This window comes from Flavobacterium cheonanense (genome assembly GCF_039539185.1).
GTDB classification, from domain to species: Bacteria; Bacteroidota; Bacteroidia; order Flavobacteriales; family Flavobacteriaceae; genus Flavobacterium; species Flavobacterium cheonanense.
Genome location: NZ_BAABCT010000010.1, coordinates 1 through 57,671, shown reverse-complemented (window position 1 = coordinate 57,671; position 57,671 = coordinate 1). Strand labels below are relative to the sequence as shown.

Genomic DNA, 57,671 nt, shown 5'->3' with positions numbered 1-57,671 from the left:
ATACAGTTGACTTAAACGATTACAATGCAGTTATAAAAGCATATAATATCGATGACTCTAAAGTAAAAGTATTAAAATAAAATAGATTTGGTTAGTCTATAGTTTGTTTGTTTGGATAGAGGTTGTGAGCAATTACAGCCTCTTTTTTTTATGCCTCTTTTTCTTCGTCTTTAGCCTTAGATAATGAAACCAAAATCCCTCCAAGTAAAGCCAATGCAATAAATCCTAAAGAAACCCATTCTGGAAATTTGAAATGGTGAATGATTAACATTTTAATTCCAACAAAAGTCAAAATGGCAATCAAACTGTATTCTAAGTAGCTGAATTTTTCTAACATATTGGCTAGGAAAAAATACATAGAACGCAATCCAAGAATGGCAAAAATATTAGAACTAAATACTAAAAAAGGATCGGAAGTAATGGCTAAAATAGCAGGTACGCTATCCATTGCAAATAATACATCCATTAATTCTATAACTATAAGTGCTACAAATAATGGTGTAGCAAAAGTAAATCCTCTTTTTTTAATAAAGAACTTTTGTCCTTCCATATGCATAGTTACGGGCATAACTTTTCGCATATTTCTAAAAATAAACGATTTTTTTGGATTAAATTGTTCTTCTTCTCCTTTGAATAACATTTTGGCTGCAGTAAATATTAAAAAAGCACCAAAAACATAGGTCATCCAACTGAATTTATTGATAAGTAAAACACCAAAATAAATCATTAAACCTCTAAAAATAATGGCGCCAAGAATTCCCCAAAACAAAACGCGATGCTGATATTTTTGTGGAATTTTAAACGATGCAAAGATTACTGCAATTACAAATATATTATCAACACTTAAAGAAAGTTCAATTAAATAACCAGTAATGTACTTCATTACAGCTAAATTGGGTGTAAGTTTTGTCGGATTATCAATGTAACCATTTTGGTAAATCCAATAAACCACTCCTGAAAAAAGAAAAGAGATAGTTACAAAAATACCAGTCCATTTTCCAGCTTCTTTTGAAGATATAATATGAGGCGTTTTATTGAAAACACCTAAATCTAATGCTAAGAAAAATAAAATTGAAGCTATAAATATAATCCAAACTATCATAATTGTTTTATTTGTTGCAAAGATATCATTTTGTTAGTAATGTAAAATTGGTTTTTCATAAAGTTTGTAATTTTGTTCATTCAAATAAAAGCTATATATTTGAGAATCAATTTATATATTCTATGAGAAAAATATATTTTATTTTGGTAGTGTTTTGTTTTGGGTTCATGGCTAGCGCACATTGTCCAGCACCAACAAATGTTATTGCGGTTGACAATACACTATTAAATAGCTCTATAGAATTAAGCTGGACAGAAAACGGTACTGCAAGCGCTTGGCAAGTTTTAATTCTACCAAATTTTAATGTTGGAACTCAAATACCTTCCTTTGGGTGGGTTATGACTTCAACCAATCCATTTACTATTGTTGGCGTGCCTCCAAGTACTCAATGTTATGCTCTTTTTGTTAGGTCTGCTTGTTCTCTTTCAAATGTAAGTCCTTGGTCAGCAGTTGGAACTTCGGTTTGTTCATTATTGACAATAAATTATCTTGCAACCTTGTCAAATGATAGTTTTGAAAATAATGATACTAACAGACTCACATTGTTTCCAAATCCAACTAATAATATTCTTAAATTAAATAGTAATTCACCTATTGACAAAGTAATAATTTCAGATTTCTTGTGTAAAGTTATTTTAGTGCAAACTCAAGGTACAAATGAAATAAATGTAGAAAGTCTTTCAAAAGGAATCTATATTGTTGAGGTAATTTCAGGAAAAGACACGTTTTTTAGTAAGTTTATAAAAGAGTAAACTAAATAAAATGATATAAGGACCGATAAATTTAATTATTTATCGGTTTTTTATTTAATCATAAATCCAACATTACAAATTCCAAATTACAAATTCCAAAATCCAAAATTTCAAATAGTAAAATTGGAGTTTGGAATTTAAAAAATTGGAATTTATTAATTTTACCCCTAAAAAAATAGGGTATAATTATTTTTGAATGAAAATATTATTATATTTGCATCAAAATATAAGGGTATAACTTTTAAAAATTAATTTTATGTCAACTTTACGTTTTCAAGCATTAAAAGATGCATCGGCTAGAAAGCCAGTAAAATTTGAAGAAGCTGGAAGAAAATCAGCTCTTTTTGGTTCAAATGTTTTTAATGACAAAGCAATGAAGCAATTTTTGACTTCAGATGCTTATAAAGGTGTAAAAGATGCTGTCCAACACGGAACTAAAATTGACAGAAAATTAGCCGATTATATTGCAATGGGTATGAAAGAATGGGCTTTGTCAAAAGGCGTAACTCATTATACACACTGGTTTCAACCATTAACTGGAACAACTGCCGAAAAACATGATGCTTTCTTCGAAACTTCATACGATGGTTCTGATCCAGTTGAAAAATTTGGAGGAGGTCAATTAGTTCAACAAGAGCCAGATGCTTCTTCTTTCCCAAATGGCGGAATTAGAAACACCTTCGAAGCTCGTGGATATACTGCTTGGGATCCAACTTCTCCAGCATTTATTTTCGGTACAACTTTATGTATTCCAACAGTTTTCATCTCTTATACAGGTGAAGCTTTAGATTATAAAACACCACTTTTACGCGCATTAAACGCTGTTGATGAAGCTGCAACTGAGGTTTGTAAATATTTTGATAAAAACGTTAAAAAAGTAACAGCAACTTTAGGTTGGGAGCAAGAATATTTCTTGGTAGATGCTTCTTTGGCAAATTCTCGTCCTGATTTAGTAATGACAGGAAGAACGTTACTTGGACACACTTCTGCAAAAGGACAACAATTAGACGACCATTATTTTGGTTCAATTCCTTCTCGAGCTCTTAATTATATGAGAGAGTTGGAAGAAGAATGTATGTTATTGGGAATTCCAGTAAAAACACGTCACAATGAGGTGGCTCCAAATCAATTTGAGTTAGCTCCAATTTTTGAAGAAACTAATTTAGCGGTTGATCACAACTCTTTATTGATGGATGTGATGTCTAAAGTAGGTGAGCGTCATGATTTCATGGTTCTTTTTCACGAAAAACCTTTTAAAGGTGTAAATGGTTCAGGAAAACATAATAACTGGTCGTTGGCTACCGACACTGGAGTGAATTTACTTTCTCCAAGTAAAACACCAATGAGTAATTTACAATTCTTATCGTTTTTTATCAATACAATCAAAGCGGTAAATGAATATGAAGAATTACTTCGTGCAGCTATTGCTACTGCAAGTAATGACCATAGATTAGGTGCAAATGAAGCGCCACCGGCAATTATCTCTGTTTTCATTGGAGAACAATTGACAAAAGTTTTAGCTGAATTAGAAGGTGTTTCAAAAGGAAAATTATCTCCAGAAGAAAAAACCGATTTAAAACTAAATGTTGTAGGTAAAATTCCAGACGTAATGTTGGATAATACTGATAGAAATAGAACATCTCCATTTGCTTTCACAGGAAATAAATTTGAATTTAGAGCCGTAGGTTCTTCTGCAAACTGTGCTAACGCGATGACAACTTTGAATTCTATCGTTGCAAAACAATTGAAAGAGTTCAAAAAAGAAGTAGATGCTTTAATTGAAACTAAAGATTTAAAGAAAGACGAAGCAATTTTCAATGTATTAAGAGAATACATCAAAGAAACTAAAAACATCCTTTTTGAAGGTGATGGATATAGTGATGCTTGGGAAAAAGAAGCTAAAAAACGAGGTTTAAGTAATCACAAAACTACTCCAGCGGCTTTGAAAGCTAAAGTTTCTAAAAAAGCATTGGATTTATTTAAAGACTTAAACGTAATGAACCACGTTGAGGTAGAAGCACGTTACGAAATCGAATTGGAAGAATACACTAAAAAAATTCAAATTGAAGGAAGAGTTTTAGGTGATATCGCAAGAAATCACGTGATTCCAACAGCTATTCGTTACCAAAATACGTTAATTGAAAATGTTCGTGGTTTAAAAGAAATCTTCGGAAAAGATTTTGAGAAAATTGCAAAAGAACAAATCTCTTTAATCAAAGAAATTTCGGCTCACATTGAAGGAATTAACTCAAATGTTGAAGCTATGACAGAAGCTCGTAAAAAAGCAAATGCTTTAACCGATGCTCAAAAAATGGCAGAAATGTACTGCGATAAAGTAAAACCATATTTCGAAGTTATCAGAGAACACTGTGATAAATTAGAACTTTTAGTTGATGACGAAGTTTGGACGTTGACTAAATACAGAGAGTTATTGTTTACGAGGTAGAGTTTAAAACTTAAAAAAATCCCATTTCACTTTATACGAAATGGGATTTTTTGTTAGTTAAAAATTTTTATAATTGGGTTATTGTATAGGTTCCAGAACCATTAAAATTTAAGATTAAATCTATTCTATAATTTTTTGGAATTGAATTCGCTCCTGGAAAATTTATTACCGATGATGAAGCAGCTAAATCTAGAGTTCCATCATTAAATTGATCTCCCATAAGTTCAGAACCAGACGCGAAAGGTATTGGTACATCAAAATAAAAACTACCATTTTGATTGGTTATACCATTAAAAAAATAGGATATTGTATTGGTTGCTACATTGTAGGATATTTGAGAAGGGTTTACAAAAGAGCCTTGGATACTTATTTGTGGTACTCCATCAGATATAAAAAAAGTGTAATCTGATATATTATGTGGTGATTGTTCATCTCCTAAACCAACAAGATAAAACCCACTTGAAGCTACAGTATAAGAATTTCCATTAGGCGTTAAATTTAATGATCCGTTTAACCCAAGTACTTGTGCAGAAGAATTATTAGCAGGTAAAAATTTTAATTGTGTTCCTGCAGTTAAATATTTGTAACCATAAAATATAGAGCCTAAATAGGTGCTGATTTGAAATTGAAGTGCATTAGACGCATTAAAACTATTAAAACTGCCATACATGTAAAGTGAGTTTGGGCCAGTTCCTGAGGCTGAGGAAGTTGGCAACGATAACTGCCCACTATCATTAACGGTTAATTGATATGGCGTTCCATTTGGCGAAACCAAAGTAATACCTTCACCAGGTGAAGTTATTAAACTGTCTGCTGCAAGTGCATAAGGTACACTCAAAAGTTGCGTAGTTCCAACTAAAACATAACTTGTTCCGCCTGCAACATCCATTTCAACTTTTAAAAATTTTGCATTTGCAGACCAATTTATCGTATTAAAAGTTCCAGTTGTAGGTGTTCCTTGTCCAATTACTAAATTGAAAAGCCCTTGAGCATTAGTGGTTTTGGTGTGAGTTTCGGTATATAAAACTGTTCCAGTTGCCGAATTATTTAAAATAGATAATCGTATCCCAACATTTGAACTAACAACTGGATTTCCTGAGTTATTTAAGGCAATTGCTTGATAAGAAATTCCTTGTGGTACTTGTGCAAATATTGCTGTAGAAATTAAAAAAATATAAAGGCTAATTATTCTTTTCATACTTGTTTTGATTTTAAAATTGTTTTTTCTAACGTTTGATTATTTTGAAGGAGTTGAATTTTTTATTTGAAAATTGAATCAAGTAGATACCACTTGATAATTTATTTAAATCTAAAGAATTATTATTTTCAATCTTACTTTCCAAAACTAATTGTCCAGTAGTATTGTAAATTGATACATTTTCGTTCAAAAGATTTTCAGAAGTCTTAAAATAAATTGTTGCAATAGTTGGATTAGGATAAACCACAATATTTTCCGAAATTTCAAATTGCGAAACTTCTAATTGTTGTTGATTTACTTGTGTTAAAATCCCTATTAACCCAGAGTTGGATTGATTTTGAGTAGGAACAATAACGATTTCCCCAACTGATAGAGAAGTATTTGATGCAATTAAACTACCTGAGTTAACAGATTGTATTAAAGTTTGTGATTTACAAATAGTTGTAATAAACACAAAAAGTAAAAATAATTTATTTTTCATTTTTTCATTTTTTTCCAAATTAGTAATTTTTTTTTCAAAATTAGTAAAAATTATTATTCCATTAAGATAGATAGCTAAAATAAAATAAATATTCTGTATTTTCGTTTCATGAATATGAAGAAACTTTTACTCTACACTCTGTTTTTAGTTTTTTTTCAAAATGCTAAAGCTCAATTACAATTTGTTGTTTATTTTGACAACAACAAATTTCAACTGAATAAAACTGAACAGGCAAAATTAGATAAATGGATACTAGAAAATAAAACCTCTAAAATTTTATCAATTACTGGTTCTACTGATGAAGTTGGTTCGTCAGGATTTAATGATACGCTTTCTCAAAAACGTGTCAACTCTATTTATTCTAAAGTGAATGGGAAGATAAAAATAAGAGAAGATTTTAAAAGTATTTCTCTTGGCGAAAAAGGAGCAACTTCTCCAAATAAAGCTGAAAATAGAAAAGCAATAATTCATTATATTCTTGAAAAAGACTTAGCTCGAGAAAACGAAATATTAGGAATTAAACCCAAAGTTGTGGTCGAAGAGGAAATTATTCCAATAGAGGAAGAAAACATGAATTTTCCGGAAGGAGCAACTTTAGAGGATAAGATTGAACTTTCTACCAAAGGAACCTTAATCCGATTGGAAGATATTAATTTTCATGTCAATACATTTGCTATAATTCCATCGTCTAAAAAATCTATCGATGAATTAATTTATGTTTTAAAAAAATATCCAAAGCTAAAAATTGAAATTCAAGGACATATTTGTTGTGTAAATAAAGACGCAAGAAATCTTTCTCTAGACAGAGCGCGTCAAGTAAAACGAATCTTAATGTCGGAAGGAATTGACGATAAAAGAGTGAAAGTAAAAGGATTTGGAGTATCAAAACCTAAGTTTGCTATTCCAGAGAAAAGTGAATTTGAAGCTGCTCGAAACAGAAGAGTTGAGATAATGATTTTAGACAAATAATCTTATGAGAAAATATCTATTTCTTATTGTTTTCTTTACCTTTTTTGCTCAAGCACAAGAGAAACTCAACGTGTATTTTGATTTTGACAAATACAATTTGAATGACGAAGCTATCAGAAAAATTAACTCTTGGATTGCAGAAGGAAAAAACTATCAAGTAACCAAACTTTATGGTTTTTGCGATTGGAAAGGATCGAATTCCTACAATGATACGCTGGCTTTAAAAAGAGTAAATGAAGTCTATAATTTTTTGAAAGAAAGTGATATTGAAGTTAAAAAAGATATAGAAATTCGTGGTTTTGGAGAAGATTTTGAACAATCAAAAAATCAAGGAGAGAATAGGAGAGTAACCATCATTTTTCAAGAAAAAAAGGAAATTATTGTAGCAGATAAAAAGCCAGAAATCCCAAAAGAACTTCTTAAAGACAAAGTGAAATCAGCCAAAAAAGGCGATTTGATTAAATTAGATAATATTTATTTCTATAATAATTCGGCTAAAGTAGTGCCCAAATCGGAACCAGTTTTATACGAATTACTTTGTATTATGGTCGATAATCCTAAGTTGGTGATTGAAATTCAGGGACATATTTGTTGTAAGTCGCCAACACAAGAAGATCCAATTTCTTCGGCTCGTGCTAAAGCGGTTTACAATTATTTGATTCGAAATAAAATTGATAGAAAACGAATGACTTTCAAAGGATATGGTGTTTCGAGACCTATTCATCCAATTCCAGAGAAAAATGCTTTGGAAGAAGATGAAAATCGTAGAGTTGAAATTTTAATTGTTGAAAATTAAATATAAAAATTCTCCTCCGAAATCGGCTTTCTGCAATCTTTGAATTATCTTTGCCCAACAACGCAACAACTACACAATGAGTTCTGATAATAGCCAACGCTACGCCATGCGCGGAGTTTCTGCCTCTAAAGAAGATGTGCACAATGCCATCAAAAACATTGATAAAGGATTATTCCCAAAAGCATTCTGCAAAATTGTTCCCGATTATTTAACCAACGACGAAGACTATTGTTTGATAATGCACGCCGATGGTGCTGGAACAAAATCCTCTTTGGCTTATATGTATTGGAAAGAAACTGGCGATATTTCGGTATGGAAAGGCATTGCTCAAGATGCTTTAATCATGAACATTGACGATTTACTTTGCGTAGGAGCAACCGACAATATTTTACTTTCATCAACTATAGGAAGAAATAAAAACTTGATTCCGGCTGAGGTGATTTCGGCAATTATCAACGGAACAGAAGAATTGATTCAAGAGTTAAAATCGTTTGGAGTAACCATTCATTCTACTGGTGGAGAAACAGCTGATGTTGGCGATTTGGTAAGAACAATAATCGTTGATTCAACGGTTACGGCTCGAATGAAACGCAGCAAAGTCATTGATAATGCCAATATAAAACCTGGCGATGTAATTGTTGGAATGGCAAGTTTTGGACAAGCCAATTATGAAAAAAGTTACAATGGCGGAATGGGAAGCAACGGATTAACATCAGCGCGTCATGATGTTTTTGCGAACTATTTGGCAGACAAATTTCCAGAGAGTTTTGATAGTTCTGTTCCAAAAGATTTGGTGTATTCTGGTAACATAAAATTGACCGATGCTGTTGAAAATGCTCCAATTGATGCCGGAAAATTAGTGCTTTCACCAACACGTACTTACGCACCAATTATCAAAGCTATTTTAGATAAATATACTTCAAGTGACATTCACGGAATGGTGCATTGTTCTGGAGGAGCACAAACTAAAGTATTGCATTTTGTAGATAACGTTCATGTTATCAAAGATAATTTGTTTCCAGTGCCACCATTATTTCAGTTGATTCAAGAGCAATCTAAAACCGATTGGAAGGAAATGTACCAAGTGTTCAACTGCGGTCACCGTATGGAAGTTTACGTTCCTCAAGAAATTGCCAACGATATTATAGCGATTTCAAACTCTTTTGGTGTGGAAGCTCAAATTGTAGGTAGAGTAGAAGCAAGCGAAACCAAGAAACTGACTATCGAAAGTGAGTTTGGGAAGTTTGAGTATTAGTTATTAATACTACAGACTTAAGTTAATTGCGGTTGTTTAATCTTCGTTTGCAAAATAGACAAGCAAGCATATTACAAATATTCCAAATTCGATTATTGATAATTTTTTAGTGTCAAAAAAAGATGCCAACATTCTGTCGACTGCTAACAAAATTGCTAATCCAATTACAATTCCGAAAACTAAAACTCCGCCAAGGCTTGCTCCACCTTTTAATGTCAAACAATATGCACCAAAAGGAATTCCTAATACTATTCCAATAACTGCAATAACAGCTACAAAAGTTGGTTTATATTTTTCAAATCCATTATATATTTCTTTTTTTGTCAAGATAAAAGCATTTAATATTAAGCGCAATCATAATAACTAAAACGATTTCAATTCATAAATATTCAGTAATTGGAAAATTTTTGTATTCTAGTTTTGAATCTTTCCAAATGGACAAATAGGATAATAGGTAACAAATAAATAAATCGTTATTAATAAGAATATTATTTTTTATTTATAATATTTCATGTGAAACCTAAACCAAAATTTATTACAAAATTTACATTCTTACCAAGCTGTTGGCAGAAGATTTAATTTTTAATTAATTTTTTAGTTGACTTTTGTCCATTCTCGGTTTCAAGTTGAATTAAATAGTTTCCGATAGTTAAACTTTCAACATTTATTTGTTCGTTAAATTTTGAATTTCCACTTATTATATTTCTTCCTGTTAAATCAAAAATTTTGTATTTAAAATATTCGGATGAATTTTCTTTGTTTTTAATTGTAATGAAATTATTTGTTGGATTTGGATAAATTAAAATTTTGCCATTAAAACTCTCAAAATCGTTTGTTGATAAATTTTGATCAATTATCATAGTTCCATCTAAACATCCTGTATTTACCCAACCAGTAAATGGTGGTAATAAACCAGTTGGTACTGCAATATTACTAAAACCATCATCGGTTAAATCTCCTTCAGCATATAAAACCCATTTAACATTATCAAAACCAACTCCAATAACTACACTTTCTCCATCAATAACAAAAGTTTGAGTATAGTTGTTTTTACCATTTACTTGTCCATTGTATGTATAAGTACCACTTGCATAAGAACATTCACCTGTAATTATTACGTTTATAGGATTTTGTGCATTTAAATTGTTTTGAAAAGAGATAATTAGTAGAAAAATAAAGATAATTTTTTTCATTTTTTATAATATATTTAATTTAACTTATTTTTTGTTTTCGAGTCTTCTTTTTACAGTGATTTAATAATTTTCAGCTAACTTAAAAAGTGTAGCTACAAAAGTAAAAAAATCCTCACAACAACTTCCGTAAAAATACCAAAACTTCTTTAACTTCTTAAAAAAAACTTTGCGACCTTTGTGATTAAATACAAATGAGATGAAACTAAACCCAAAAAACGGAATCGATAGTTTGCTTTTCGGAATGAAGCAACAAGATGTAACGGCACTTTATGGAGCTCCAGATAAGAAGTTTGAAGATGATGATAACAACATAATCTTTTTGTACAACCAGCATAAACTTCGTCTAACGTTCTATGAAGATGAAGATTTTCGTTTGGGTTATATCATCACTTCCAATGAAAATGCAACTTTATTAGACAAAAAAGTAATTGGATGTAATGTAAAAAGTCTAATAGCCGATTTGCCTTTCAAATCTTGGGAGAAAGAAGATTTCGATTCTACAGAAAATCATTTTAATGAAAGCAATTGGCTAACATTACAATCGGAATATGATTTAGTTATAAGAATCGAATTAGGAGCCATTATAAAAGATAACGACGAATTTGATTGGAAATTTAAAGGATAAAAAAAAGAGGCTGTCTACTATTTTTAAGACAACCTCTTCGTTTATTATTGTTGATTGATTTTGATTAACTCAACTTCAAAAATTAAATCTGAATTTGGAGGAATAACACCGCCAGCACCTCTTTCGCCATAAGCTAATTTTGAAGGAATTAAGAATTTGTATTTAGAACCTTCTGTCATCAATTGAACACCTTCTGTCCAACCAGGAATAACTTGGTTCAATCCAAAATCAATTGGTTGACCTCTTTGAACGCTACTGTCAAAAACTTTACCGTCTAGTAAACTTCCTGTGTAATGAACTTTTACATTACTTGTAGCTACTGGTTTTGCACCAGTTCCTTCTTTTAAAACGATATATTTTAAACCACTTGAAGTTGTTTTAGCAGTTTCAAATTCTTTTAATGCTATAGCATTGGCAGCAGCTTTTGCAGCAGCTTCTTTAGCTTCTTCAGCAGCTTTATTTGTGAAATAATCTTCAAATACTTTAGTAGCATTAAATTTTGATGCTTCGTTACCTTTTCTAACAATAGTTATTTTATTAATAACATCGTTTTGCTCAATAGCATTTACAACTTCCATCCCAGTTACAACAGAACCAAAAACGGTATGTTTTCCATCCAACCAAGATGTCTCTTTGTGGGTAATGAAGAATTGCGAACCATTAGTTTTTGGTCCAGAATTCGCCATAGAAAGAATTCCGCCTTTGTCATGTTTTAAATCAGTGATTTCATCTTTAAAAGCATATCCAGGTCCACCTGTACCATTTCCAAGTGGATCACCACCTTGAATCATGAAATCTTTAATTACTCTGTGAAATTTCAATCCATCATAGAATTTTTTTCCTTTATAAGTTTCAGAAACCTTTGGATTTGTACCTTCCGCCAAAGAAATAAAGTTAGCAACAGTTATTGGAGTTTTTTTGTACTCTAAACGAAGTACAATTTTACCTTTAGTAGTTTCAATCTCTGCAAAAATCCCATCATTCGGATTGGCAACTTTAGCAATTACTTGAGTAGTTGGTTTTTTAACGATTTTCTTCTTCTTAGTTTGAGCATTCGAAATTGTTAATCCTAAAAAGAATAACAACATGATTTTTAATTTCATTTTCATTGTTCTAGTTTTAATCGGTTTTTTAATTATAGTTTTTCTAATATTTCAACTTCAAAAATAATATTCGCGTTCGGTGGAATTACATCTCCAGCTCCATTTTCTCCATAACCTAAATTAGATGGAATAAATAAAATGGCTTTATCTCCAATATTTAATAGCGACAATCCTTCTTCAAATCCAGGAATAGCAGCACCTTTAGAACCACATTGAAATGGCAATGGACTATAACCATTCTGAGAAGCTCGTTGCGGATCTAATTTTCCGAAAGCATTTGCTATTTCGGCTGAGCTGGTATCAAATAATGTTCCATTCTCTAAAAATCCTGCATAACTAACAAATATTTGAGAGCCAGCTATCGGTTTTTTACCTGTTCCTTTTTCTAAAATAGCATATTGTAAACCAGAAGGTAATTTTTTTGATGCGGCTTTTTGTTCTGCAAAAAAGGCAATTTTATCAGTAATAGCTTTTTTAAGCGTTGCAGCATCAATAGCAGCTTGCTTTTTCTGTTTTTCAGATTCTACTTTAAAGTAATCACTGAAAACTTTTACAGCATCAAATTTTTTAGCTGCTTCTCCTTTACGAATGATTTTAACCGAATTAATGGCATCGTTTTGAACAATTGTATTTACTACTTCCATTCCGTTTTCTACAACGTGACCAAAAATAGTATGTTTTCCATCTAACCAAGGAGTGTCTTTAATAGTGATAAAAAACTGGCTACTATTTGTTGCAGGACCAGAATTTGCCATTGCTAATAATCCACCTTTATTGAATTTTAAATCGGTAATTTCATCTTTAAATTTGTATCCACAATCACCAGAACCATTCCCAAGTGGATCACCACCTTGAATCATAAAGTCTTCTGCATCACCATTACATTTAGAAATAACTCTGTGAAATAATAAATTGTCATATAATGGTTTGTCTTTCAAATTTTCTGAAACAAACGGATTGGTTCCTTCTGTTAAAGTCACAAAATTTGCCACAGTAATTGGAGTTTTTTCATATTCCAATGCCACTAAAATAGTTCCTTTTGAGGTTTCAATTTCTGCGTATAATCCGTCTTTTAAGTTGGTGTGTTCGTCTTTACATCCTACAAAAAACGTTGTAATAACTGCTAATAGTAAAATTATTCTCTTTTTCATTTCTATTTAATCTATTGTTTGTTTTCGGGTTTAAAATCGTTTAAAGTTACTGTGCAAATTAATGGTTCGTTAGTTCCAATTCTTCTGTCGTCACCATGATAACCAAAGGCTAGGTGAGAAGGAAACAAAAAAGTCACCGTTTCTTTTTTGCGCATTTGTTTTATACCATGACGTAAACCAGACATGATGTTTTGTTTGTCAACCAAATAAGTTTGTGGTTTAAGTTCAAGTTGCGAATAAATAACATTTCCTGCAATATCTTTGATTTCGTAATCAAAAAAGGCAACATCACCTTTTTTAGGACGCAAAGTATCGCTGTCATTTTTTACATCATAATGGTACCAATATCCTTTTTGGGAAGTCAAGTACTTAATTTGAGGATTGCTCTTGATGATAGAATCTATCTGCTTTTCTTCACCTTTAATCAATTTTTTATTGCGCTCCACAGATTCATTCATGAAAGCTCCAGAATTTCTTGAAATTGGCATTCTTGCTTGTTGCTCTTTACAACCAATTAAGGTTAAAAGAACAAAGATAAAAACAACACTAATTTTTATATTTCTCATAATTTATAGTTCAATTTTAGAAATGATTTGTTCAAATTTCTTTATAGTATTTGCCAAGGAATCATAAGATTTTCCTCCAGCCGCATTGATGTGTCCACCACCGCTAAAATGGTCTCTAGCAAATTGATTTACATCAAAATCACCTTGGGAACGAAACGATATTTTAATAATATTCTCGTCTCTATGTTCGATGAAAATAGCTGCAAAAACGATACCTTTTATAGTCAACCCATAGTTAACGATTCCTTCTGTATCACCTTTTACGTATTTAAATTCGTCTAATTCCTTTTGAGATAACGAAATATAAGAAGTTTTCTTATCGAAAAGCACTTTCATATTCTGCAAAGCTCTTCCCAATAATTGCAATCTATCATAAGAATTATTATCGAAAAGTAAATTCGGAATTTCTGTATTTTCAACACCTAAATCAATGAATTCTGCAACAATTCTATGCGTTGTTCCTGTTGTTTTTGGAAATCTAAAACCTCCAGAATCTGTTAGGATTCCGGTGTAAAGACAAGTTGCAATGGTTTTATCGATTAGGGCTTTTTGATTCAAATATCCAATGAAGTTGTAAATCATTTCACAAGTCGAACCAAATGAAGTATCTGAATAAGTGAACGTTGCATACGAATCAGGCAATTGATGATGATCAATCATAATCATTGGAGCAGAAAGTTTGCTTAAAACTTGTTCCATTTCTCCAGTTCTGTGCAAAGCATTGAAATCTAAGGTGAAAACCAGTTCGGCATCGTTAAGAATTTTAGTGCAATTAACTCTGTCATTTTCATAAACCAAAACCGTTTCTGAAGATGGTAACCATGCTAGAAATTCAGGGAATTCATTGGGTGCAATTACTACTGGTTTATGGTTTAATTTTAATAAAAAATGATACAAACCAAGCGTCGAACCCATGGCATCACCATCGGGACTTCGGTGTGGAATAATTGCAATTTTCTTTGGAGAAGCCAATAACTCTTGAATGGCTAAAATGTCTTTTTCGTTCATAGGTTGCGAAAATACTAAAAATTAACACAATCGCTATATAGATTAACACAGAATTTAAAGATTACTTCCTTAGAAAAATCAAAATTTAATTGGAATCAATGACGTGAACCTTTCCAAGTTCCGCCATATTTGTAGTTTTCCAATTTTTGAGATTTCTCGCAACACGATTTGCATACAAAAAGCCAAGTTTTTCCTTTATCAATTTGAATTCGAAACAATATTGATTCTTCTACTTTGCACAAGTCACAATTTTTGGTTTTCATTACAATATTTGAATTACTTAGAAACAAAAAGTCCTAACCAAACAGCAAATATTCCTAGCAAAACACTTAAAGTAATATAGCCAAAAGCTAACAAGGAATTATTGTTTTGAAACAAAGTATAATTTTCAAATCCAAAGGTAGAAAAAGTAGTGTAACCACCACAAATTCCTGTGATTAAAAACCATTTTAAATTGCTATTAGCCAAGTTGTTTTTTTCCAAGATTCCAATCAATAATCCAATTAAAAAACAACCCAAAACATTAGTAATAAATGTTGCCAACGGAAAATGATTTGCCCAATATTTATTGACAAAAACCGAAGTTAGATATCGTAAAACACTACCAATGGCGCCACCGATTGCTATATATAGAATTGTTTTGAGCATTACTTTAATTTGATTTCAAATGTAATGAAACCATAATAATTTGTTATTAAAAATAAGAATTTAATTTTTTGAAGGTTATTTTATTAGATTTGTTTTGATATTAGTCATTGCAGTTAACTCATATAAAATCAAATTAATATTAAAAATGGCAAGTAAAAAGTTTACTGAAGCAGCTCAAAATTTATCGAAAGCAGCAGAAATTGCAATTGAATCATTAAAAAAATTTCCTCCTAAAGAATATGATAATGATTATTATAAATATATATTAAAATGTTGTATCGAGCGCCTATTCTTTATCAATAATCCTGAACCAAAGTACCGTAATTTAAGAAGTTTAAAATATCTTGAAGAGGAAGTATTTACTCGATTTCAAGAAGGTAGTGGCGAAGATATTGAAGAGTTTTGGAAAAGAATAAAAGAAGAAAATTTGCCTTTTAAACGAGAAAATAAAATGGCAAAAATATTAAAGCGTAAAAAAATAAATAACGATATTGAATATGATTTTGTAACCGATGTTATTGTGCCTTACCAACAAGAAGGAATGATAACAGAGGAAGAAGTGATTTTGCTTAATACTTATTTGGGGAATTTTGAGAATAGAAAAAGAAAGTAAAAAGATAAAATATCAGTTTGATTTTTGAACGTTATTCAATCAGTTTTGTCTAATATCAAATAATAAGTGCTGTTTCCTTTGTTGTTTTTTCTAAGTTGTTGTCTAGAATTTTTTTATTAAAATTTATCGATTAAACAAATAAGAAATCTTTACTAGAATATAGCATAAAGTAAATTAGAATTAAATTTACTTCTAAACAGAAAATAAGTAAAATAACGGTTTAATTATATTATTATAACATAGTATAGGCATATCAAAGGCATATCAAAGGTATATCAACGGTACGGTTGTGGTACCCTAATTTTTATTATAAAAAACTTCAAACTTTTTCCACTTTCCTCATTTTGTTTTCTTCTAAAAAATAGTACTTTTGCGCATGCAACACAACGTACTTATTTTAGATTTCGGCTCGCAATACACACAACTTATTGCACGCCGCGTTCGCGAATTAAATATATTCTGCGAAATTTTTCCTTACAATCATTATCCAACTGATTTATCGTCTTACAAAGCGGTTATTCTTGGCGGAAGCCCTTACTCGGTGCGCTCAGAAGATGCTTTGCAAATCGATTTGTCCGAAATTAGAGGTAAATTACCTTTGCTTGCCGTTTGTTATGGTGCGCAATATTTAGCTCATTTTTCAGGTGGAGAAGTAGCTGCTTCCAATATCAGAGAATACGGAAGAGCCAATTTATCATACATTAAAGAAGATGAGGTTTTCTTCGAAAATGTAAACCTCAATTCACAAGTTTGGATGAGCCACAGTGATACCATTAAACATTTACCAACGAATGGTGTAAAACTAGCAAGTACCAACGATGTAGAAAATGCGGCATACAAAATTGAAGGCGAAACTACTTACGCTATTCAGTTTCACCCAGAAGTATATCATTCAACTAACGGAAAGCAAATGCTTGAAAATTTCTTAGTAAAAATTGCAGAAGTTCCTCAAAATTTTACTCCAAATGCTTTTGTTGAAGATTGCGTTAAAGAATTACAAGAAAAAGTAGGAAATGATAAAGTAGTTTTAGGACTTTCAGGTGGAGTAGATTCTACAGTAGCAGCAGTTTTATTGAACAAAGCTATTGGTAAAAATCTATACTGTATCTTCGTTAATAATGGTTTGTTACGTAAAAATGAATTCGAAAACGTACTTCACCAATACAAAGACATGGGCTTAAATGTAAAAGGCGTTGATGCTTCGGCACGTTTTTTGGAAGCATTGGCTGGAGTTGATGATCCAGAAACGAAACGTAAAATTATTGGTAATGCTTTTATAGAAGTTTTTGATGATGAAGCGCACAAAATTGAAGATGTAACTTGGTTAGCCCAAGGAACGATTTATCCAGATGTTATCGAATCGGTTTCTGTAAAAGGTCCGAGTGCAACGATTAAATCACATCACAATGTTGGCGGTTTGCCTGATTTTATGAAATTGAAAATTGTGGAACCACTTCGAATGTTGTTTAAAGACGAAGTTAGAAGAGTTGGAGCAACTTTAGGAATCGATCCTGAATTGTTAGGAAGACATCCTTTTCCAGGTCCAGGATTATCGATTAGAATATTAGGCGATATTACACCAGAAAAAGTACGTATCTTGCAAGAAGTTGATGCAGTGTTTATTAACGGATTAAAAGAACACGGATTGTACGATAAAGTATGGCAAGCAGGAGCGATTTTGCTTCCAGTAAATAGTGTAGGAGTAATGGGTGATGAGCGTACGTACGAAAAAGTAGTAGCACTTCGCGCAGTAGAATCTACAGACGGAATGACAGCGGATTGGGTACATTTACCATATGAGTTTTTGATGAAAATCTCTAACGAAATCATCAATAAAGTGAAAGGTGTGAATAGAGTTGTATATGATATTAGCTCAAAACCACCAGCAACTATCGAATGGGAGTAAGAAAGTTGGCAGTCTCAGTTGGCAGTTTTCAGACATGTTATTGCTTAATGAAACTTAATTTCTTAATGGTTTAAAATTTTAAAAGATATGTTTAAAAGAGTAATTTGTATAATTGTATTGATGTTTGCAACTTCTGTTTTCGGACAGAATTATACTAAGCACAAAGTGGCTAAAGGAGAAACGATTACTCAAATTGCGCAAAAGTACAAAGTGACGCCTTACGATATCTATAAGTTAAATCCAGATTCGCAAAGCGGAATTCAACCAGATGCTATTTTACTTATTCCTAAAAGTATTGAAAAAGTAACTTCAAATGAAGTTCCGTTTAAGGAAAAAACATACACAGTAAAAGCGAAAGAAACACTTTATAGTATTGCAAAAGAGAATAATGTAGAAATTTCAGATTTAGAGGAAGCGAACCCATTTTTGAAAACTGATGGATTGCAACCAGGACAAGTTTTGAAAATAATGAAGTATGAAGAGCCACCAAAAGTGCAAATGGGAACTAAGATATTCTCTACTCATGAGGTAGTTGCAGGTGATACAAAATACAGTATTTCCAAAAAATACGGAATTTCAGTAGAAGAACTAGAAAAGCAAAATCCAGAAATAAAAGACAATCTTCCTGTTGGTTTTAAATTAAAAATAAATAGTAGTGAGAAAGTAGTTGCTCAAACTGAAGTAGTAAAACCAAAAACAGAAGTTTATAAAGGAAATACTTTAGAATATACAGTAAAATCAGGCGAAACGATGTACAGTTTAACCAAACTTTTAGGTCTATCGGAAGCTTCATTGATTGGTTTAAATCCAAGTTTGAAAGAAGGTGTAAAAGAAGGAATGATTCTTAAAGTTCCAGCAACACTTTCATTTTCAAAAGAAACTAAAAACAGTTTGAAAGACTTGACAAAATCTATTTCAAGCCAAAAAAGAAAAGAGTTAGTCTTGTTTTTACCTTTCAATGCATCTAAAATCCAAAACGATACGGTTACTTCAATTTCAGAACGATTAAAGAAAGATAAATTTCTAAACATGACTTTAGATTTTTATGCTGGAGCTTTAATGGCCATAGATTCAGCTAAAGTTCTAGGAATGAATTTGGATATTAAAATATACGATTCTCAAGAAACCAAAAATTCAACTAGTGCTCTTTCGGTTATTTCTAATAATGATTTTTCATCAACAGATGCCGTTATTGGTCCGTTCTATCAAGTAAATGTTGAAAAAGTAGCTGATGCTCTAGAGAACAAAAATATTCCAGTAATTTCACCATTGTCAAGAGATGAAGGAAAATCTTATAAGAATTTGTTCCAATCAATGCCTCAAGCTGATGCTGTTAAAGGTGCAATGTTCAATTATATGCAATCCAAAAACGGAAATATAATCGCAGTAATTGATCCCAAAAAAACTTCAATAAAAGAGTATATTCAAGATTTTCAAAAAGATGTTAAAGTAGTTGGTCTTACTGACAAAGGTGGCTTTGTAGCCGATAGTATTAAAAAACATTTTGTAAAAGACAGAATAAATTATGTTGTAATGGCTTCAGAAAAAACTGGAACTATTTTTACAACAACATCAGCAATGTCGAGTGTTATGAAAGACTATCAAGTGCAATTGGTAATATTAGAACCCAACGAAACTCTTGATTTTGAAGAAATAGCCTTATCTCGATTGACAAAATTAAAAATGGCTTATCCTTCAGCAACAAAAGACAACGATTCTGATGAAGCACAAAAATTTGAAAGAGCTTTCAAAAAGAAAAATAAAATACTTCCAAATCAGTACGCAGTTCGTGGTTTCGATTTAACTTTTGATATAATGCTGCGATTAGCACAAGACAAGCCTTTTGAAGAATCCATAAATGATGATGCAACGGAACAGGTGGAAAGTAAATTTGATTACGCCAAGAAAATTTCAGGAGGTTACACTAATAATGGTATTTATATTCTTTACTACGACGAAGATTTAACAATAAAACAAGCACAATAATGGCAACTTCCAAAGTAACTTATTTAGGAGATTTACGCACTTCTTCCATTCATTTACAATCAGGTTCTGAGATTATTTCTGATGCTCCAATTGATAACAACGGAAAAGGAGAAGCATTTTCTCCAACAGACACCGTTGCCAATGGTTTAGCCAGTTGTATGTTCACTGTTATGGGAATAAAAGCTCGCGATTTAGAAGTAGATTTTTCAAATTCAACAGCAGAAGTAACCAAAATTATGGGAACCGAGCCAAGAAGAATCACCGAAATTCATGTTACTTTCAATATGAATGTTATTGTTGACAATAAAACCAAAACCATCCTTGAAAGAACAGCAATGACTTGCCCAGTTTTTTATAGTTTACATCCAGAAATTAAGAAAGAAATTGTTTTTAATTGGAAATAATATCAGAATAAAGAAAATAGAACATAGAATATAGATGTTCTAAAAAAGTCTATATTCTATTCTCTTTAATCTATTTTCTAAATAAATGGACGACCAACAAAAATCCCTAATCAAATTAGCTCACACCAAAATGCCTTTCGGCAAATACGAAGGCAAATATCTTATTGACTTACCTGAGTATTATTTAGTTTGGATTCACAACAATCGTCTTCCTAATGGGCAGCTTGGCGAACAACTCAAACTCGTTTATGAACTCAAGTTAAACGGTTTAGAAGAGCTAATTCGCAATATTAAAAAGCAATATCCGAAGACAGATCGTTAGATTATTTGATTACTAGATTTTAGGATTTTTTTCTAACAATCCAATAATCTAAAAGTCTAATAATCCATTTTAAATTCTTATTTTTGCATCGTTTTTTACAACAACACAACTACAACAAACAATAAAATGAATCAAACGAAATACATTTTTGTTACTGGCGGTGTGACTTCTTCCTTGGGTAAAGGAATTATCGCAGCATCTTTGGCAAAATTATTACAAGCACGAGGTTACCGAACAACCATTCAAAAATTTGATCCTTATCTAAATGTCGATCCAGGAACTATGAATCCTTATGAACATGGCGAATGTTATGTTACAGATGATGGAGCTGAAACAGATTTAGATTTAGGTCACTACGAAAGATTTTTAAACGTTCCAACATCACAGGCAAACAATGTAACTACAGGAAGAGTTTATCTTTCGGTTATTGAAAAAGAACGTCGTGGTGAGTTTCTTGGAAAAACAGTTCAAGTTGTTCCTCATATTACCAACGAGATTAAAGAACGCATGCAATTGCTAGGTAATTCAGGCGATTTTGATATTGTAATTACCGAAATAGGTGGAACAGTTGGTGATATTGAATCACTTCCTTACATCGAATCGGTTCGTCAATTGGTATGGGAATTAGGTGAAAGTAACGGAATTGTAATTCATTTAACGTTAGTTCCTTATTTGGCTGCAGCAGGTGAATTGAAAACCAAACCGACACAGCACTCAGTAAAAACATTGATGGAAAGCGGAATCAAAGCTGACATTTTAGTTTGTAGAACCGAACATGAATTGTCAGATGAAATTCGTCAAAAATTAGCTTTGTTTTGCAATGTAAAACGCGAAGCAGTTATTCAATCCATCGACGCTTCAACAATCTATGAAGTTCCTTTGTTGATGCTAGAAGAAGGTTTGGATGTTGTGGCTCTAAAAAAATTAGATTTACCTCAAAAAAACACGCCAGATTTAGAAAACTGGAACACTTTTTTACACCGATTAAAAAATCCAAAACATACCATAAATGTTGGTTTAATTGGAAAATATGTAGAATTGCAAGATTCATACAAATCGATTTTAGAAGCATTTATTCACGCAGGTGCATCTAATGAAACTAAAGTAAACATCATTAGCATACATTCAGAATATATTGATAAAGAGAATGTTGCAGAAAAATTAAAAGGAATCGACGGAATTCTTGTAGCTCCAGGTTTTGGTGAAAGAGGAATCGAAGGTAAAATAGAAACCGTTCGTTACGCACGTGAAAATAATTTGCCATTTTTCGGAATCTGTCTTGGAATGCAAATGGCTGTTATCGAATATTCTAGAACTATTTTAGGATTAACCGATGCCAATTCAACTGAAATGAATCCAAACACAACCAATCCAGTTATCGACTTGATGGAAGAACAAAAAACCATCACCGACAAAGGAGGAACAATGCGTTTAGGTTCATGGAAATGTGATTTGAAAGAAGGAACTTTGGCACATCAAATTTATGGTAAAACACAAATTTCAGAACGTCATCGTCACCGTTATGAATACAATAACAAGTATGCTGCCGAACTAGAAAGTGCAGGTTTAATAAGCTCCGGAATCAACCCAGACACAGGTTTAGTTGAAATTGTAGAGATTAAAAATCATCCGTTTTTTATCGGTGTGCAATATCATCCAGAGTATAAAAGTACTGTTGCCAATCCACAGCCAATTTTTGTTAGCTTTGTGGCCGCAATGGTAAAGAATAAAAAATAATTTTCAGAATAATTTGAAAATTGGAAACAAAACAGTCAAAAAAGCGACTGATGTATAAATTATAAAGAGTAATGGAAGAAAAGAAGTTTGACAAAAATTCGATTATTGGTTTCGCCTTAATCTTCGGGATTATAATGTGGATGATGTACAATGGTCAAAAGACTGCACAAGAAGAACAAGCCCAAAAAATCAAGCAAGAAAAAATTGATAAAGCCAAAAAAGCTAAGGAAGTTGCTACAAAACAAGTTTTACAAACGGTTGTAGATACTACAGTAAGTGATACGGTAAAACTTCAAAAACTTAGTGGAGCTTTAGGAAGTTTTGCTTATTCGGCGACATTGCCATCAGCAAAAGAAAGTTTTACGACAATTGAAAACGAATTGGTGACTTTAAAAATCGCTAATAAAGGTGGATATATTGCTGAAGCAGTTCTAAAAAACTACAAGAAATTCGAAAAGAATTCAGGACAATTAGTTGAATTAATTAAAAATAATAACGCTAATTTCAATCTTGAACTTCAAACCAAAGACAATAGAGTTTTAAACACTAAAGATTTATTCTTCGAACCAACTTTAACTAAAAATGGAAACGATCAAATTCTTTCCATGAAGTTAAAATCAGGAGCAAACGAGTTTTTAGAATACAAATATGTGTTGAAAGCTAACGATTATATGTTAGATTTTGACGTTCGTTCTCAAGGATTAAGTAAAGTTTTAAATACTTCAAAAGCAGCCGATTTGCAATGGGATTTGAAAACCTACAGAAACGAGAAAAGTGTTTCTTACGAAAACCGTTATGCTGAAATCTATTTTGAAAACGACGGAAAAGTAGATTATGCAGGTTTAGGAAAACAAGAAGATGAAACCTTAGAAAAAGCAACTTTTATCGCTTACAAACAACACTTTTTTAGTTCAATTTTATTATCGCAAACTCCAATCGAGAATGTAAAAGTTAGCTCAACAGATTTAGTTAATGATGATAAAATCGATACTGTTTTCACAAAACAATTTAAAACTACTTTACCATTAGCATTCAAAAATGGTGAGTTAGATTATAAAATGAATTGGTATTATGGTCCAACGGATTATAAGTTGTTGAATAAATACGATAAAAATATCGAAGACATCGTTCCATTAGGTTGGGGAATTTTTGGATGGATAAACAAACTAATTTTCATTCCACTTTTCGGATTCTTGAGTTCATTCATGGGATTAGGAATTGCCATTATTGTATTTACAATCATTATCAAGATTGCAATGTCGCCAATTACTTTCAAGTCGTTTTTGTCACAAGCAAAGATGAAAGTATTGCGTCCAGAAATTACAGAGCTTAACGAGAAATTTGCAAAAGATCCAATGAAGAAACAACAAGAAACAATGAAATTGTACAACAAAGCTGGAGTAAATCCGATGGCTGGTTGTATACCAGCATTGATTCAGTTGCCGTTTATGTATGCTTCATTCCAGTTTTTCCCATCTGCAATTGAGTTAAGACAAAAAGGATTCCTTTGGGCAGAAGATTTATCATCATTTGACCAAATTTTCAAATTACCATTCAACATTCCATTATATGGTGATCACGTGAGTTTGTTTCCAATTTTGGCTGCAATAGCTATTTTCTTCTATATGAAAATGACTTCAGGCGATCAAGCTATGGCACAACCACAACAAGAAGGTATGCCAGACATGGGTAAAATCATGAAAGTAATGATTTATCTTTCACCAATCATGATGTTGATTTTCTTCAACAGCTACGGTTCAGGATTGAGTTTATATAACTTTATTTCTAACTTAATTACTATCGGAATTATGTTAGTTATCAAGAAATATTTTATTGATAGTGATAAGATTCATGCACAAATTCAAGAGAATAAAACTAAACCAAAAACTGAAAGTAAGTTCCAAAGAAAGATGAGAGAAATGATGGAACAAGCAGAAGAACAAAAGAAATTAAATAAGAAATAATATAAAAAAACCCAATCAATTTTGATTGGGTTTTTTGTTTTTATAAATAGGATAAATTATAATGTAGGTTGTAATACTTTGTCAACCGCATGTATTACACCATTTGAGCATTGAACATCCGTTACAATGATATTCGCTTTTACTGGAGTAGTATCCGAAATTTTAGCACCAGCTGTCAAATCGATAGTAAGATTTTGAACTGGACTTGTAATAGTTGGAACCACTTGACCATTAGTTAGACTACCTGCTAATACATTTCCTGCTGTTGTTACATGATATTGTAATACTTTAGATACTTGTGCTGGAGTTGCACCTACTGCAAATCCAGAACCAGTAGTAGCTGCAGTAAAGGCAGCATTTGTTGGAGCAAAAACGGTTTTAGTTGTAGTATTTGATAAAGCAGCAGCAACTGCTGTTTGATCTCCAAATCCATTTCCATTTGTTGCTGTACTTGTAACAACGGTTACCAGAGTTGAAAATGCTGGATTTGCAGCTGCATGTGTAATAATAGTTGGAAGAGTGATAACAGCATCAACTTTGTGAATTACACCATTTGTTGCAATGATATTGAATGTTGAACCAGCTGTTGTTGTGATTACTGATGACATGCCATTCAATCTCACACCAGATGTAGTATTAACATACATACTTAATGTGTTTGTTGTTGATGCAGTTCCTTTTGCTAAAGTTTTGATGTAAGAATTATTCGTTAATCCAGTAGACTGAACCGAACCGTTCACAACATGATTTAATAAAATTTGTCTAAGTGCAGGAATGTCAGCTGTAGGATAATTATCAATAACAGTTGCAGTTAATCCTGCATTAATAAATGCTTGATCTGTTGGGGCAAAAACGGTGAAAGGTCCAGCACCTTGTAAAGTAGCAGCTAAATCTGCTTTTTTAAGTGCTTTTACTAATAATGTTAAATCACTTGCTTTTGAAGCAATACCTGTAATTGTATTGTCAACTGTTGGCTGAGGATTGTCATCATCGCTACAAGAAGTTAGCATTAATACTAAAAAGGCAAAGATTGCGATTAATTTGGTTTTGTTTGTTTTCATAATGATTTTTTATTTAAAGTTATTTTGTTTAGCTAAGTAACAAAATGATTAAACAAAAAATTAAAATTTTTAATATGTTTAACTTTTTTGTTTAACCTTTAAAGTCAATAAGTTGTGTGTTTTTTTTGTAAATGTTCGAGGTATTTGTTTATTTTAATTATATAAAAGTTAAACAAAATACATAGATTCATTGATTTGTTTATAGTATTTTTCTTATAAAATATTATTTTAACAAAAAAAAAGCTGTCAAATTATTTGACAGCTTTAAATATATAGTTAATTTATATTATAAGGTTGGACGTAATGCTTGACTTAATACATGTATTACTCCATTGGTACATTGAATATCAGTGATGATGATGCTACAATTTCGGTTATTAGAATCTTTTAATTTAGGACCAGTACTCAATAAAACTTTAACAAATTGAGGTGTTGCTTGTGTTGTTAAAATTTCTCCTTCAGATAAATCGGAAGCCAATTTATTACCAGTTACGACATGATAATTTAATACTGTTGTTAATTGTGCAGAGGTTAATGCAGCAACTCCACCAGGTAATTCATTGTTTAAAGCTACCAATGCAGTATTATATGGCGCAAATAAAGTAAATGCTCCAGAACCAGATAATGTAGTAATATAATCCGGTTGACCAGTTGTAGTTAATAAACTTGATAATGTGTTAAAATTTGGATTTGCATTAATATGGGTGACAATTGTAGGTAATCCAATTACAGCATCAACAACGTGAACAATTCCATTACTTACATAGTTATTTGCTGCAGTAACTTCAGAGATACCATTTAAAACAACACCATTAGTTTTGTTTACAAATAAACTCAAGTTGTTGTCAGATACATTTCCTACAGCTAATGTTTTTACATATCCAGTGAATGGCAAATCATTTGCAGTTTTTACTTGAGTTACCACATGATTTAAAAGAATTTCTCTTAAAGTTGTTGTAGGAACAGCATTAATGTTTGCAAAACCATTGGCTAATAAAAACGCATCAAAAGCTTCATTGGTTGGAGCAAAAAGAGTATATTTTGTATCGCCATTTAAAGTTGCAAGTAAATTAGTTCTTTCTAATGCCACACCTAGTGAAGTTAAATTTGACTTTGATTGAACAAAACCAGAAATACTTAATTTTTTTGCATTAATATCATCTTCTTGACTACAACTTACAAAAAAAGTTGAAATGGATAAAAAAAATACGATTAAAATTGAACTTTTTAGAATAGATAGTTGTTTCATAATTTATTTAATGTTGTTTTCTTACATACTAATAATCAACAACAAAAGTATGCAAATAATTTAATTTACAAATAATATTTTTGCACTAAGCTATTTTGGAATTACATTTGCTATAATAATTCAATAATAAATTAGTTATATAGTCAATAAATAATAAAATATATGAAATACATATTGTTAGCTTTATTTTTTACTGTTTCAATTTTTGCTCAAGATATCAATAAGTTAGATGAAAAAGGTAAAAAGCATGGAACATGGAAAGGTATTTACGAAGAATCTAAACGTCCCAGATATGAAGGAACATTCAATCATGGAAAAGAAACAGGAATATTCAAATTTTATGATGATACAAAAGATGGAACCGTAATAGCCACAAGAGAGTTTAATGTAAAAGATAATTCTTGCTACACTATTTTCTACAACCAAAAAGGAAACAAAGTTAGTGAAGGTAAAGTAGTAAATAAAAAATATGAAGGCGAGTGGAAATATTATCATGAAGATTCGCCTCAACTTATGACTCAAGAATTTTACAAAAACGGAAAGTTAGATGGCTTAAGAAAAGTGTTTTATGTAAGTGGTAAAATTGCTGAAGAATGCAATTATACTGCTGGTGTTAAAAATGGAGCCTACAAAAAATATACAGAAACCGGAATCATCATTGAAGAAAGTAACTATAAAAATGGCGAATTCGATGGTCCTTCGGTCTTTAGAAGTTCTGATAATGTTGTTATGGCAAAAGGAAATTTTGTCAATGGAAAAAAAGAAGGTATTTGGGAGTTTTTCAAAAATGGAAAAAGAGTAAAGGAAAATATGAGCAAACAGAAGGTTAGAAAGTTTGTCAAAAAACCAATGACTCGAGAGGAAGATAGATAATTTAATAATAAATAATATTTACCAAAGTATATGTTTTAACAATTAAAGCATATACTTTTTTTGTTTTTATTAATGTAAATTTGCATTAAAATTAAATCAATTAAATGAAACGTGTAGTTGTTGGACTTTCTGGTGGTGTAGATTCAAGTGTAGCTGCTTATCTTTTAAAGGAGCAAGGCTATGAAGTAATCGGTCTTTTTATGAAAAATTGGCACGATGATTCTGTTACGATATCTAACGAATGTCCATGGTTGGAAGACAGTAACGATGCACTTTTAGTTGCCGAAAAACTCGGAATTCCATTTCAAACAGTAGATTTAAGCGAACAATACAAAGAAAAGATTGTCGATTACATGTTCAAAGAATATGAAAACGGACGAACTCCAAATCCAGATGTTCTTTGTAATCGTGAGATAAAATTTGATGTTTTCATGAAAATTGCGCTAACACTTGGTGCCGATTTTGTGGCAACAGGTCATTATTGCAGAAAAGGAGAAATTGAAGTCGATGGTAAACCTGTTTATCAATTACTTTCAGGTAAAGATGATAACAAAGACCAATCTTATTTTCTTTGTCAATTATCTCAAGAACAATTAGCTAAATCTTTATTTCCAATTGGTGAATTAACTAAGCCTCAAGTTAGAGAAATAGCTATGCAATTGGATTTGGTTACTGCAGAAAAGAAAGATTCTCAAGGACTTTGCTTTATAGGAAAAGTGCGTTTACCAGAATTTTTGCAACAACAATTACAACCAAAAGAAGGTTTGATTTATGAAATTCCAGCAGATAGCAAAATTTACAACACTTCAAAACCTACTTTTAATTCTTTAGAAGAAGAACTAATTTTTGAATCAACATCAATTAAATATAATTCAGAAAGCGGAAAAGTTGTTGGAAAACATCAAGGTGCACATTATTTCACAATCGGTCAACGAAAAGGATTAAATGTTGGTGGTACAAAAGAAGCTTTGTTTATTATAGCTACAGATGTAAAATCTAATGCGATTTATACTGGACAAGGACACAATCATCCTGGTTTGTTTAAGAAAGCTTTGAAAGTAAATTCATCTCAAATTCATTGGATACGAGAAGATTTAAAACTTAAAAATGGCGAGTCAATGAAAGTAATGGCTCGTATTCGTTATAGACAAGAATTGCAACAAGCAACCTTATATCAATTTAAAAGCGGACTTTATGTTTACTTCGACCAACCACAATCGGCAATCACAGAAGGACAATTTGTTGCATGGAATATTGAAGATGAATTAGTTGGTTCGGGAGTAATTTCGTAATTTAGTACTTTCAAAAAATAAAAGCTATGAAGAAAATCCTACTATTAATTGCTTTTTTTGTGTCATTTGCCTCTTTTTCCCAAGAAGATGCATGGGTTTATTTTAATGATAAACCAAATGCACAAACTTATTTGAATAATCCGTTAACGATGTTAACCCAAAGAGCATTAGATAGAAGAGCGGCTCAAGGAATAGCATTAAATGTAAACGATGTTCCAGTTGCACAAACATACATAGATCAAGTTGATGCAGCTACAGGAATTACTGTAAAAGCTAAATCAAAATGGCTAAATTGTGTTCATGTGAGAGGAACAGAAACCGATATTAACGCTTTAGAAAGTCTTCCTTTTGTAAGTCAGATAGTTTTTGCAGATAATTCTCTCAACGCAAGAACTGCAACCCCAAAAAAGAACAAACCAGTCAATAAGCAAATGAATGTGCAAACAACTTTTGCTTATGGAAATTCAGCCAATCAAATAGAAATGCTTAACGGACATTTGTTGCATCAAGCAAATTATACTGGAACTGGTAAAATAATTGCAGTTTTAGATTCTGGTTTTTTAAATGTGAATACGGCGCAACCTTTTCAAAGACTATTCAACAATAATTTAATACTTGGCGGATATAATTATGTTAGTCAAAATACAAATGTTTACTCTTTACACAATCATGGTACATTAGTGCTCTCATGTATGGGTGGATTTACAGATGGTCAACTGGTAGGAACAGCTCCAGATGCTCAATATTATTTATTTGTAACAGAAGATGTTTCTGAAGAAAATCCAGTTGAAGAAAGTTATTGGGTGGAAGCTGCAGAAGAAGCAGATAGGTTAGGAGCCGATATTATAACAAGTTCACTAGGATATTTTGGATACGATAATCCTAATTACAGTCATACGTACTCTCAAATGACTGGAAATATTGCTTTTGCTTCTAAAGGTGCTAATATTGCTTTTTCTAAAGGAATGGTTGTGCTAGCAAGTGCTGGTAATTCTGGTAGTTCAGCCAATCCACATATAGGAGTTCCAGCTGAAGCTACAAATGTACTTGCAGTTGGTGCAGTAAGGTTTGACGAAACTTATGCTACTTTTAGCTCTATTGGACCATCTTTTGACGGAAGAGTAAAACCCGATGTTATGGCTAAAGGTCAAGCAACAACGCTTTCTAATACAAATGGTGATATAGTAACAGCAAGCGGAACATCATTTTCTTGTCCAGTTATGGCAGGTATGATTGCAAGTTTTTGGCAAGCCGTTCCCAATCTTACTAATCAACAAGTTGTAAATTTTGTAAAACAATCTGCAGATAGATTTACCAATCCTACCTCGCAATTTGGCTATGGAATTCCAGATTTTCAATTGGCTTTACAAAACGCTCTTCTTACTGTTGGTGAAAATCAAATTGAGCAATTTCAATTTTTCCCAAATCCTACAAATGATAATATAACTTTTGTTTCGCCAGATGTTGTTCTTGGTTCATCAGTAAGATTTTATAATAATTTAGGGCAATTAGTTTTGTCAAAAAATATTGATAATCCGATTCAAAATCTTTCATTAGAAAGCTTAAATGCTGGAATTTATTACTTTACAATTTCAACTTCAGAAAAAGTACTTCAAGGAAAAATCATCAAAAATTAATTTCTGAATTTCGATTCAATGAATAGAATTACACAACTTTTCAATATACAATATCCAATTATTCAAGGTGGAATGATATGGAATTCTGGTTACAAATTAGCAAGTGCTGTGAGTAATGCTGGCGGATTAGGATTAATTGGCGCAGGTTCAATGTATCCAGATGTTTTGCGAGAACACATTCAAAAATGCAAAAAAGCAACGGACAAACCTTTTGGTGTAAATGTTCCAATGTTGTATCCCAATATTGAAGAAATCATTCAGATAATTATTGAAGAAGGTGTAAAAATAGTTTTCACATCAGCAGGAAACCCAAAAACTTGGACATCACATTTAAAAGCCAACGGAATTACAGTAGTTCATGTTGTGAGTAGTTCAAAATTTGCTCTTAAAGCACAAGAAGCTGGTGTAGATGCAGTAGTTGCAGAAGGATTTGAAGCTGGCGGACACAATGGAAGAGAAGAAACAACTACGTTGACTTTAATTCCGATGGTGAAAGAAAATATTACTATACCATTAATTGCTGCTGGTGGAATTGCAACAGGTCGTGGAATGTTAGCAGCAATGGTTCTTGGTGCAGACGGAGTTCAAATGGGAAGTCGTTTTGTGGCTTCCACAGAAAGTTCTGCACACGATAATTTTAAGAAAACAGTTATTGAAACTGGTGAAGGTGAAACACAATTAACCTTAAAAGAATTAGCTCCAGTTCGTTTAATTAAGAACAAGTTTTATAACGATTTGCAAGAATTGTACGCCAAATGTCCAACCAAAGAAGATTTGGAAACGCTTCTTGGAAAACGAAGAGCTAAACGCGGAATGTTTGAAGGTGATTTAATTGAAGGAGAACTAGAAATAGGTCAAATTGCTGGATTAATTCACGATATAAAGCCTGTTGAAACCATTATTAATGATATTGTAGAAGAGTTTGAAAAAGCAAAAAAAGAAGCTAGTAGTTTTTAGTATTTCTTAATGGTTTATTCATAAACAATCACTTTCTATTACTTACTTTTGCACAAATTATCTATCATGAAAAAGTTATTCCTTTTAGTTTTTCTTTCTTTTATTTCATTAAAAATCCAAGCTCAAGAACGTCCAAAATTAGTAGTCGGAATTGTTGTCGATCAAATGAAAATGGAATACTTATATCGTTTTGAAAGCGATTTTTCTAAAAATGGTTTCAAGCGGTTGATGAATAAAGGTTATACTTTTCATAATGCTCATTATAATTATATGCCAACTTATACTGCACCAGGACATGCTTCTGTTTACACAGGAACAACACCATCAATGCACGGAATTGTAAGTAACGAATGGTTTCACAGAACTTTAAAAAAAGAAGTGTATTGTACAGATGATGCAACGGTTTCAACATTAGTTCCTGGTACAGAAACCGAAGGAAAAATGTCGCCAAGAAATTTGCAAAGCACTACAATTACAGACGAATTGAAATTGGCTACAAATTTTAAAGGAAAAGTTATTGGAATTAGTATAAAAGATAGAGGTGCCATTCTTCCTGCTGGACATTTTGCTGATTGGGCTTTTTGGTATACCAAAACTGGCGAGTTTATTTCGAGTTCTTACTATGGTGAAAAACTTCCAACTTGGGCTGATGATTTTAATAAAGAGAAGAATTATATCGCTTATGCAAATAAAGGTTGGGATTTATTAAAGTCGAAAGAAATCTATAACGAAAGTCTTCCAGATGATAATCCGTATGAAGGAAAATTGTATAAAAAAACACCATTCTTTCCATATAATATGAAAGAAATGCTTGATAATAATGACGCAGGAGTTTTAAGAGTTAGTCCTTATGGAAATAATTTAGTTGTTGATTTTGCCAAAAGAGCCATCGAAAAAGAAGCATTAGGAAAAGATGAAGTAACAGATTTTTTGGCAATTAGCTTTTCTTCAACAGATTACATAGGTCACACTTTTGGTCCGCGTTCTATTGAAATTCAAGATACTTATTTAAGATTAGATCAAACTATTGCAGAGTTCTTAAACTATTTAGATGAAACCATTGGTAAAAATAATTATTTGGTTTTCTTAACTGCAGATCATGCTGGAGCAGAAAATGTCACTCATTTAAAAGATAACAAATACCAAGTAAATAATATCAATTATAAAAACGTTTCAAGTGATTTAAAAGACTTTTCTAAAGCTACTTTTGGGGAAGATTTGATACTGAAATATGATAGTTTTAATGTGTTTTTTGATAAAGATTTAATAAAAACTAAAGGATTAGATTTTACTAAAGTAAAGCAATCATTCAAAGATTTTTTATACACAAAAGAGTATGTAAAACGAGTTTATACAGAAGAAGAAATTTTAGCTTCATCTCCAAATGATGAATTGCTAGGATTTATTTCAAAAGGCTATGATCCAACACAAAATGGTGAATTGTATTTTGTTTACAAACCAGGTTATATGGAATATGGAGTTACTGGTACAACTCATGGATCACCTTATTCTTATGATACTCATGTTCCGGTCATTTTTTACGGATGGCACATCAAAAAAGGTGCTTCACATGATAAGAAATTGATTACTCAAATTGCTCCAACGGTATCACAATTGCTAAAAATAACGATGCCAAACAGCACTAAAAGTGAAGTATTGACAGAACTTTTTACTAAAAACTAAAGTACTGTTAAAAATTCTAACATCACTTTTCATTCGATACAAAATTTAGTAACTTGTGCTAAAATGAAAAAGTATGAAATTGATATTTGATGCCTTAGTTAGAAAAAGCGGTAGAGTTCCACAATTAGTTTACACACGTCATATAAAAGATTTTATCTTGATAAGTATTGGTGTTGTTTTGGCTACCATTGGACTAAAAGAGTTTCTTTTACCAAATAATTTTCTAGATGGAGGTGCTATGGGATTGTCTCTACTATCAGAGATTATAACAGGTATTGAATTGTCAATTTTGATTGTTTTAATCAATTTACCTTTCATCATTATTGGAGCTAAGCAAATATCAATGGAATTTGCAGTTAAAAGTGCTTTAGCTATTTTAGCATTATCACTTTTGGTACATTTCATCACTTTGCCAGCTATTACAACTGATAAATTATTAATATCTGTTTTTGGAGGATTTTTTCTCGGTGCCGGAATTGGTTTCGCCATTCGTGGTGGCGCAGTCATTGACGGAACTGAAGTTTTAGCAATCTATGTAAGTAAAAAAACGAGTTTGTCTGTTGGTGATTTTATTTCGGTTTTTAATGTGATTTTGTTTTCCTTTTCAGCTTTGTTAGTTAGTGTTGAAACCGCAATGTATTCGATGTTGACTTATTTTGCAGCATCTAAAACAGTTGATTTCATTATTAATGGTATTGAAGAATACATTGGCGTAACCATAGTTTCAAGAAACGCAAGCGAAGTCAAACAAGCCATAATCGATAATTTAGGTCGTGGAGTAACAGTTTACAATTCAGAAAGCGGTTATGGAAAAACAGGTGTGAATTTTAACGAAAATAAAATCCTTTTTTGCGTTGTAACTCGTCTAGAAGTAACAAGATTATTACTAGAAATTGATAAAATTGACGAAGAAGCCTTCGTAGTGCAACATTCCATAAAAGACACCAAAGGCGGAATGATTAAAAAGCGTCCGTTGCATTAAAATAATTTTTTACTAATTTTAGTTAAGGTTTTTATATTTAGCTGTTTTTGTGAAAATCATTTCTTTTTGCCAACAATCTTCATATTTTGATTCACACTTAAATTCAAAACCATCTTTTAATATTTTACCTTGATAATTTAGTGTTGTTTTTGAAAGTCCTACTGATTCTTCATTTTTGCTTTTTTGCTTTACTATTTTGAATCGTGTTTTTACAAATAATTTTCGATGCTCAATTTCAAACCTAATAATATTTTCTATTATGCTCAAGTTTTTCATTTCGTTTTCATAGAAAAAAATTCCGTGTCCACTTCCATTTTCAGTTCCGTAATATTTTCCAACTAATTTGCCATTTAAAGTGTCAATAACTATGAAGTGATTTTCAATTTTGTTTTCAGTTTTAAATTCATAAGTTCCAATTAATGAAAAATTATCTCTGTTGTTTTTTTCATTTTTGAACGAAACTAAAATTAATCCAATAATAAATATTACAATAACTTTTTTCATTTTTTTGCTTTTCGTAGCTCGAAAATATTCGCTAACGTTTCTGTGCTTGGCGAGTTTGCGAAATTAGGAACCAATTATTTTCTATCCCGATAGCGCGGATTTGCAATCCGTGCCCACAAACAAAGTCAAACCAAAAATACAAATTTAAACTTCAAATCACACAGTATGATTAAAAAACGTCCTTTACATTAAAAATAAAAATTCCATCAAAAATATTAGTTGAAATTTTTTATCTATATCAGTATGGATTAGTTATTTGGAACTCAATTTCAATAAATATCGATTTAGGCAATTTCATTAAACGATGTTAGTTGAAGGTCTATTATTAATGACTATTAATAAAGTTATTAAATTCAGTCTTAGCCGTTGGACTTTCAAATAGAGAGGCGTGTTCACCACCAACAATCTCAACAAACTGACTATTTTGACAATTTGTACAACTTAGCACATCTTGTTTAAAAGTTGGCCAAGAATACATTTGAATAGGTGAGTCATTTAATCCTTGTACAAATAAAATGTCAGACTTGAATCCATTTGTGAAATTAAGTAATGATCTTTGAAAGTAGGCATTAGGATTGTTTGTTGTCGTTCCATAAACATTTTTAAGTTTATTACAAACAGCACCCGATTGGATTTGTCCATTTTCCTCCAATTGACATCTATAAACAAGGTTTAATGGACCTGGCGCATTGGCAATAACACCATTTGTTTGATGCATTGTATTTAGTCTTGTTACCATATATCCTCCTTGAGAGTGTCCGCCTAAGAATATTTTTTTTACAGTTATTCCTAATTCTTGGCTTGCTTTATTTTTCAACCATAACAAAGCAGCTTCGCCTTGAACAATATTATCGCCAAATAAAACATTTTCTTGAGGATATGCAACACTTACAATCATCATATCATTTCTATCTAAAATACCTTTGAATTTATCTAGAGTTGTATTGGCTGCAGTCATTAAGTTGGAGTCATATTGAACAGTTCCGTGAAACACTAACAAGGCATCAACTTCATTTAATGCTGGTTTGTCTATTACAACATCAACATTAATATTGTTATAACTAACAGTCTTTGTTATTCTAGATGCCGCAAGAGAAGTTTGTTCTGTACTGTTGTCTTTGTTACACGAGAAAAATAACAATGCAAAAAATATAAATAATCTCATAAAATATAATTTAAATATTTGTTTAGACTGTTCACTTTTAATAAGGTTTAATCTCGATAGCACACATTTGCAATCCGTGCCCAAAAACAAAGCTAAACCAAAAATACAAATTTAAATTTCAAATCACGCAGAATGATTAAAAAAACGTCTATTGTATTAAAATAAAAATTCCACTAAAATTAATTAGTGGAATTTTTTCAAATATGAAATTTTGACAATTTTTGAAATTCGTGGCTTTTAAACTTCAACCACAACTTGATTCTTAATCAAATCTTCAAAAGCTTCTCTTTTACTAATTAAATGACCTTTTCCATCTTTCCATAAAACTTCTGCTGGTTTAAAGCGTGAGTTGTAGTTCGATGCCATTGAGAAGCAATAAGCTCCAGCATTTTTAAAGCATAAAACATCACCTTCTTTTATTTCGGCAATTCTTCTGTTGTTAGCAAACGTATCGGTTTCGCAGATGTAACCTACAACGGTGTAAAAACGTTCTTTTCCTTTTGGATTAGAAATGTTTTCAATCATGTGTTGCGAACCATAAAACATTGGACGAATTAAATGATTGAAACCACTGTCAATTCCAGCGAAAACTGTTGAGGTGGTTTGTTTTACTACATTCACTTTGGCTAAGAAAAATCCAGCTTCACTTACAAGGAATTTTCCGGGTTCGAAAGCAAGCGTTAACGTTCTTCCATATTCTTTTTCGAAAGCTAGAAAACGTTTTGTTAATTTTTTTCCAAGTTCTTCGATGTTGGTTTCGATGTCGCCTTTTTTGTAAGGAACTTTGAATCCTGAACCAAAATCTAGAAAATCAAGTTCTTTAAATTGTTTTGCCGCGTCAAATAGAATTTCGGCAGCATACAAGAACACTTCAATATCTAAAATATCGGAACCTGTGTGCATGTGAATTCCGTTGATGTGCATTTTAGTATTTTCAACAATACGCAAAACGTGTGGAATTTGATAAATTGAAATCCCAAATTTACTATCAATATGACCAACAGAAATATTCTCATTTCCACCAGCCATTACGTGTGGATTGATACGAATACAAACTGGAACTTTTGGGTATTTTGCTCCAAAATGTTCTAAAACAGAAAGATTATCAATATTGATTTGAACACCAAGTTTGGCAACTTCTTCAATTTCTTCAAAGGAAACGCCGTTGGGTGTAAATATAATTTTGTCTGGAGTGAAACCAGCGTGTAAACCAAGTTGTACTTCTTGATAAGAAACAGTGTCTAAACCAGAGCCACACTTCTTCAGCAACTTCAAAATCGTAATGTTTGACAAAGCTTTCATCGCATAATTAATTCGAAGGTTTTCCACCTTAGAAAATGCAGCTGTCAAACGGTTATACTGATGCTCAATGGTTGTAGCGTCATAAACGTACAACGGACTGCCAAATTCTTCGGCAAGCGCAAGTAACTCTTTTGGTTGCATGATTTTTTTAGTTTAAAAGTTTAAAAGTTTATGAGTTTAAAAGTTTACTATCAAATATTTTTTACTTGTAACTCATAACTTTTGCAAATATAGCTCATCAAATAAGGAATTCAAATTGGTTTAACATTTCTACGAATTTGGTAATTTTTGCATTAAATTTTTTTCAATACCATAACAAACTAGCCCTGATACTGGAATTGTTTAAGCTCTTTTTTATATTGTTGCTTGAGGTACTCGAAGGCAACTGTATAAAAAAAGCGAGTTCCGTAGCAGGAAAATGGATTATCGAAAAAAACCAAGCCATTCGCTCCTAATTATTTCTAAAATAAAGTTACTAAATTGATATACATTTCTTTTTGGTTTCATTCTATTTAATTACTTTTGTGAAACTTTTTAAACGACAAACTAATACTTATGAATATACACGAATATCAAGGTAAAGAAATTCTAGCAAAATACGGTGTACGCGTTCAACGTGGAATTGTTGCTAATAATCCTGTAGAAGCGGTTGCTGCTGCAAAACAATTGACTACTGAAACAGGTACGCAATGGTATGTTATCAAAGCTCAAATTCACGCAGGTGGAAGAGGAAAAGGTGGCGGTGTTAAGTTGGCTAAAAACTTAGAACAAGTTACTGAAATTTCAGAGCAAATCATTGGAATGCAACTAATCACTCCACAAACTCCACCAGAAGGAAAAACGGTTCACAAAGTTTTGATTGCTGAAGATGTTTATTATCCTGGTGAAAGTGAAACTTCTGAATTCTATATGTCAATTTTATTGAATAGAGCTACAGGAAGAAATATGATTATGTATTCTACTGAAGGTGGAATGGATATCGAAGAAGTAGCAGAACACACACCACATTTAATTTTTACAGAAGAAATTGATCCTCAAGTTGGTTTACAAGGTTTTCAAGCAAGAAGAGTTGCTTTTAACTTAGGACTTTCTGGAAATGCTTTTAAAGAAATGGTGAAATTTGTTGACTCATTATACAATGCTTACATTGGTTCTGATTCATCAATGTTTGAAATTAACCCAGTTTTAAAAACATCTGATAATAAAATTATGGCAGTTGATGCCAAAGTAAATATTGACGATAACGCTTTATACCGTCAGCCAGTTTATGCTGAAATGCGTGACGTTAGAGAAGAAAATCCAATTGAAGTTGAAGCTAAAGAAGCTGGATTGAACTATGTTGACCTTGACGGAACTGTAGGTTGTATGGTAAACGGTGCTGGATTAGCAATGGCAACAATGGATTTGATTAAATATGCAGGTTTTGAGCCAGCAAACTTCTTAGACGTTGGTGGAACTGCAGATGCAAAACGTGTGGAATTAGCTTTTAGAATTATCTTAAAAGATCCAAACGTGAAAGCTATTTTAATTAACATCTTTGGTGGAATCGTTCGTTGCGACCGTGTTGCTCAAGGAGTTGTTGATGCTTACAAAAATATGGGTGACGCAATCAATGTGCCAATCATTGTAAGGTTACAAGGAACAAATGCAGAAATTGCTAAAGAATTAATCGATAATTCTGGAATGCCAATTTTATCTGCTGTTCAATTTCAAGAAGCAGCTGACCAAGTTCAAAAAGCGCTTTCATAATAAATTGAAAAGGACTTTAGTCCAATTATAAATAAATATAAATCCCGAGGGTAATGCTCGGGATTTTTTTGTTTTTTGATTGGAATTTATTTCTTAACCGAACAAGTATTGATTCCTAATAAAGTGTATAACGGACAGAAACTTACTAAACTGGTTAGAGCAAAAACTGCCGCTACAACGACAGCTACGATTCCTAAAGTTCCTGTAATTGTTCCGTTGTAGAATAAGAAAGCTAAAACTGCAGCAACAATCAATCGGATTATTTTATCTGCTGTACCCATATTTTTTTTCATAATAAGTTAATTAGTTGATTATTATATGATAAAGGTACGCTTTATAGATTATATACTTTGTTACATAAGTTACAAATCTATAATTTAATCCTTTTTAGTCTTACCGTTTTTGTATTGTACTTTCTCTACAATTTCGATTTTTTTAGTAGGCTTTTTGTCTTTGAAGTTTGGTTTTAAAGCTGGTTTTTTCTTGAAATCACCTGGTTTAAACTCTTTTTTCGGAGCAGTTCCTTCTGGTTTTTTAAATTCTTTTGGTTGCGCTTCTTTTTTGTGAATTGCAATTACATCCATAGGATTCTTCGGATTTTCTTTTGTTCCACGTAAGTGAATTACCAATCCGTTTAGGAAATTACGCAATACTTGATCGCCACATTCCATAAATTTAGGATGGTCTTCACTTCTAAAAAAGTTACCAATTTCACCTTTAGACATTCTGAAATCTACTAGCTTTAAGATTTCTTCTATTTGGTCGTCACGAAGCATTAATGCTACACGTAGTTTTTTAAAAATATCGTTGTTGTTCATGTTTTTTAATGTATAATGTATTGTTGTATAATGTTTTCTTGTCTATTGTAGCATTTCAGTATACAATATACAATTCTACACTATACAGTTTTTAAAACAGCCAAAGGTACGCTTTTTTGAAACCTTCACGCCATAATTTTTCGTTGTGTTGTCCGTCTTTTACAATAATTTTTTTGTTTAGCATTTTACATTCACAACGTTTGGTATTGACTTGGATTTCCATATTGTTTAAATCGCGAACCATATCTTCGTCTCCTTCGTTGTCGCCACACAGGAAATAGATTTTGGTTTTGAATGTTTTAGTTTGCTCCATTAGTTCGAAAATTTCTTTTCTGTTGAACCAAAAGGAAGGCGAGAAGCAACCTACTTTTCCAAAGATTTTAGGATATTTTAATGCACCATAAAACGAAACTAATCCACCAAGTGAACTTCCGAAAATCGCTGTGTTATTAGCATTGATTTTGGTTCTGTAGGTTTTGTCAACATAAGGTTTTAATGTTTGAACAATAAAGTCTAAATAATTATCGGCATTTCCTCCGCCATACTTTTGGTGTTTGAAAGGTGTTAATTCTTCCATTCGTTTTTCGTTGCCGTGTTCGATACCAATAACGATTACTTGTGCCGAAATGCTGTCTAAGGTTTCATCAACATTCCATTCACCAACGTAGGATGTTTTGGTATCAAATAGGTTTTGACCATCGTGCATGTAGATTACAGGATATTTTTTCTTTGGATTTGTGCTGTATTCTTTTGGCAAATACACCCAAATTTTCTTAGTTGTATTTAATTGTGGTGCTTCTATTGAAAAAGAAGAAACTTGCTTACTAGCAGTGCTTTCTTGCGCATTTGAACTGCAAAATAAGATTCCAAATAAAAGGGTTAAAATGAATTTCAAGCGAATTAATTTTTAGAATTTAACAATTAATTATATTTTAGCTAAAAATAATCATTTTGATGAACACTAAGGAACAAAAATTAAGTTTATTAGCAGACATGATTGCATTTGCAATTGTAGATGGCGAATTGCACGAAAGAGAATACATGTTTCTTTCGATAATTGCGATAGAACTTGGCGTAAACAAAGACGAGTTGAAACAACTTTTTCATGAAGAAAACCGAAGTGAAATAATCAAAAGTGAATTTGAACGCATTCAGCAATTTTATAGATTGGCACTTTTGATGCATTGCGATGGCGTTTTGCACGAAAGAGAACAAATCAAAATACACGAAATAGGCATCAACATGGGATTAAATCCGTTTGCTATCAAGCGTGTTTTGAAAGCTATGGAACAATCGCCAACACGAATGGTTTCTCCTGATTATTTACTTGAAGTTTTTCAAGAGCAGCATAATTAAATACTGAAAAATGGCGAGTTGGTATAAACAGATTTTTAAGGTATACATCTTGCCGTTAGTTGCTGTTTGAAAACTAACCAAAACAGATTTGCAGAATTTTTTAGAAAGTTAGATCCAATACCGTCAGTTTATTTTCCATGAAATGGAAAACAGCAGTAACAAGCGCTGCAATTGCGGCAAACTGTGGTTAGCAATAGTTAATTAACATATTTTAATTCAATTATTTTGTCATTTACCATTAACATGTTGGCTTTATCATCTTCGGGAAAAACATAAACAAGCTTTCTTTTTTTTTCATTTCCTTTTGAAATATATGAATCAATTTTACCAAACATGTTTATTGGTCCAACAACCATAGCCCATTCTGCTTTATGTTTAGTTTTGGTCCGTGGATTTAGTAAATTAAAGTTGTCAAAATTTAATTCTTGTTTTTGATCTGAGTTGTTTACAAAAGTAATGTACACAAAAACAAACTTATTTCCTCTAGTGGCGTTATAAGAACCGTTTCCAGTTGCTATACTTTCACCTTCTTCTATTTTGTCAATAGTAAAGCTAATGTTTTCAGTATAACTATGAGTTTTTGGTATGATTTTATAAGTTGTGTAACAAGATGAAAATAAAATTCCAATTAGTAAAAGTAAATATTTCTTCATTTTTTTTATTATTATTACCAACGTCCCGGCGCTTGGCGAGGTTGCGAACTACGGAACCGATTATTTTCTATCAAAGATAAAATTTCTTGCTAGAAATAAACGTGTATTTACTACAAAATTCGCAATCTTGCCAAACGCTTGTTGTGCGTAGTTTTTTAATAGTATTCGTATGTATAGTTTACTATTTGTTTTTCTGGTATTTCTTGAAAATAAATTGACTTAGTTTTTCTAATTTTAATTTCTTTAGTTAAAATTCCATTTTCATAATAATATTCTTCAACAAAGGCTAAAATTTCATAGTGATACATTTCTTTTTTTATTAATAATTTGTTTTTATAATAATATTTATAGTGTTGACCATTTTCTTTCTCAAGAATTAAATTTTCATTTGAGTCATATACATATTCTAACCAACTATCTCGTTCCTTTTTTAGTTTCTTTATTTTTTTATTATTCCTATCTGAAAATAACTTAGTGTGTTCAATAATATCGTCATCATGAGTTTTAATACTTTCAATAATTACAAAATCCTTTTCTACATAAGTTTTTATATTTGTTTTTATAGTGTCAGAATACTTATAAACGAAGTAGCTTTTTTTGTTTTTCGGAAATGTTTCTTTGAAAAATTTAATGAAGTCATTTTCATTATTGATTGAATATAAAGTATTCCTAAATTGACTTTTATTTTTAATTTTTGGATTTACACTAAAAAAAGAATTTTCGCTTATGTCAAAATTATTAATTGTGTTTTTTAATATAGTTGAAGCTATATTTGTAGAATCTACTTTTATTGAAATTCCTATATTTGAATTTGCAGAATATTCAATCTTTCTGTTTCTTTTTTTGTCATATTCAAAGGCTGAAATATAGATTATACTATTTTTCATTCCAAAGTCGATTTGATTATGTTTCTCAAAAATTAAATTTTGATTTTTATCAAATATTTTTTTTTCAAGTAGAGTATCGTTAATAGTTTTTGTAATAGATTTAATTCTAAGGTTTGAATTTTTGTCTTTATTACAAGAGACTATAAAAAATATAAATATGATTAGTAAATTTCTAATTTTTACGTTTTGTTGTAAAATTACGCACAACTAATGTATATGTCTGATTCAATAGCACATATCTACCTTATTTAGGGTTGATTGCTCCAACTAAATTGCATATTTTACTCAAATCTACAAAACTAAAATTTGTCTTACAAGGAAAGTAAGTTTTTATCTTGGGTTAATCATCTATTAGAATTCGCTGTTTTGTGATGGTAGCCTAGTTAATAATTACTGTTTTTTCTCTGAAAAATCGTCAGTTAAAATTGTCTTAAAATGCCATAATTTCATATTAAAGTGTTTATTATCAGTCAAATTGACTTGTTTTTTGCGTTGGTATATAATTTGTTTTTTGGGAAGTATAACTAATAAATGTTTAATTTAAAATATAAAAATTATGAACTTAATTAAAAGAAACACCGTTCCATTTCCATCAATTATCGATGAATTATTAAAACCAGATTGGTTAGGAGGCATCCAAAATTTTAATACCAATGTTCCTGCAGTAAATATCAAAGAAACCGATACAAGTTTCGGAATAGAATTAGCTGCTCCAGGAAAGAAAAAAGAAGATTTCAATATCGAAATTGATCACAATGTGCTAACTATTTCATCTGAAGAAAAAACAGAAAAAGAAGAAACTGAAGGTAAATATACTCGTAAAGAGTTCAGTTATTCTTCTTTCAGAAGAGCCTTCACTTTACCTGAAACGGTAAATACAGAAAACATCAACGCTACTTATGAAAATGGTGTTTTGCATGTGGCACTTCCAAAGAGAGAAGAAGCGCTTCCAAAACCAAAACGCTTGATTGAAATTAGTTAATTAATAGTTGATTGGAATGAAAAACGCAACCTTAAAAAGTTGCGTTTTTTTTATAATTTCTCTTGTAGTGATTTTATCTCATCTCGATATTTAGCAGCTTGCATAAAGTCTAAATCTTTGGCTGCTTTTTCCATAGCTTTTTTAGCTTCACGGATTTTCTTTTCAATTTCGGGTTTTGATAAGTACAAACTTTCAGGTTCGGCAGCTTTTAAAACTTGATTTTCGTAGTATTGTGTCGAAACCGAATTTCCTGCTAAAGCACTTCCCAAACTTTTATTCAATGCTTGTGGTTCAACTCCATGTTGGGTATTGTAATTCATTTGTTTTTCACGACGGTAATTCGTTTCATCAATGGTTTTTTGCATCGATGCCGTGATTTTATCGCCATACATAATAGCTTTTCCATTTACATTTCGAGCGGCACGTCCAACAGTTTGTGTTAGTGAACGATGACTTCTTAAAAATCCTTCTTTATCAGCATCCAAAATCGCAACTAATGAAACTTCTGGTAAATCTAAACCTTCACGAAGTAAGTTTACTCCAATTAATACATCAAACAAACCTTTACGTAAATCTTGCATGATTTCCACACGTTCCAAAGTATCAACATCAGAATGAATGTAACGGCAACGAATGGAAACTTTTGTTAAATATTTGGTCAACTCTTCCGCCATTCTTTTGGTTAAAGTGGTTACCAAAACACGTTCGTCAACTTCACAACGTTGCTGAATTTCTTCAATTAAATCGTCAATTTGATTTAAACTCGGACGCACTTCAATAATTGGATCTAATAATCCTGTAGGACGAATGACTTGCTCTACATAAATTCCTTCCGATTTTTGTAATTCATAATCAGCAGGAGTTGCTGAAACATAAATTACTTGGTTTTGCATGGATTCAAATTCTTCAAACTTTAAAGGACGATTGTCCATTGCTGCTGGAAGACGGAAACCATATTCCACTAAATTCTCTTTTCGACTTCTATCGCCACCATACATGGCATGAACTTGCGAAATTGTTACGTGACTTTCATCGACAACCATCAAGAAATCGTCTGGAAAATAATCTAACAAACAGAAAGGACGAGTTCCAGGAAGTCTTCTATCTAAATAGCGAGAATAGTTTTCAATTCCGGAGCAATAACCTAGTTCGCGAATCATTTCTAAATCGAAATTGGTACGTTCTTCCAATCGTTTTGCTTCTAAATGTTTGCCAATTTCTTTAAAATAATCGACTTGTTTTACCAAATCTTGTTGGATATCCCAAATGGCTGCTTGTAAGACATCAGGTGAAGTAACAAACATATTCGCTGGATAAATATTTAGCTTTTCGTATTTTTCTAAAACTTGTGAACTTCTGGCATCAAAAGCTTCAATTTCTTCGATTTCATCGCCAAAAAAGTGAATCCTAAAAGGTTCGTCGCCATAACTTGGAAAGATTTCGACAGTATCGCCTTTAATTCTGAAATTTCCTGGAGTGAATTCGGCTTCAGTTCTTGAATATAAACTTTGAACCAATCGATGTAATAATTTGGTTCGAGATATCACTTGATTTTTTTCTATCGAAACCACATTTTTCTGAAATTCTACCGGGTTTCCAATTCCGTAAAGGCAAGAAACAGAAGAGATTACAATAATATCGCGACGACCAGAAAGTAGGGCAGAAGTAGTGCTTAAACGAAGTTTTTCCAACTCTTCATTGATAGATAAATCTTTTTCAATATACGTTCCAGTTACAGGAATAAACGCTTCTGGTTGATAATAATCATAGTAAGAAACGAAGTATTGCACCGAGTTATTTGGAAAAAACTGCTTAAATTCTGAATACAATTGTGCTGCTAATGTTTTGTTGTGCGCCAAAACCAATGTAGGTTTTTCCACATTCTGAATTACATTGGCAACAGTAAATGTCTTTCCCGAACCTGTAACTCCTAATAAAGTTTGGTATTTTTCGCCATTGAGAATTCCGTTTGAAAGTTTTTCAATGGCTTGTGGCTGATCGCCTGTAGGTTCGTATGAAGAGATTACTTGGAATTTCATTTTGGCAAAATTTCAGAAGAGCAAAGTTACAAAGTTTGATAGTTATTCAGCAGAAAACTTCCATTCTTTCTGTTGCTTTTCGCTTAAGAAAGTCCATGCTACAAAACGGCTTATTTTTTGTCCTTGAGCCATATCAATGGTTTTAATTTCTACTGCTCCAACTTTATTTAAGGTTTTATAAATGCTTCGTAAATTGTCTTTTTTGGAAACTAAAGTAGTGAACCAAAATACTTGCAACGGATATTTTACGCTTTCGTAAATCATTTGAGTTATGAATCCAATTTCACCACCAGTGCACCAAAGTTCGGCATTTTGACCACCAAAATTCAGAACTGGTTTTGAAGATTTAACTTCTTCCAAATTATTTACTTTTCTCAAAGAAGCTTTAGTTGCTTCGTCTTGCGATGCATGAAATGGCGGATTGCAGATTGTAAAAGCAAATTTATCTTCTGGAAGGATAATATTTTTGAAAATAAATCTAGGTTCCACTTGTAATTGAAGACTTATTGCTTCAATCAAATGTGGATTTTTTGCAATGATTTTTTTGCAATTTTGAAGTGCATTTTCATCGATATCAGTTCCAACAAAACTCCATTGGTATTCATGATTTCCAATTATAGGATAAATACAATTTGCACCAATGCCAACATCTAAGCCAATTACATTTTCACCTTCGGGAATAATTTTGTTATTTGAATCTGCTAATAAATCTGCTAAATAGTGAATATAATCGGCTCTTCCTGGAATTGGCGGACACAAATAGTTTTTAGGAATTTCCCAATATTCAATTCCGTAATTGGAAATTAATATAGCTTTGTTTAATGCCTTTACCGCTTCAGGATTTGCAAAATCAATTGTTTGCTTCGCCTGTTCGCTTTTGCTCGGGTCGACATCGTGTTCATTGACGAAAATATAATTTTTTAAAATAGGATAATTGTAAATTAATTTTTCAAAATCGTATCTAAATCTATGTTGATTTCTTGGATGTAATGTAGTTTTTTCTGGGATTGTTTTGTTCTTCATTTTGTCATTTCTCTATATCAAATATATGAAAATGAATGCATAAAACAAGTGATTTAGTCAAAACATTCCATTAATAGTAAATCGCCATCAGAATGTTCGATTTTTACAATTCCATCTTCGGTTACATGGTTGCTGCTTCCTGTTCGATATCCAATGGTAAGTTCTTCATTATTTAAAGGATAGAATAGATTTTGAGTTGTAATTCCGCTTACTTTTCCAATTGGAATTAAAGAAATTGGCGTATTTTTAGTGTACCATTTTTCAAATTTATTAGGTAATAAAAACACTTTAGAATGGTCGTCAAGAATTACAATTTTTAATTTGTTTCTATAACTAACAATATTTGTGATATTTGTAATAGTATGATCGGCACGTTTTCCGGTTGCCCAAACTACGTTGACAGCTTTGTGACCTTTTTCAATTAAATAATCAAACGCTTTTTCTAAGTCGGTTTTGTCTTGATTTGGTGTGTGAACAATTTCAAGTGGAAACTGTTTTTCGTTATAAATTTCGGGATTAAAATCATCGTCAAAATCTCCTAAAAGTACATCAATTTTAATATCTAATTGTAAAACTCTGTCAATGGCATTGTCTAAAACTACAACTATTGGCGACCATTCAAGTAATTGTCCTAATAACTCAAAACTGCACGAAGCACCATTTGCAATGATTAGTGCTGGTTCTTGATCGTCGCGAACAATATGATGTGAAGACATTTTACTTGCTAATTATTGTATTGTATACTCTATGGTTTCTGTTTTACTCAAACGGAAATAACCTAGTGCATAATTACTAAAGTTTGTTTGATTAACCAAATTTCCGCGAATAGTTGAAGATGGTGTGGAAAAAGGGCCGCCATTATTTGATCCTGTTTGTGCAAGTAGAATATTCATGTAGTTATAAAAATTGTTCGAAACTCCGTTAATCGAAAATTTTACCACATCGCCAGGGTTTAAATCTTCAAGAAAATACAATTCAAACATTTCATTATTTTGAGTAAATCGATCTTCGGCAACGCTAAACGACGGAATCAAAGTATTAGGATTTTCGAGTTTTGAAAAATAGAAGTTAGTTTGATTTTGAAAATCGTTGTAAAAAAACTTCAATTCTGTTTCTTCACCCAAGAAACCTGCATCGTTCTTCTGTTCAACATTAGTTATTAGTGGCGTGTCATATAAAACATCTGTTGAAGTATAAATTTCACCTTTGTAAACTACTCTTAACGTATAGCTTTCGCCCACTACCGGAACGAAATTAGTACATTCGTATGTTCCGGGAATTACATTTTGAATAAAATTAAATACCTGACCCGATGTATTTGAAATAGTTACAATTGCATCTGTAACTGCAGGAATTTCATTAGCAAAATAGTCAGTAGTTGTAGATAACTTTATTTTTTGAAAACTTCCGTCGGTTGTTGAAAACCAATTTATAGTTGCTTCTACCACTAGCCTCGGTTCGGCAGTTTCTAAATCTACATCAATAACTTCTTCACAAGAAATAAATAGTATTGAAATTAGAACTAGGGTTATATATTTTTTCATAGCTTAAAATTTAATGTTATAAGTTACACTTGGTACAATTCCGAAAATGGTTAAACGACTTGCTTCATTTCTAGCAGTATCGGCATTTTGCCTGAAGGTAATTGCTGCTGCGTTTTGTCTGTTATATAAATTATAAATTCCAAAAACCCACTCCGATTTCCAGTTACGGTTATCGTTTTTCCTTGGTGTTAATGTTGCAGAAACATCAATTCTATGGTAAGCAGGTAAATTTTCTTCATTTCTTCCTGTAAAACTCGGAATAGCAATTCCTTCATAAACATATTGACCATTTGGAAAAGTAACAGGTTGTCCTGTTTGAAGTGTAAAGTTTGCTCCGAACCTCCATTTAGTATTTAATTTGTAATTACCTACAACAGAAAGATTGTGAGTTTTATCAAATCCGGTTTTGTACCAATTACCATTGTTAATTCCTGTTTCTATTGGTGTTCTTCCTACTACTTGTTGTTCTGTTCTTGATATTGTATAAGAGATCCAACCTGTAAAAACACCTTTATTTTTTCTCGTATAAAATTCAACACCGTATGCTCTAGCTCTTCCATTTAATATAACTTGCTCCAAAGCATCATTTGCAATTAGGTTTGCCCCATCAATATAGTCTACTCTATTTTTTATTTTTTTGAAAAAAGTTTCAACCTCAAAAGTGTATTTGTCGTCTATACTATTTCTAAAATAACCCAGAGCTATTTGATCTAATAGTTGAGGTTTAAAATATTGATCGCTTGGTGACCAAACATCTAGTGGAGTAGGCGATTGTGTATTAGATACTAAGTGTAAATATTGCGACATTCTATTATAACTGGCCTTGATTGATTGATTTTCATTTAAGATGTAAGCCATTGAAAAACGAGGTTCGAAATTATTAAAGTAGGCAATTGTTTCGTTTTTATCATAGCTAACGGTTCCTATCGGCTTCGCTTTTTCGTAAATCTGAAAACTTGGATTAAACACTACAGGTTGATCATTTTCATATACATTCATCGTTTGTTGTCCTAATCGCCAAAAAGTACTCCATCTAAGACCATATGATAATGAAATTTTATCACTTATCTTGTGTTCAGCATCTAAATAAAGTGCATTTTCTAGCGCATATTTACGCTCCAGTTGATCTGAATTTATTGTTGATTCGTTGTTGGAAGGATTAATAGTACCTGGATTGAACTCGTAAAAATTAGTATGCATTCCGTAAGTTAATTTTAACTTGTCATTTAAATAGTGCTTAAAATCGTATTTCAAGTTGTAATTTTTGATGCCACTATTCCAATCTAATCCTATAAAGTCTAAAGTTAAGCCATAATAATAATCAGAATAAATCATAGAAAGGTTGGAAAATAGTTTATCAGAAAACAAGTGATTCCAACGCAAATTAATTACAGTATTTCCGTAAGTATTATCGAAACTTTCATTAAGTTGAAAAACATCTCTGCCAAAATACCCTGATAGGAAAACACTATTTTTGTTGTCTAAACGGTAACTTATCTTGGTGTTTAAATCGTAGAAACTTGCTGAATTTGGATTATCTGCTAGTTGTAAAAACAAATGAGCATAAGAGGCACGACCAGCGACTAAGAATGATCCTTTACCTTTATCTATAGGGCCTTCGCCTAATAATCGACTAGAAATTAAACCAATACCACCATTCATGTGAAATTTATTTTTGTTGCCTTCTTTTTGGTAGATATCAAGTACTGACGACAACCGTCCGCCGTAGCGTGCGGGTATTCCTCCTTTATATAATTTTAGATCTTTTATGGCATCTGGATTAAATACAGAAAACAAGCCGAACAGGTGAGAAGAATTGTAAATTGTTGCTTCATCTAATTGAATTAGGTTTTGATCTGCGCCACCACCACGAACGTTAAAACCTGATTGACCTTCTCCGGCATTAGTAACACCTGGTAGTGTAAGAATAGATTTTAAGACATCTACTTCACCCAAAATAACAGGCATTTCTTTAACTTCTTGAATGGATAGTTTTTTGACACTCATTTCAGGTTTTCTAGTATTTGTACCAACTTTTTCTTTTATAACGACTTCTTGTAACAATTCGCCACTTTCAATTAAACTGTAATTTTTTTTGATGTTTTGGTTTAATGAAATTTTTTCGTCGATAGTTTCATAGCTCATATAACTAATACTTATTTCATAATCACCTTTGGGAAGTGTAAGTGAGTAAAAGCCATATTCATTTGTAATTGCGAAAGATTTGGTTCCTTTTACAATAACGTTTACACCTATTAAAGTTTCATTATTTTTTTTATCTGAAATGGTTCCACTGATGGTGAACTTTTCTTGCGAAAAACTTGACATTGAGGTTAGAATAAACAGAAATATTGTCAATAATCTATTGAAAGGCATAGTCTTTGATTTAGTTTTGCAAATTTGATAATTTATTAGACTTGTTGTTGCGTAACGAATGTTAATGTATGGTTAATAATTAAAAAAGGGTATTTCTTTTTTGAATATATTTACACTTTAATTAGATATGGTAAGGATTGTTTTTTTTGTAGTATTTTTATTTTGTTTTTCTTTTAGTTCTCATGCGCAATTTGAGCAAACTAAAAGAAAGGTAAATATTAGTGCGATGCCAGACAAAGCTAAAAAGAAGAAAGCTATTTTGCCAGAAACTCCTCCAACTACAGTTACTCCAGAAATAAAATTTGAAAGTCAATATTTTAAAAAGGAGGATGACATATTATTGAGAAGTTTGCCTAAATTACCTAAAGTTGGTGAGGTAGAAACGCCAAAAACCTATGAAGTGAGAAGTACTTCTGAAATTTACACAGAAAAAGTACAGGCTAAGATGGCTCAAGAAGGAATTTCAAGAGAAATTCTAAACAGCGATATTTTTCTTGGAGAATATACAGTTTATACAAATGAAATTAAGATATCTGCAAGAGATTATAGTGCCATCGATGGAGATTTAGTTAGGATTTGGTTGAATGGTGAAATAGTAACTAGAGTAATTGATTTAGAGTCCGGTTACCAACGATATGATTATGTTTTGAAGGAAGGTTTAAATGTAATTCAAATTGAAGCACTCAATATAGGTTTGTCTTTTCCAAATACAGGTCAATTTTCATTTGTTGATGGAAATGGTAAAATGATAACAGAACAGTTTTGGGGATTGAATGAAGGTTATCGCGCAACCATAAAAGTATATAAGAAAAAAGGTTTAGAAGAAGAGAAGGAGAATAAATAAAAAAGACGACCTATTGGTCGTCTTTTTTATTTCTAATTTAGAAAATTATGCTAATTTTTTATCTAAATTTTCTTTAATAGCTGCTAAGAAATTTTCTGTAGTTAAGTAATCTGCAGAAGTTAATCCCTCTGGTTTTACTAACATAGCTAAATCTTTAGTCATTTTACCGCTTTCAACAGTTTCTACACAAACTTCTTCAAGCTTGTTGCAGAAATTAATTAACTCTTGGTTTCCGTCTAATTTACCTCTGTGTTCTAAACCTCTTGTCCAAGCAAAGATAGATGCAATTGGGTTTGTTGAAGTAGCTTTTCCTTGTTGGTGTTGACGATAATGACGAGTTACTGTTCCGTGTGCTGCTTCTGCTTCAACTGTTTTTCCATCTGGAGTTACTAATACAGAAGTCATTAATCCTAATGAACCAAATCCTTGTGCAACAGTATCCGATTGAACGTCTCCATCATAGTTTTTACAAGCCCAAACAAATCCACCATTCCATTTCATTGCTGATGCTACCATGTCGTCGATAAGTCTGTGTTCGTAGGTCATTCCGTTAGCTTCAAAATCAGCTTTGTAATGCTGTTGGTATACTTCCTCAAAAATATCTTTAAATCTTCCATCATAAGCTTTCAAAATTGTATTTTTTGTTGAAAGATATAAAGGCCATTTTTTAGTCAAAGCCATTTGAAAAGATGAATGAGCAAATCCGTAAATACTTTCATCAGTATTATACATAGACATTGCTACACCATCACCTTTAAAGTCATAAACTTTCCACTCAGTAGTTTCACCAGCTTCATTTGTAAAAGACATGGTTAATGTTCCTTTTCCTTTGATAACTTTATCAGTTGCTTTGTATTGATCACCAAAAGCGTGACGACCAATAACAATTGGTTTAGTCCAACCTTGAACGTATCTTGGTACATTGCTCATAATAATTGGTTCACGGAAAACAGTTCCACCAACGATATTTCTAATAGTTCCGTTTGGAGATTTCCACATTTCAGAAAGGTTGAATTCTTTTACGCGCTCTTCATCTGGAGTAATAGTAGCACATTTAATACCAACATTATATTTTTTAATTGCTTCTGCAGAGTCAATTGTAATTTGGTCTTTCGTTGCTTCTCTGCTTTCAATTCCTAAATCGTAATATTTGATATCTAAATCAAGATAAGGAAGGATTAGTTGTTCTTTAATGAAACTCCAAATAATTCGTGTCATTTCGTCGCCATCCAATTCAACTACTGGATTGGCTACTTTAATTTTTGCCATAATGTATAATGTATTGTTGTTTGTTTATATAAAAATTCGCGGTAACAAATATAAGAATAAGTAGTTAATTTTATTATAGTTGAGCTACGAAATCGATTGATTTATGAATTTGATATTTTAACGAACTTAAATTATGAATTTGATAATTTAGAGTTGTTTTTTTTGCATAAAAAAAGCCTCGATATTATCGAAGCTTTTTTTATTGATTGAAAGTTTAGAATTATCTTCTTCTTTCTTTGATTTTTGCTTTTTTACCAGTAAGTTCTCTAAAGTAGTAGATACGAGCTCTTCTAACTTTACCTCTTTGGTTCAATTCAATTTTTTGTAAAGCAGGCATGTTAACTGGGAAGATACGCTCTACACCAACTGCACCTGACATTTTACGGATTGTAAAAGTTTCAGTGATACCAGCTCCTTTTCTTTGAATAACAACTCCTTTAAAAAACTGAGTTCTTGTTTTTTCACCCTCTTTAATTTCGTAGTAAACTGTGATTGTATCACCAGCTCCAAACGCAGGGAAATCTTTTTTTGTTGATAATTCGTTATTAACGAAATCTACTAAATTTGCCATTTTTAATGCTAATTATGGTTTAAAATCTGAGCAACATTCACGGTTTTCGCCAGAGGTTGGTCAAATGTGGGTGCAAAAGTATAAATAAAATTTCAATAATCAAATCCCAAATTCCAATATTTTCAAACTTGGAATTTGGGATTTCAAAATTTGGAATTTAATCCAACAAATCTGGGCGTCTATTTTTTGTATGTTCAAAAGCCATATCTTCTCTCCATTTGTCAATTTTGGCGAAGTGGCCACTAGTTAAAACTTCAGGAACTTTCCATCCTTTATAGTCTGCAGGTCTAGTATATATAGGTCCTGATAGAAGTCCGTCTTGAAAACTATCTGTCAGTGCTGAAGTTTCGTCAGATAAAACTCCCGGTATTAAACGAATTATTGCATCACAAAATACAATTGCACCAATCTCACCACCACTTAAAACATAATCACCAATAGAAATTTCTTTAGTAATAAAATGGTCTCTTACTCGTTGGTCGACTCCTTTATAATGTCCACATAAAATTATTATATTTTCATACATCGATGCGGTATTTGCCATCTTTTGATTTAAAGTTTCACCATCAGGAGACATATATATGATTTCATCATAAGTTCTTTCACTTTTCAAATGGGTTATGCAAGCATCAATAGGTTGAATCATCATCACCATTCCAGCACCTCCTCCAAAAGGATAATCATCAACTGATTTCTGTTTATTAGTAGTGTAGTCTCTCAAATTATGGAAATGTACTTCTACTAATTCTTTATCAATAGCACGCTTCATAATGGATGCTTCAAATGGACTTCTAAGTAATTCAGGTAATAAAGTGATAATATCTATTCTCATTTTATAAAAATTATTTGCAAAGATACAAAGTTTAAGAGTATTTGACTTTTGAAATTGTAGAATGTAGAACTACACTTTATGTTAAAAACGAAAAACACGTATTTCTACGTATAAATTTTAAATACTTAGAAGCTAAGTTTGTAAACTCAAAATAGGTTTTTGTTAAACGATGTAAATTTCTTTATTCTTAAATCTAATTTTGTAAGTTGATTTTTATTGATTAAATATAAGTTACTGTAATTCAATTGGTTAATATTTTTTTGTTTTTGATTCAGTTGTATTTTAAAGAAAAAATTAACGAATGTTGAGCATTTTATGCTAATCAACGATTTTTAAACACTTTTCAACGTTTTTAATTTTTTGTAGAAAACTTATAATTTAAGTTTGTTGTAGAATTAATTCGACTTAAATAAAGTGAACTCTTTAAAAATTGTCTTTTTAATTTATAACAATAAAAAAAACAAAATTTTTAAAATATAACATAAGTAAATCTTGGTTTTTTGCCCCGAAAATTAAGATTAAATAAACTTAACCTCATAAGTATTCAAATTAAGTTTTGAATTTATGTAATGCTATATTTTAATTACAAATATTTAAAATATAATATTATGAGAAACAAAGATTTAATTCAGCCAACAGAAACATCTTTTTTGCAATCAATAAGTATTGTGAGAAATACCAAAATTGCTTTTGCACTAATCATGATGATGTTTTCATTATCAAATGGATTTTCTCAAGCATCAAATCAAAGAGCTCAAATTATTACTAAGGATGCTTTTTTGAATTCTTTGTCAAACTCAAGTACAAGATACTCTTCAACTGAGTATAACAATGTACTTGGTTTATTGAATAATTCAAATTCTTCATTATATCTAAGTAATGGCCAAGTAAGAACTTATGGTCAAATACCTGTATGTATGTATACAGATCTTACATCGCTAAGTATTGCCGATAGACCTGACCTACCAACAAACGATATTCAATTAGTGACTATTAAAATAGGAAGAGCTTCTGAAATTACGGGTCCTATTGATCTTACAACTATTTGTAATTATAAAAATGTAAAGTATATACATATTAAATTAAATTTTGATATGCAGGCTTCTCAGTTGACAAGATTGATTAAGAATTGTAATCCTAAATGCGTTGTTTTCTTTAGCGTTGAAAAAATATCTTAAAGTTACTTTTTGAAAAAAAATAAATATCTTATTATGAAAAATTTATACTCAACCCAAAATACAAAAAAGCAAATTTATTTTTACTTTCTTCAAATAGTACTTTTATTTGGAGTTGTGTTTTCAGCAAATGCACAGTTAAGAGTGCCATTTACACAGAGAACATCACAGTATTCTCCTTCAAGAAGTGTTTATAATATTAAAGGAGATTTTGCAATGGTTGGAAATACCAACTTGACGCTTCAAAGTTATAGTAATGATGGCACCAATGATAATCCTATGGTTTATGTTGATGTCGATGGAGATTCAAATACATTCAATTCATCTTCAGCAAATTTAACATTATCAACTGAAAATGGAGCATTGCCTTCATGTTCGAGAATTATTTATGCTGGATTATATTGGACAGGTAGATCTTCTAATAGTAATCCTAGTAATGATATTTTTACGGTTACTAAAAATAATGTTACCAAAACATTTAATAAAAGAGTGATTTCCTTAAAAGGACCTCAGTCATCAACTTATACTCAGTTTACTGCAGCTGCTTCAGATATTTATTATCCAACAACATCTGATGGATACATGTATTCTGCTTATGCTGAGGTAACAGATTATGTTAGAAATAATGGATTAGGAAACTATTTTGCTGCCGATATCGCTTTAGTTGAGGGTAATGGTGGTGGAACTGGTTTTTACGGAGGTTGGAGTTTGGTAGTAGTTTATGAAAACTCTAAAATGAAATATAGAGACGTTACTATTTTTGATGGACATGCCTATGTTGCCGGAAGTGTTACTGCTGATTTTGAAATTCCAGTTTCAGGATTTAATACAGTTCAATCTGGACCAGTTAATATGAAATTAGGTTTAATGGCTGGTGAAGGTGATAGAGGTATTTCTGGAGATTATTTTCAAATAAGAAATCATACAAACACTAACTGGGTTACTTTAAATCATTCAGGAAATGCAATTGATAATTTTTTCAATTCATCAATTGTTACTGGTGGAAATACTCGAAATCCAAATTTGCTCAATAATACTGGATTAGATATTAGCGTTTTTAATATTCCTAATGCTGGTAATGCTGTTATGACTAACAATCAAACAAGCACAAGATTTAGATATGGAACAACACAAGATACTTATGTGATTTTTGCTGCTGTAATGTCGGTAGATGCCTATATACCTGATGTTGAAAATGTTTTATCAACTACAGCAATTAATAATGTTCCTGTTTCATCTCCTCCTTATACCGTTTTGCCAGGTCAAGAAATGACTTTTAATGTAACAATTAAAAATCTAGGAACTGAACCCATAAATAATTATAAATTAGTAATTCCAATACCATTTAATGCAACTTATGTTGCAGGAAGTGCTGTTGGAAGTATTTTCTTTACACCATTACCTACTCCTAACACAATTACATTTAATCCAAGTTTAGGAGCTACTGGTTCTATTGTTTGGGATTTCGGTACATTACCTTTACCTGCAGACCCAAATACATTGTTAGGAGCTTTATCTTTTAAATTAAGAGCAACCACTGATTGTTCAATCTTAAGTAATCCTAATTGTTTAGCGCCAATTTCTGTTAACGGATCATCTTCAGGTGTAGGTGGAATAACAGGTGTTAGTTTTAACGATAAACAATTTATTAAAGGTTATTCTCAGAATGGAAGTTGTCTAGGCGAACCAGTAAGTCAACCTTTAAATGTTGATATTAATGCTACCAATTACGTAAATACTAACTGTCAGAATACGCCAATAGTTAGAAATTTCAATTTCTGTAATTCAAGTACAACAGTTGCAGTTTCTCAAATAGCACCAAATTTTCCAATAGGATCATTATTTTATAATCAATATCCTGTTACTCAATCTGCAATTCAATATACAGCAAGTAATCCATTTCCATTAGTATCTGGATCAACTGTTACTTATTATGCAGTTCCACCCAATACTTCTGGTTGTTTCTTCCCTTTTATAATTAGCAAATGTGGAGTAATTGACGCAATAAATGATAATTACTCTAATATAAATTGTACTACAACTGGATTGATTGGAAATGTAATTTCTAACGATTTATTAAATAATGTTCCAGTTCCTTCAAACTTAGTAACATTTACTTTGTTAACAGGAAGTAATCCTAATATATCTTTTGATAGTTCAGGAAATATTACAGTTACTAGTGGTATTGCTGCAGGTACTTATACTTTTACTTATAAAATTTGTGAAAATGCCAATGCGTCTAATTGTGATACAGCAACAATAACTATCAATGTAACAGATACAACAGCACCAGTTATTGCAGCATTACCAGCGCCAAGTACAATTTCTTGTCCAGCGACACCAAGTTTTGCAACAGCAACAGCTACAGACGCTTGTGGAAGTGCATTCACATTAACATTCAATGATGTTACTACAAACGGAGCATGTGCAGGAAGTTACTCAGTAACTAGAACTTGGACAGCAACAGACGCTTGTGGCAACGCATCAACAGCATCACAAACTATCAATGTAACAGATACAACAGCTCCAGTTATTGCAGCTTTACCAGCGCCAAGTACAATTTCTTGTCCAGCGACACCAAGTTTTGCAACAGCAACAGCAACAGATGCTTGTGGAAGTACAG

55 protein-coding genes (1 of these 55 running past the window's edge) are annotated in these 57,671 nt (G+C 31.6%); 26 read left to right on the top strand and 29 right to left on the bottom strand.

Annotated elements, in window-relative coordinates; translation table 11 throughout:
• Nucleotides 1-80, top strand: the end of a protein-coding gene (locus ABD766_RS14035) for a hypothetical protein (protein ID WP_344817271.1). 430 nt of this gene lie to the left of the window's left edge; the window shows 80 of its 510 coding nt (coding positions 431-510); its start codon lies off the left edge, out of view; the stop codon is at nt 78-80.
• 68 nt (nt 81-148) lie between these two features.
• Here ABD766_RS14035 and ABD766_RS14030 read toward each other — a convergent pair whose 3' ends face one another.
• A complete protein-coding gene (locus ABD766_RS14030; protein WP_344817270.1) occupies nt 149-1,102 on the bottom strand; it encodes a TerC family protein in 954 nt (317 codons plus the stop codon).
• A gap of 122 nt (nt 1,103-1,224) precedes the next feature.
• Between ABD766_RS14030 and ABD766_RS14025 the strand changes: the two genes are divergently transcribed.
• Complete coding sequence (locus ABD766_RS14025) at nt 1,225-1,854, top strand: T9SS type A sorting domain-containing protein (protein WP_344817269.1); 630 nt, start codon at nt 1,225-1,227, stop codon at nt 1,852-1,854.
• A gap of 256 nt (nt 1,855-2,110) precedes the next feature.
• Nucleotides 2,111-4,300, top strand: coding sequence for a glutamine synthetase III family protein (locus tag ABD766_RS14020; protein WP_344817268.1), 2,190 nt, complete (start codon nt 2,111-2,113; stop codon nt 4,298-4,300).
• Nucleotides 4,301-4,367: 67 nt separating this feature from the next.
• Here the strand turns inward: ABD766_RS14020 and ABD766_RS14015 are convergent, their stop codons facing one another.
• The gene (locus ABD766_RS14015) at nt 4,368-5,498 is read right to left on the bottom strand and encodes a cadherin repeat domain-containing protein (protein ID WP_344817266.1); all 1,131 of its coding nucleotides are present in this window, start codon (nt 5,496-5,498) and stop codon (nt 4,368-4,370) included.
• Nucleotides 5,499-5,526: 28 nt separating this feature from the next.
• Nucleotides 5,527-5,979 carry a T9SS type A sorting domain-containing protein gene (locus ABD766_RS14010; RefSeq protein WP_344817265.1) on the bottom strand — a complete coding sequence of 151 codons (453 nt, stop codon included), beginning with the start codon at nt 5,977-5,979 and terminating at the stop codon, nt 5,527-5,529.
• A gap of 114 nt (nt 5,980-6,093) precedes the next feature.
• On the opposite strand from ABD766_RS14010, the gene ABD766_RS14005 reads away from it, so the two are divergent.
• The 3 genes from ABD766_RS14005 (at nt 6,094) to ABD766_RS13995 (ending at nt 8,999) form a co-directional block, all read left to right on the top strand.
• The gene (locus ABD766_RS14005) at nt 6,094-6,948 is read left to right on the top strand and encodes an OmpA family protein (protein WP_344817264.1); all 855 of its coding nucleotides are present in this window, start codon (nt 6,094-6,096) and stop codon (nt 6,946-6,948) included.
• A 4-nt stretch (nt 6,949-6,952) separates the two neighbouring features.
• Nucleotides 6,953-7,744 carry an OmpA family protein gene (locus ABD766_RS14000; RefSeq protein WP_344817263.1) on the top strand — a complete coding sequence of 264 codons (792 nt, stop codon included), beginning with the start codon at nt 6,953-6,955 and terminating at the stop codon, nt 7,742-7,744.
• Between the two features lie 76 nt (nt 7,745-7,820).
• Nucleotides 7,821-8,999: an AIR synthase related protein gene (locus tag ABD766_RS13995; RefSeq protein WP_344817262.1), complete on the top strand. Its 1,179-nt coding sequence runs from the start codon at nt 7,821-7,823 to the stop codon at nt 8,997-8,999.
• A gap of 36 nt (nt 9,000-9,035) precedes the next feature.
• On the opposite strand, the gene ABD766_RS13990 is transcribed toward ABD766_RS13995, so the two are convergent.
• Together ABD766_RS13990 and ABD766_RS13985 are read right to left on the bottom strand one after the other, a co-directional pair.
• A complete protein-coding gene (locus tag ABD766_RS13990) occupies nt 9,036-9,326 on the bottom strand; it encodes a hypothetical protein (RefSeq protein WP_344817261.1) in 291 nt (96 codons plus the stop codon).
• A 248-nt stretch (nt 9,327-9,574) separates the two neighbouring features.
• Nucleotides 9,575-10,192 (bottom strand): T9SS type A sorting domain-containing protein, encoded by a 618-nt coding sequence (locus ABD766_RS13985; protein WP_344817260.1) that lies wholly within the window; start codon nt 10,190-10,192, stop codon nt 9,575-9,577.
• A 196-nt stretch (nt 10,193-10,388) separates the two neighbouring features.
• Between ABD766_RS13985 and ABD766_RS13980 the strand changes: the two genes are divergently transcribed.
• Nucleotides 10,389-10,817, top strand: a complete 429-nt coding sequence (locus ABD766_RS13980) for a hypothetical protein (protein ID WP_344817259.1) — start codon at nt 10,389-10,391, stop codon at nt 10,815-10,817.
• Nucleotides 10,818-10,861: 44 nt separating this feature from the next.
• Here the strand turns inward: ABD766_RS13980 and bamJ are convergent, their stop codons facing one another.
• The 6 genes from bamJ to crcB form a co-directional block, all read right to left on the bottom strand.
• Nucleotides 10,862-11,920, bottom strand: coding sequence for a BamJ family beta-barrel-assembly machinery protein (bamJ, locus tag ABD766_RS13975; RefSeq protein WP_344817258.1), 1,059 nt, complete (start codon nt 11,918-11,920; stop codon nt 10,862-10,864).
• 32 nt (nt 11,921-11,952) lie between these two features.
• Entirely contained in the window at nt 11,953-13,071 is a 1,119-nt protein-coding gene (locus tag ABD766_RS13970) for a peptidylprolyl isomerase (RefSeq protein WP_344817257.1), read from the bottom strand.
• Between the two features lie 11 nt (nt 13,072-13,082).
• Nucleotides 13,083-13,637, bottom strand: coding sequence for a gliding motility-associated peptidyl-prolyl isomerase GldI (gene gldI / locus ABD766_RS13965; protein WP_344817256.1), 555 nt, complete (start codon nt 13,635-13,637; stop codon nt 13,083-13,085).
• A 3-nt stretch (nt 13,638-13,640) separates the two neighbouring features.
• Entirely contained in the window at nt 13,641-14,645 is a 1,005-nt protein-coding gene (locus ABD766_RS13960; protein ID WP_344817255.1) for a DHH family phosphoesterase, read from the bottom strand.
• A gap of 95 nt (nt 14,646-14,740) precedes the next feature.
• A complete protein-coding gene (locus ABD766_RS13955; RefSeq protein WP_344817254.1) occupies nt 14,741-14,908 on the bottom strand; it encodes a hypothetical protein in 168 nt (55 codons plus the stop codon).
• Between the two features lie 13 nt (nt 14,909-14,921).
• On the bottom strand, nt 14,922-15,293 hold the full coding sequence (gene crcB, locus ABD766_RS13950) for a fluoride efflux transporter CrcB (RefSeq protein ID WP_344817253.1): 372 nt from the start codon (nt 15,291-15,293) through the stop codon (nt 14,922-14,924).
• A 145-nt stretch (nt 15,294-15,438) separates the two neighbouring features.
• On the opposite strand from crcB, the gene ABD766_RS13945 reads away from it, so the two are divergent.
• The 7 genes from ABD766_RS13945 to yidC all read left to right on the top strand — a co-directional run bounded on the left by ABD766_RS13945 (nt 15,439) and on the right by yidC (nt 24,225).
• Nucleotides 15,439-15,906: a hypothetical protein gene (locus ABD766_RS13945; protein WP_344817252.1), complete on the top strand. Its 468-nt coding sequence runs from the start codon at nt 15,439-15,441 to the stop codon at nt 15,904-15,906.
• A gap of 376 nt (nt 15,907-16,282) precedes the next feature.
• Nucleotides 16,283-17,812 (top strand): glutamine-hydrolyzing GMP synthase, encoded by a 1,530-nt coding sequence (gene guaA, locus ABD766_RS13940; RefSeq protein ID WP_344817251.1) that lies wholly within the window; start codon nt 16,283-16,285, stop codon nt 17,810-17,812.
• 87 nt (nt 17,813-17,899) lie between these two features.
• Nucleotides 17,900-19,798 carry a PBP1 and LysM peptidoglycan-binding domain-containing protein gene (locus tag ABD766_RS13935; protein ID WP_344817250.1) on the top strand — a complete coding sequence of 633 codons (1,899 nt, stop codon included), beginning with the start codon at nt 17,900-17,902 and terminating at the stop codon, nt 19,796-19,798.
• Nucleotides 19,798-20,202, top strand: a complete 405-nt coding sequence (locus tag ABD766_RS13930; RefSeq protein ID WP_344817249.1) for an OsmC family protein — start codon at nt 19,798-19,800, stop codon at nt 20,200-20,202. The genes ABD766_RS13935 and ABD766_RS13930 overlap by 1 nt, the downstream gene beginning before the upstream one ends.
• An 85-nt stretch (nt 20,203-20,287) precedes the next feature.
• On the top strand, nt 20,288-20,524 hold the full coding sequence (locus tag ABD766_RS13925; protein ID WP_344817248.1) for a DUF3820 family protein: 237 nt from the start codon (nt 20,288-20,290) through the stop codon (nt 20,522-20,524).
• A gap of 126 nt (nt 20,525-20,650) precedes the next feature.
• Entirely contained in the window at nt 20,651-22,261 is a 1,611-nt protein-coding gene (pyrG, locus tag ABD766_RS13920) for a CTP synthase (RefSeq protein ID WP_344817247.1), read from the top strand.
• 71 nt (nt 22,262-22,332) lie between these two features.
• The gene (yidC, locus tag ABD766_RS13915; protein ID WP_344817246.1) at nt 22,333-24,225 is read left to right on the top strand and encodes a membrane protein insertase YidC; all 1,893 of its coding nucleotides are present in this window, start codon (nt 22,333-22,335) and stop codon (nt 24,223-24,225) included.
• A 56-nt stretch (nt 24,226-24,281) separates the two neighbouring features.
• Here the strand turns inward: yidC and ABD766_RS13910 are convergent, their stop codons facing one another.
• A complete protein-coding gene (locus ABD766_RS13910; RefSeq protein ID WP_344817245.1) occupies nt 24,282-25,286 on the bottom strand; it encodes a fasciclin domain-containing protein in 1,005 nt (334 codons plus the stop codon).
• A gap of 286 nt (nt 25,287-25,572) precedes the next feature.
• Nucleotides 25,573-26,535 carry a fasciclin domain-containing protein gene (locus tag ABD766_RS13905; RefSeq protein ID WP_344817244.1) on the bottom strand — a complete coding sequence of 321 codons (963 nt, stop codon included), beginning with the start codon at nt 26,533-26,535 and terminating at the stop codon, nt 25,573-25,575.
• Nucleotides 26,536-26,697: 162 nt separating this feature from the next.
• Between ABD766_RS13905 and ABD766_RS13900 the strand changes: the two genes are divergently transcribed.
• From ABD766_RS13900 to ABD766_RS13875, 6 genes are all read left to right on the top strand, one after another.
• Nucleotides 26,698-27,408, top strand: a complete 711-nt coding sequence (locus ABD766_RS13900) for a toxin-antitoxin system YwqK family antitoxin (protein WP_344817243.1) — start codon at nt 26,698-26,700, stop codon at nt 27,406-27,408.
• Nucleotides 27,409-27,512: 104 nt separating this feature from the next.
• On the top strand, nt 27,513-28,700 hold the full coding sequence (gene mnmA / locus ABD766_RS13895) for a tRNA 2-thiouridine(34) synthase MnmA (RefSeq protein WP_344817242.1): 1,188 nt from the start codon (nt 27,513-27,515) through the stop codon (nt 28,698-28,700).
• A 26-nt stretch (nt 28,701-28,726) separates the two neighbouring features.
• The gene (locus tag ABD766_RS13890) at nt 28,727-30,337 is read left to right on the top strand and encodes a S8 family serine peptidase (RefSeq protein WP_344817241.1); all 1,611 of its coding nucleotides are present in this window, start codon (nt 28,727-28,729) and stop codon (nt 30,335-30,337) included.
• A gap of 18 nt (nt 30,338-30,355) precedes the next feature.
• On the top strand, nt 30,356-31,294 hold the full coding sequence (locus ABD766_RS13885) for an NAD(P)H-dependent flavin oxidoreductase (RefSeq protein WP_344817240.1): 939 nt from the start codon (nt 30,356-30,358) through the stop codon (nt 31,292-31,294).
• A gap of 66 nt (nt 31,295-31,360) precedes the next feature.
• Nucleotides 31,361-32,977: an alkaline phosphatase PafA gene (pafA, locus tag ABD766_RS13880; protein ID WP_344817239.1), complete on the top strand. Its 1,617-nt coding sequence runs from the start codon at nt 31,361-31,363 to the stop codon at nt 32,975-32,977.
• 73 nt (nt 32,978-33,050) lie between these two features.
• Nucleotides 33,051-33,959: a YitT family protein gene (locus ABD766_RS13875; protein WP_344817238.1), complete on the top strand. Its 909-nt coding sequence runs from the start codon at nt 33,051-33,053 to the stop codon at nt 33,957-33,959.
• Nucleotides 33,960-33,977: 18 nt separating this feature from the next.
• Here ABD766_RS13875 and ABD766_RS13870 read toward each other — a convergent pair whose 3' ends face one another.
• The 3 genes from ABD766_RS13870 to lysA all read right to left on the bottom strand — a co-directional run bounded on the left by ABD766_RS13870 (nt 33,978) and on the right by lysA (nt 37,071).
• The gene (locus ABD766_RS13870; RefSeq protein ID WP_344817237.1) at nt 33,978-34,463 is read right to left on the bottom strand and encodes a hypothetical protein; all 486 of its coding nucleotides are present in this window, start codon (nt 34,461-34,463) and stop codon (nt 33,978-33,980) included.
• Nucleotides 34,464-34,788: 325 nt separating this feature from the next.
• Nucleotides 34,789-35,628: an alpha/beta hydrolase family protein gene (locus ABD766_RS13865; protein WP_344817236.1), complete on the bottom strand. Its 840-nt coding sequence runs from the start codon at nt 35,626-35,628 to the stop codon at nt 34,789-34,791.
• A gap of 237 nt (nt 35,629-35,865) precedes the next feature.
• Nucleotides 35,866-37,071 carry a diaminopimelate decarboxylase gene (lysA, locus tag ABD766_RS13860; protein ID WP_344817235.1) on the bottom strand — a complete coding sequence of 402 codons (1,206 nt, stop codon included), beginning with the start codon at nt 37,069-37,071 and terminating at the stop codon, nt 35,866-35,868.
• Between the two features lie 414 nt (nt 37,072-37,485).
• On the opposite strand from lysA, the gene sucC reads away from it, so the two are divergent.
• Entirely contained in the window at nt 37,486-38,679 is a 1,194-nt protein-coding gene (gene sucC, locus ABD766_RS13855) for an ADP-forming succinate--CoA ligase subunit beta (RefSeq protein WP_344817234.1), read from the top strand.
• Between the two features lie 86 nt (nt 38,680-38,765).
• On the opposite strand, the gene ABD766_RS13850 is transcribed toward sucC, so the two are convergent.
• The 3 genes from ABD766_RS13850 to ABD766_RS13840 all read right to left on the bottom strand — a co-directional run bounded on the left by ABD766_RS13850 (nt 38,766) and on the right by ABD766_RS13840 (nt 40,392).
• Nucleotides 38,766-38,972 carry a YgaP family membrane protein gene (locus ABD766_RS13850; RefSeq protein ID WP_344817233.1) on the bottom strand — a complete coding sequence of 69 codons (207 nt, stop codon included), beginning with the start codon at nt 38,970-38,972 and terminating at the stop codon, nt 38,766-38,768.
• 84 nt (nt 38,973-39,056) lie between these two features.
• Nucleotides 39,057-39,497 (bottom strand): DUF1456 family protein, encoded by a 441-nt coding sequence (locus ABD766_RS13845; protein ID WP_344817232.1) that lies wholly within the window; start codon nt 39,495-39,497, stop codon nt 39,057-39,059.
• Nucleotides 39,498-39,588: 91 nt separating this feature from the next.
• Nucleotides 39,589-40,392: an alpha/beta hydrolase gene (locus tag ABD766_RS13840; RefSeq protein WP_344817231.1), complete on the bottom strand. Its 804-nt coding sequence runs from the start codon at nt 40,390-40,392 to the stop codon at nt 39,589-39,591.
• Nucleotides 40,393-40,451: 59 nt separating this feature from the next.
• Here ABD766_RS13840 and ABD766_RS13835 point away from each other — a divergent pair, with 59 nt between their 5' ends.
• The gene (locus tag ABD766_RS13835; protein ID WP_298307164.1) at nt 40,452-40,853 is read left to right on the top strand and encodes a tellurite resistance TerB family protein; all 402 of its coding nucleotides are present in this window, start codon (nt 40,452-40,454) and stop codon (nt 40,851-40,853) included.
• Nucleotides 40,854-41,050: 197 nt separating this feature from the next.
• On the opposite strand, the gene ABD766_RS13830 is transcribed toward ABD766_RS13835, so the two are convergent.
• Together ABD766_RS13830 and ABD766_RS13825 are read right to left on the bottom strand one after the other, a co-directional pair.
• Entirely contained in the window at nt 41,051-41,506 is a 456-nt protein-coding gene (locus ABD766_RS13830; protein ID WP_344817230.1) for a DUF4352 domain-containing protein, read from the bottom strand.
• A gap of 155 nt (nt 41,507-41,661) precedes the next feature.
• Entirely contained in the window at nt 41,662-42,393 is a 732-nt protein-coding gene (locus ABD766_RS13825) for a hypothetical protein (protein WP_344817229.1), read from the bottom strand.
• A 556-nt stretch (nt 42,394-42,949) separates the two neighbouring features.
• Here ABD766_RS13825 and ABD766_RS13820 point away from each other — a divergent pair.
• The gene (locus tag ABD766_RS13820; RefSeq protein ID WP_344817228.1) at nt 42,950-43,375 is read left to right on the top strand and encodes an Hsp20/alpha crystallin family protein; all 426 of its coding nucleotides are present in this window, start codon (nt 42,950-42,952) and stop codon (nt 43,373-43,375) included.
• Between the two features lie 50 nt (nt 43,376-43,425).
• Here the strand turns inward: ABD766_RS13820 and uvrB are convergent, their stop codons facing one another.
• Genes uvrB through ABD766_RS13795 form a run of 5 tightly spaced genes read right to left on the bottom strand, consistent with a single transcriptional unit; the run spans nt 43,426 to nt 50,357 of the window.
• Nucleotides 43,426-45,414 carry an excinuclease ABC subunit UvrB gene (gene uvrB, locus ABD766_RS13815; protein ID WP_344817227.1) on the bottom strand — a complete coding sequence of 663 codons (1,989 nt, stop codon included), beginning with the start codon at nt 45,412-45,414 and terminating at the stop codon, nt 43,426-43,428.
• A gap of 42 nt (nt 45,415-45,456) precedes the next feature.
• Nucleotides 45,457-46,437, bottom strand: a complete 981-nt coding sequence (gene rlmF, locus ABD766_RS13810) for a 23S rRNA (adenine(1618)-N(6))-methyltransferase RlmF (protein WP_344817226.1) — start codon at nt 46,435-46,437, stop codon at nt 45,457-45,459.
• Between the two features lie 53 nt (nt 46,438-46,490).
• Entirely contained in the window at nt 46,491-47,153 is a 663-nt protein-coding gene (locus tag ABD766_RS13805; RefSeq protein ID WP_344817225.1) for a thiamine diphosphokinase, read from the bottom strand.
• Between the two features lie 12 nt (nt 47,154-47,165).
• Nucleotides 47,166-47,981, bottom strand: coding sequence for a DUF4249 family protein (locus ABD766_RS13800; RefSeq protein ID WP_344817224.1), 816 nt, complete (start codon nt 47,979-47,981; stop codon nt 47,166-47,168).
• A 3-nt stretch (nt 47,982-47,984) separates the two neighbouring features.
• A complete protein-coding gene (locus tag ABD766_RS13795) occupies nt 47,985-50,357 on the bottom strand; it encodes a TonB-dependent receptor (RefSeq protein WP_344817223.1) in 2,373 nt (790 codons plus the stop codon).
• Between the two features lie 226 nt (nt 50,358-50,583).
• Between ABD766_RS13795 and ABD766_RS13790 the strand changes: the two genes are divergently transcribed.
• A complete protein-coding gene (locus ABD766_RS13790; protein WP_298307326.1) occupies nt 50,584-51,201 on the top strand; it encodes a hypothetical protein in 618 nt (205 codons plus the stop codon).
• 45 nt (nt 51,202-51,246) lie between these two features.
• Here the strand turns inward: ABD766_RS13790 and ABD766_RS13785 are convergent, their stop codons facing one another.
• From ABD766_RS13785 to trmD, 3 genes are all read right to left on the bottom strand, one after another.
• On the bottom strand, nt 51,247-52,470 hold the full coding sequence (locus ABD766_RS13785; RefSeq protein ID WP_298307329.1) for an NADP-dependent isocitrate dehydrogenase: 1,224 nt from the start codon (nt 52,468-52,470) through the stop codon (nt 51,247-51,249).
• 220 nt (nt 52,471-52,690) lie between these two features.
• A complete protein-coding gene (gene rplS, locus ABD766_RS13780; RefSeq protein ID WP_298307332.1) occupies nt 52,691-53,041 on the bottom strand; it encodes a 50S ribosomal protein L19 in 351 nt (116 codons plus the stop codon).
• Nucleotides 53,042-53,198: 157 nt separating this feature from the next.
• On the bottom strand, nt 53,199-53,873 hold the full coding sequence (gene trmD / locus ABD766_RS13775; protein ID WP_344817222.1) for a tRNA (guanosine(37)-N1)-methyltransferase TrmD: 675 nt from the start codon (nt 53,871-53,873) through the stop codon (nt 53,199-53,201).
• A gap of 608 nt (nt 53,874-54,481) precedes the next feature.
• Here trmD and ABD766_RS13770 point away from each other — a divergent pair.
• Together ABD766_RS13770 and ABD766_RS13765 are read left to right on the top strand one after the other, a co-directional pair.
• On the top strand, nt 54,482-55,051 hold the full coding sequence (locus tag ABD766_RS13770; protein WP_344817221.1) for a hypothetical protein: 570 nt from the start codon (nt 54,482-54,484) through the stop codon (nt 55,049-55,051).
• A gap of 33 nt (nt 55,052-55,084) precedes the next feature.
• A partial coding sequence (locus ABD766_RS13765) for an HYR-like domain-containing protein (protein WP_344817219.1) occupies nt 55,085-57,671 on the top strand: 2,587 nt, incomplete at its 3' end.

Excerpts from the sequence above, each read along its gene's own strand:
- ABD766_RS14030 (WP_344817270.1), bottom strand. The coding sequence starts at position 1,102 with ATGATAGTTTGGATTATATTTATAGCTTCAATTTTATTTTTCTTAGCA.
- ABD766_RS14025 (WP_344817269.1), top strand. The coding sequence starts at position 1,225 with ATGAGAAAAATATATTTTATTTTGGTAGTGTTTTGTTTTGGGTTCATG.
- ABD766_RS14020 (WP_344817268.1), top strand. The coding sequence starts at position 2,111 with ATGTCAACTTTACGTTTTCAAGCATTAAAAGATGCATCGGCTAGAAAG.
- ABD766_RS14015 (WP_344817266.1), bottom strand. The coding sequence starts at position 5,498 with ATGAAAAGAATAATTAGCCTTTATATTTTTTTAATTTCTACAGCAATA.
- ABD766_RS14010 (WP_344817265.1), bottom strand. The coding sequence starts at position 5,979 with ATGAAAAATAAATTATTTTTACTTTTTGTGTTTATTACAACTATTTGT.
- ABD766_RS14005 (WP_344817264.1), top strand. The coding sequence starts at position 6,094 with ATGAAGAAACTTTTACTCTACACTCTGTTTTTAGTTTTTTTTCAAAAT.
- ABD766_RS14000 (WP_344817263.1), top strand. The coding sequence starts at position 6,953 with ATGAGAAAATATCTATTTCTTATTGTTTTCTTTACCTTTTTTGCTCAA.
- ABD766_RS13995 (WP_344817262.1), top strand. The coding sequence starts at position 7,821 with ATGAGTTCTGATAATAGCCAACGCTACGCCATGCGCGGAGTTTCTGCC.
- ABD766_RS13985 (WP_344817260.1), bottom strand. The coding sequence starts at position 10,192 with ATGAAAAAAATTATCTTTATTTTTCTACTAATTATCTCTTTTCAAAAC.
- ABD766_RS13980 (WP_344817259.1), top strand. The coding sequence starts at position 10,389 with ATGAAACTAAACCCAAAAAACGGAATCGATAGTTTGCTTTTCGGAATG.
- bamJ (WP_344817258.1), bottom strand. The coding sequence starts at position 11,920 with ATGAAATTAAAAATCATGTTGTTATTCTTTTTAGGATTAACAATTTCG.
- ABD766_RS13970 (WP_344817257.1), bottom strand. The coding sequence starts at position 13,071 with ATGAAAAAGAGAATAATTTTACTATTAGCAGTTATTACAACGTTTTTT.
- gldI (WP_344817256.1), bottom strand. The coding sequence starts at position 13,637 with ATGAGAAATATAAAAATTAGTGTTGTTTTTATCTTTGTTCTTTTAACC.
- ABD766_RS13960 (WP_344817255.1), bottom strand. The coding sequence starts at position 14,645 with ATGAACGAAAAAGACATTTTAGCCATTCAAGAGTTATTGGCTTCTCCA.
- ABD766_RS13955 (WP_344817254.1), bottom strand. The coding sequence starts at position 14,908 with ATGAAAACCAAAAATTGTGACTTGTGCAAAGTAGAAGAATCAATATTG.
- crcB (WP_344817253.1), bottom strand. The coding sequence starts at position 15,293 with ATGCTCAAAACAATTCTATATATAGCAATCGGTGGCGCCATTGGTAGT.
- ABD766_RS13945 (WP_344817252.1), top strand. The coding sequence starts at position 15,439 with ATGGCAAGTAAAAAGTTTACTGAAGCAGCTCAAAATTTATCGAAAGCA.
- guaA (WP_344817251.1), top strand. The coding sequence starts at position 16,283 with ATGCAACACAACGTACTTATTTTAGATTTCGGCTCGCAATACACACAA.
- ABD766_RS13935 (WP_344817250.1), top strand. The coding sequence starts at position 17,900 with ATGTTTAAAAGAGTAATTTGTATAATTGTATTGATGTTTGCAACTTCT.
- ABD766_RS13930 (WP_344817249.1), top strand. The coding sequence starts at position 19,798 with ATGGCAACTTCCAAAGTAACTTATTTAGGAGATTTACGCACTTCTTCC.
- ABD766_RS13925 (WP_344817248.1), top strand. The coding sequence starts at position 20,288 with ATGGACGACCAACAAAAATCCCTAATCAAATTAGCTCACACCAAAATG.
- pyrG (WP_344817247.1), top strand. The coding sequence starts at position 20,651 with ATGAATCAAACGAAATACATTTTTGTTACTGGCGGTGTGACTTCTTCC.
- yidC (WP_344817246.1), top strand. The coding sequence starts at position 22,333 with ATGGAAGAAAAGAAGTTTGACAAAAATTCGATTATTGGTTTCGCCTTA.
- ABD766_RS13910 (WP_344817245.1), bottom strand. The coding sequence starts at position 25,286 with ATGAAAACAAACAAAACCAAATTAATCGCAATCTTTGCCTTTTTAGTA.
- ABD766_RS13905 (WP_344817244.1), bottom strand. The coding sequence starts at position 26,535 with ATGAAACAACTATCTATTCTAAAAAGTTCAATTTTAATCGTATTTTTT.
- ABD766_RS13900 (WP_344817243.1), top strand. The coding sequence starts at position 26,698 with ATGAAATACATATTGTTAGCTTTATTTTTTACTGTTTCAATTTTTGCT.
- mnmA (WP_344817242.1), top strand. The coding sequence starts at position 27,513 with ATGAAACGTGTAGTTGTTGGACTTTCTGGTGGTGTAGATTCAAGTGTA.
- ABD766_RS13890 (WP_344817241.1), top strand. The coding sequence starts at position 28,727 with ATGAAGAAAATCCTACTATTAATTGCTTTTTTTGTGTCATTTGCCTCT.
- ABD766_RS13885 (WP_344817240.1), top strand. The coding sequence starts at position 30,356 with ATGAATAGAATTACACAACTTTTCAATATACAATATCCAATTATTCAA.
- pafA (WP_344817239.1), top strand. The coding sequence starts at position 31,361 with ATGAAAAAGTTATTCCTTTTAGTTTTTCTTTCTTTTATTTCATTAAAA.
- ABD766_RS13875 (WP_344817238.1), top strand. The coding sequence starts at position 33,051 with ATGAAATTGATATTTGATGCCTTAGTTAGAAAAAGCGGTAGAGTTCCA.
- ABD766_RS13870 (WP_344817237.1), bottom strand. The coding sequence starts at position 34,463 with ATGAAAAAAGTTATTGTAATATTTATTATTGGATTAATTTTAGTTTCG.
- ABD766_RS13865 (WP_344817236.1), bottom strand. The coding sequence starts at position 35,628 with ATGAGATTATTTATATTTTTTGCATTGTTATTTTTCTCGTGTAACAAA.
- lysA (WP_344817235.1), bottom strand. The coding sequence starts at position 37,071 with ATGCAACCAAAAGAGTTACTTGCGCTTGCCGAAGAATTTGGCAGTCCG.
- sucC (WP_344817234.1), top strand. The coding sequence starts at position 37,486 with ATGAATATACACGAATATCAAGGTAAAGAAATTCTAGCAAAATACGGT.
- ABD766_RS13850 (WP_344817233.1), bottom strand. The coding sequence starts at position 38,972 with ATGAAAAAAAATATGGGTACAGCAGATAAAATAATCCGATTGATTGTT.
- ABD766_RS13845 (WP_344817232.1), bottom strand. The coding sequence starts at position 39,497 with ATGAACAACAACGATATTTTTAAAAAACTACGTGTAGCATTAATGCTT.
- ABD766_RS13835 (WP_298307164.1), top strand. The coding sequence starts at position 40,452 with ATGAACACTAAGGAACAAAAATTAAGTTTATTAGCAGACATGATTGCA.
- ABD766_RS13830 (WP_344817230.1), bottom strand. The coding sequence starts at position 41,506 with ATGAAGAAATATTTACTTTTACTAATTGGAATTTTATTTTCATCTTGT.
- ABD766_RS13825 (WP_344817229.1), bottom strand. The coding sequence starts at position 42,393 with ATGAAAAATAGTATAATCTATATTTCAGCCTTTGAATATGACAAAAAA.
- ABD766_RS13820 (WP_344817228.1), top strand. The coding sequence starts at position 42,950 with ATGAACTTAATTAAAAGAAACACCGTTCCATTTCCATCAATTATCGAT.
- uvrB (WP_344817227.1), bottom strand. The coding sequence starts at position 45,414 with ATGAAATTCCAAGTAATCTCTTCATACGAACCTACAGGCGATCAGCCA.
- rlmF (WP_344817226.1), bottom strand. The coding sequence starts at position 46,437 with ATGAAGAACAAAACAATCCCAGAAAAAACTACATTACATCCAAGAAAT.
- ABD766_RS13805 (WP_344817225.1), bottom strand. The coding sequence starts at position 47,153 with ATGTCTTCACATCATATTGTTCGCGACGATCAAGAACCAGCACTAATC.
- ABD766_RS13800 (WP_344817224.1), bottom strand. The coding sequence starts at position 47,981 with ATGAAAAAATATATAACCCTAGTTCTAATTTCAATACTATTTATTTCT.
- ABD766_RS13795 (WP_344817223.1), bottom strand. The coding sequence starts at position 50,357 with ATGCCTTTCAATAGATTATTGACAATATTTCTGTTTATTCTAACCTCA.
- ABD766_RS13790 (WP_298307326.1), top strand. The coding sequence starts at position 50,584 with ATGCCAGACAAAGCTAAAAAGAAGAAAGCTATTTTGCCAGAAACTCCT.
- ABD766_RS13785 (WP_298307329.1), bottom strand. The coding sequence starts at position 52,470 with ATGGCAAAAATTAAAGTAGCCAATCCAGTAGTTGAATTGGATGGCGAC.
- rplS (WP_298307332.1), bottom strand. The coding sequence starts at position 53,041 with ATGGCAAATTTAGTAGATTTCGTTAATAACGAATTATCAACAAAAAAA.
- trmD (WP_344817222.1), bottom strand. The coding sequence starts at position 53,873 with ATGAGAATAGATATTATCACTTTATTACCTGAATTACTTAGAAGTCCA.
- ABD766_RS13770 (WP_344817221.1), top strand. The coding sequence starts at position 54,482 with ATGAGAAACAAAGATTTAATTCAGCCAACAGAAACATCTTTTTTGCAA.